Raw genomic sequence first — 55,918 nt, 5'->3', positions numbered from 1 at the left:
CCGGCTCTCCGCCGTCGCCGTGGGCAAGGCCAAGTATTCGCTGATCTGCAACGAAGACGGCGGCATCATCGATGACCTGATCAGCTACCGCCGCGCGGAAGAGAAGTTCCTCGTGGTGCCGAACGCCGGCAACGCCAAGGCTGTGGCCGAGGCTCTGGCCGAGCGCACCGGGGACTTCGATGTGACAGTGGAAGACGTCACCGCGTCCATCTCGCTGGTGGCTGTGCAGGGGCCCAACTCCGTCGCCATCCTGAAGCAGCTGGTGGCCGCGGCCGACCACGCCGTGGTGACCGAGATGAAGTACTACGCTGCGGATGAGGTCCACTTCACCGTGAGCGGGGCTCCGCTCAGGCTGCTGCTGGCCCGCACCGGCTACACCGGCGAAGACGGGTTCGAGATTTACGTCCCGAACGAGAACGCCGCTTCGCTGTGGTCCGCCCTGCTGTCGGCAGGCAAGGACTTCGATCTGGTGCCCGCAGGCCTCGCAGCCCGCGATTCGCTGCGGCTGGAGGCCGGTATGCCTCTCTACGGCAACGAGCTGTCCCTGGAAGTCAGCCCGTACGACGCCGGACTCGGTCCGATCGTCGCGCTGAAGAAGGAAGGCGAGTTTGTCGGCCGTGCCGCGCTCGAAGCCCAGAAGGAGCGCGGCTCCAAGCGCAAGCTGGTCGGGCTGAAGGGGCTTGGCCGCCGCGCTGCCCGCTCGCACTACCCGGTCTCCAAGGACGGCCAGACCGTCGGAGAAGTGACCTCGGGCCAGCCCAGCCCCACGCTCGGCTACCCCGTAGCGCTGGCCTATGTCGATATCGAGCACATCGAACCCGGCACCCGGCTTGACGTTGACCTGCGCGGCAAGCCCGAGCCGTTCGAGGTCGTGGCACTGCCCTTCTACAAGCGCGACAAGTAAGCAAACCTGCCGCGGCCGCTGTTCTTTCTGTATTTCCCCTCTTTCGAAAGGTTCTACCCATGAGCACAGTTCTTTCCAACCTGCGTTACTCCGAAGAGCACGAGTGGGTGGATGCTTCCAGCCCGGTCAAGGTCGGCCTCTCGCAGGTCGCCACCGACGCCCTCGGCGACGTGGTCTACATTGACCTGCCCGAGGTCGGCTCCACGATCACCGCCGGCGAAACCTGCGGCGAGGTGGAATCCACCAAGTCCGTCTCCGACATCTACGCACCGGTTTCCGGCGAGATCACCGAGGTCAACCAGGCTGCCATCGATGATCCGGCTCTGCTGAACTCGGATCCGTATGGCAAGGGCTGGCTGTTCACCGTCAACGTTTCGGAAGAGGGCCCCCTGCTCTCGGCCGAGGATTACAGTTCCAAGAACGGCGGCGAGCTGTCCTAACAGCCGCTGGTACCGCCGTCGTTATTCATCGTCTCTAACCGGAAGCGGCAGCAAGCCGCCGAAGGGCATTAAGGAGCCATCATGGCTGTAGGCGTATTCGACCTCTTTACCGTGGGCATCGGTCCCTCCAGTTCGCACACTGTCGGCCCGATGCGGGCGGCTGCCGTCTTTGCCGAGGAGCTGGTTTCAACCGGTGTGCTGGACCGTGTGGCCGGGCTGCGGGTGGACCTGTACGGGTCCCTCGCGGCTACCGGCCGCGGCCACGGCACCTTCACGGCAGTGATGCTGGGGCTGGAGGGTTACCAGCCCGAACAGATCCTGCCGGATGAAGTTGATTCCCGTCTGGCAGACATGGCCTCAACCGGCGAGCTGCAGTTGTGCTCGCAGGTTGAGGGCTCGGCCGGTATGGTCCTGAACTACAAGGTTGAGGACATGGTGCAGCATCCGCTCACGGTGCTGCCCCGGCACACCAACGGGATGAAATTCCAGGTAACCGACGACGCCGGCGCAGTCCTTCACGAAGCGACATTCTTTTCCGTAGGCGGCGGCTTCATTGTCCGCGATGGCGAGGAAGCTGAGGCCGCGCGGGAGCTGGATGCCTCCAAGGAGGAGCTGCCGTACCCCTTCCGGACGGCGGCGGAACTGCTGGAACACTGCCGCAACACCGGCCTGGGCATCAGCGACATCATGATGCTCAACGAGAAGGCCTCGCGCTCCGAGGCGGAGATCCGTGCCGGCCTGATCCACATCTGGCAAGTGATGGAGGAATGCAAGGACTCCGCAATCAAGCGCGAAGGCGTCTTGCCCGGGGGACTGAACGTCCGCCGTCGTGCGCCTGACTGGCATGACCGGCTGCGCAAGGAAGACAAGGACCGGGACCACAAGTACTGGCAGGAATGGGTGAACCTCGTGGCGCTGGCCGTGAACGAGGAGAACGCTTCCGGCGGGCGGGTTGTCACGGCACCGACCAACGGCGCGGCGGGCATCATTCCAGCGGTCATGTTCTATGCCACGCACTACGCTCCGGGCATGGAGAAGGCGACGCAGGCTGATAAGGACGACGTCATCGTGAAGTTTCTGCTGACGGCCGCCGCCGTCGGCGTGCTGTACAAGGAACAGGCTTCCATCTCCGGCGCCGAGGTCGGTTGCCAGGGCGAAGTGGGTTCCGCTTCCTCCATGGCGGCTGCAGGTCTGGCCGAGGTCATGGGCGGCAGCCCCGCGCACGTGGAAAACGCCGCGGAGATCGCTATGGAGCACAACCTTGGGTTGACCTGCGACCCGATCGGCGGACTGGTGCAGGTGCCGTGTATCGAGCGCAACGCGATCGGGGCCGCCAAGGCCGTGAACGCGGCCAAGATGGCCCTGTGGGGCGATGGCACGCACCGTGTCTCGCTGGACGAAGTCATCATCACCATGCGCGAAACAGGCAAGGACATGAGCTCCAAGTACAAGGAAACCGCGATGGGCGGCCTAGCCGTCAACGTGGTGGAGTGCTAAGAGACCACGGTAGCGCTTCGAGCGGGTTGAACGGCTGCGGCATTGCCGCGGCCGTTCAGTCTTTCCGGACGATCCTGATGTTGAAGTCCGCGTTGCCCAGCGCGCCCATCAGCCGCAGCCACAGCGGCAAGTACATCTCCATGCCGCGCGCGGCGCTTCGGGATTGACACCCGAACTGTGACCAATAGGCTGGTAAGCAAGCTTAGCTTTACCTGCCGGATTGGAGCAGTAATGGGCCAGGACCAATACACCTTCCAGGATCCAGTCAAGCGCTACCCCAGCATCGAACCGCCCGAACAGGACCAGCCGGAGCCCGGTCTGGACAAGGAACTGGTGCCCCATACGGACCGCGGCGAGGATACATACCGCGGGACAGGCAGGCTGAAGGGCCGCAAGGCGCTGATCACGGGATCGGATTCCGGCATCGGTGCCGCGGTGGCGATAGCCTTCGCGCGTGAGGGTGCGGATGTGGCCTTGTCCTACCTGCCGGAAGAGGAAGAGGACGCCAAGGTCGTGGCCCGGGTGATCGAGGAGGCGGGACAGAAGGCGGTCCAACTGCCGGGCGACCTGACCGATTCAAACACCTGCCGCGAGCTGGTCAAGAACGCTGTGAAAGGCCTCGGCGGTCTGGACATCCTGGTCAATAACGCCGGCCGGCAGATCGCCGTCGAGAAGCTTGAAGACCTCAGCGACGAGCAGTTCGACAAGACCTTCAAGACCAACATCTATGCATTCTTCTGGATCACGAAGGCGGCCCTGCCGCACCTGCAGCCCGGCTCCAGCATTATCAATACGACGTCGATCCAGGCCTACCAGCCTTCGCCGACGCTGATTGATTACGCGGCGACCAAGGGGGCGATTAATAACTTCACCAAGGGCCTGGCCCAGCAATTAGCGCCGCGAGGCATCCGGGTGAATGCGGTTGCCCCGGGGCCGTTCTGGACTCCGCTGCAGGTCAGCGATGGGCAGCCTAAGGAGGCCCTGCCGAAGTTCGGAAAGTCCACGCCGATCGGGCGCGCCGGGCAGCCTACCGAGCTCGCCCCGGCGTACGTGTTCCTGGCATCGTCGGAATCCAGCTACGTCATGGGCGAGACATTGAACGTCAATGGCGGCTCGCCCTCGCCGTAGCGGACGGTTGCGGGCTAGTAGACGCTCAGGTACTGGGCGGCTTCGGTCAGGCCGAGCTGTTCGCCGAACTGAACCATGGCCAGTACGGAGCCGACCATGAGGGCGCCGAGTCCAGCGCAGGCTGCGGACATGATGCCGAGGACCTTGCAGTCCTCCGAGGTGAGGCCTGTCCGGCCTGCCGGCAAAGCAAGATCCGCGGCGATGAGGTTCGGGGCCCGGTCCACGGTGCCGTCATCCAGAACGGCGACCACCGAGTTCGACGGGCGGTCCAGCCGCATGGACGCAATGCTGCGGCCGTGACGGGCCAGCAGGATATCGTGACCGACGCGCTGACGAGTGCGAAGCATTTTTCCTCCGGGAGGTAGAGTGCCTGAAAAAGGCGTGAAGCGAAGTGTGAAGTAGGCGGGCATACACGATGTGTGGCCCTGATTCAATTTTAGTTAAGACCGCCTGACACAACCGACCAAAACGAGGTGAATTCGGCCACCACAGCGGGTGAAGTTGGCCTCACAGGGCCGTGACTGCGGCCATCAAGTAGAAAAGGCGCAACCATCGCGTCGCTTCTCAGGAGGCGATGTCCCGCCGGTCCTGGAGCGGCTGTGGAACTGCGGCAGACGTCGGCGGCCTGTTAGGGATGGGAGGCCGCCGCACCGGTACGGACGTGCGTGCACGCGCAGGTCGTTCCTGCCCGGCGGCGGGAGGCTGATTCTGGGCAGCTTCGGCACGGGAGAGCGGGCCGTCGCCTGCTCCGGGAACGTCCTGACGTTGCAGACCCGGTATCCTGCGGGCGGCGGAGCGGCGGGACCTGCCAGCTGCCTGTCGTGTCCAGGCGGCAACCAGCCGGACAGCCGACGCGGTTATGCGCCCGGCGGCCGCAAGAAGCCGGGCACGGAGACCTGGGAGCCGCACTGAAATGTAGGTGCGGACCGCGTGCAACGATAAACCATTTGGCCGGGGCGAGCTGCCGGTTCGAACCATGCGGGCCTTGATGCGAAGCTGCCGCAGCACAAAGGCAATAGCGTCATTCGAGCGCTCACGCATGGTTCCGTATGCGGCCTCGCGCTGGGACTTGTCCGGCCAGTTGGCCAGGAGGACCATGATGGCGGTTAGGGCGACGAGCAGGGATACCAGGACAAGCACGGCCCCGCCGTAAAAGACGACGACTATGGCTTTGGGCGATTCGAAGATAGCGGCGATGAACCCTGCACTGCCGAGCAGGAGCCAGAGCCAGAACGCCGCGACGGCGATCAGTGCTATGCCGGCACGCTTGAACTGGCGCAGCGCCTCGCGGGCGCGCAACGATTCGTCAGCCTCCACGAAACCTTCCCCCAACTCAGGCCCCTTGTCGGGGCCGCCCAGGTTGATCATAGTTGGGCCAGGATGATAAGCCGGGCAGAATCGCACTGGCGCGCCGGTGCGTCGTTCGTACCCGTCTCGACTGTTTCTGCTAAGCGCCTGCTCAACAAGAATCACCAGTATTCACTCAGGAACCCCACAGACTCTCCCTATGGGAAGCCGCTAAAGTAGATGCTCCGCACAGGAGAGGAGTCACCGCCCATGCCAGCACGCCATCGCCAGTCCGCGCCGTTGCGGATCGCACTGATTGGTATTGACGGCGCCGGGAAAACGACGGCGGCGCGTTACCTGGCGGATCAGCTCACCTTGGGCGGTGCGCAGGTACGGCTGTGCCGGAACCCCGGCGGACGCCGGACGCTGGATACTCTTGCCCGTAGGCTCGGTAGCAGCGCGGAAAAGATGCTCGGTGCCCGGCTGCTCAGCCGCTATGAAACGGTGGTCCGGGCCTTCGCCCTGCTCGGCAGCCTTGCCTCCACTGCCCCTGCCGACGTCGAAATCCATGACCGGTATCTGTACTGCCAGCTGGCGGCGAACGCGAAACGCGGGGTCGAACCGGGACTCTTGCTGCGCCTGCTCCGGAAGTTCGTGCCCCGGCCGGACTTCGTGCTCTATTTCGAGATTTCTCCCGCCCGCGCACTGGAGCGCATCCAGGTCCGCGGCACCGATACCGAAACGCTGGAGGACCTGCGCGACCTGGACGCGGCCTATCGCAGCTTGACGGACTTCGGCAGCTTCCGCCTCGTGCAGGCCGATCGGCCGGTGCAGGACATCCACCGCCAGATCGAGGCGATCTGCAGCCCCGCCCTTCTGGCCGCGCAGGAGGCCACGGCACCCGCCAGTCAGACCTGAGCGCCAGGGCCGTAGCGCTGCCGGCGCATAGAGTGCCTAGGTCATAGCGTTGCCGGGCAGAGCGGGGCTGCGGGCGCGATAACCTGCAAAGGAGCAGATAAGGCTCCAGTCGAGCAGGAGACCAAGTACCTATGACCAAGCAGCCAACCGGCGCCTTACTGTTTGTCCTCAGCTGCGCCATGGGCGTAGGCCCGCTGCTGAATTACGGGCTGAGTGCCACGAGCCCGCTGATCATCACTGATCTGGGCATCAGCGAGTCACAATTCGGCCTGCTGGCAACGGCAATCTTTGCCAGTGCGGCTGTCTGCAGCATGTGGCTGGGCCGGCTCAGCGACCGCATTTCCAACCGCGCGCAGTTGATCCTGATCTTCGCCGGCACCACGGTGGCCCTGGTGATAGCCTCGCTGGCGCACCACTATTTTGTCCTGCTCGTCGCCGCGCTGCTCGCAGGTCCCGCCCAGGCCATCTCGAACCCCACCACCAACCGCATCATCATCCACCATGTGACAGCGACCAAACGTCCCGGCTGGATTGGTGTGAAACAGTCCGGCGTTCAAGGCAGCCAGCTATTCGCCGGCCTGTTCTTCCCTCCGGTCGCGCTTTGGCTGGGCTGGCAGGGAGCCACCGCACTTGCCGCGGTCGTCGCCGTCGGGCTGTTGCTGTACGGCCTGCGGCAGTTGCCGGAGGAGAAGCCAATAACGACGGCGGCTCCCGGCCGCGCAGCTGCTCCGCCGACCGTGGACCAAGCCAAGGGATATCCGCTGGCTGTATGGCTGTTTGCCGGCTACGCGTTGCTGACCGGGCTCGGCATGCAGGCCACCAACGTGTATCTGCCGCTGTTCACCGTCCGCGAGTTGGACTTCTCGCTGCTGCTTGGTGGCGTGGCCGCAGGCGTTTCCGGCGTGGTTGGCGTGACATCGCGCATTTTGTGGGGTCGCGAGATGGCCAAGGGGAGGCGGGCATCCACCCTGCTGGTCCTGCTGGGGCTCGGCGCGCTGCTCGGTGCGGCGGCGCTGCTGGGGGCCGGCGAACTGGGGAACCCACTGCTGCTCTGGCTTGGAGTCGCGCTGCACGGGGCCACGGTGCTGGGAACCAACGTTGTAGTGATGGCCGGCGTCATGAAGGTGGTGCCGGCGGCGCGCGTTGGCTCTGCCTCCGGCGTGGTCTCGATGGGAATGTATGCCGGGTTCGCCGCAGGCCCGCTGCTGATGGGTCTGCTGCTGGAAGGCAGCGGCAGCTTCCGCTCGGGCTGGGTGGTAGTCGGTGCCGGTTACCTGCTTTGCGTCTTGCTGGCCCTGGTGCTGCGGCGCCACGGTAATCGGCACGGCGTCCCGAAGTAACGGCGCGATAACACTCCCGCGGTTCCGTCGAGCCGCCGTTCGGAAGGTAATTGACAAGTCAAACGTCACTGCTAAGTTCGTGGGTAAGTTTACTTTCTGACTGGGAAAGCATGCTGTCCATCATGAAGGAGCATCCGATGACGCAACGGCAGGATATCCACGAGCTGCAGGACGCTACGGCGTGGGACAACAAAGACCACAAGCTGGGATTGGTAGGACAGGTCCACCGGGACAAGGACACGGGCCGGTTGGCATGGATCACCGTTGCGCTGGGACTGCTGGAAACGCGCGAACACTTCATCCCGCTCGCCGGGGCAAGAGTTGAAGGCACAAACGTCCACGTGGCCTACGACCATGACACCATCAAGGACTCCCCGGAAATCGACATCGAACCGGAAATGGGTCTCTCTCCCGATGACGAGGCGAAGCTGAGCCGCTACTACGGCCTCTAACACCGGAGTCCGGATTCCCGGCTCTTGATCTGGCGAGCCTGGCGACTCCGGAACATCGACTCCGATGTTGACTGGCAACTGTTCTGCAGCGCCGTTGCATCTTTCTGCTGCGCACCTTGTCAAAGGCATCGCCACTACCGGTAACAACGGCTGATGCTGTCGCCCCGGAGCAAATGAAGAGGAACAATGAAACAGCGGGGGCTTGGGAAATCCGGGCTATTAGTGTCCGAAATCAGCTTTGGTGCCGGCGGCTACTGGGGCATGAAGGCTTTCAGCGAACGGCAGGCGGGGCGTCTGGTGGAGCAGGCCCTAGATGGCGGCGTCAACCTTTTCGATACCGGCCCCAACTACAGCCGCGGCAACGCCGAGGAGCGCCTAGGCCGCATTCTCAAGGGCCGGGGACGGGACCTCATCATTTCCACCAAGGTCGGTTCCCTGTGGTCCGGCGGGCGAAATGTTAAGGACTTTTCGCCGCGGGCCATTGAGCAGAGCCTGCAGGAGAGTCTCAGGCGCCTGCAACTGGATCATCTGCCGCTGCTGGACTTCCACGGCTTTCCCCACCCTGCCGATCCCGCTATCGAACCAGTCCTTAAACTCAAAGACAAGGGCATGATCGGGGCGCTGGGCCTATCGACGGGAGCGGGTGGCGCGAAACGGGCGCTGAAGCTCGGCATCTTCGACGCCTTGATGATTGAATACAACCTGCTTGACCGTTCTTTGGAGCCGCTCATCACCAGGGCCGGGTCGGCAGGCATGGGGATCATAGTCAAGTCCCCGCTGGCCCAGACCTTATACTCGCGGAACATCTTTAGGCTCACGACGCCCAGCGACGTGTGGTATCTGGCCCGTGCCCTGAAGAACCATCGGTCCAAGTTCATCCGGGGCCGGAAGTTCCGGTTTATCAACGAAGTCGAAGGGCTCAAGGCCAGTGAGATAGCCCTGGCCTTCGTGCTCAACAACGAGAACGTCACCAGCGCCGTCGTGGGCACAGTCAGGCCCGAGCATCTGAAGTCCGATCTCGGGGCGGCGGAGCTCAAGCTTCCGGCGGGACTGCTGCGGCGGATCGAGGAGGCTGGATCCCGGGGTGTTCGTGCTGGCTCCACTAGCTCCTAGCCATGGACGAGGGTTAGGCAATGTAGGCGGCGGCAGTCCAGAGCTGGAAGACAGCGTAGGCGCGCAAGGGACGCCAGGCTTCGCCGTGGGCGCGGACCTCCTGGACCGAGCGGGCACCCAGGGCACGCTTGAGCACCAGGTCGCCCTCCGGATAGGCATCGCGGTCTCCGAGTGCGCGCATGGCAATGTAGTCCACGGTCCAGGGGCCGATGCCGGGCAGTGCGAGCAGACGCTGGCGGATCCCGGCATGGTCGCCTTCCGGATCAATGGCCAGACCGTCGGCACAGGCGTTTGCCAGGGCATGGACTGTGCGCGAGCGTGCTCCGGTGAGCCCGACGGCCTGCTGGATCCGTTCGGCTCCTGCAGCCGCCAGGGTGGAAGGGGCCGGGAAGGTGTGCAGGCCGGCGGGGCCGGAACTGCTGAAAGCGCTGACAAGCCTGCCGGTAAAGGTCCGTGCGGCGGCAAGCGAGACCTGCTGGCCGAGGACCGTGCAGACGGCCCCCTCGAAGCCGTCCAGGTAACCGGGAATCCGAAGGCCCGGACGTGCCGTGAGGAGCGGACCGACCAATGGATCCTGCCCCAGTACGTCGCGGACCGTGTCCGGGTCCGTGTCCAGATCAAGCCAGCGGCGCACCGCCGTCGTTATTACGGCAGTGGTAGCGGGATGATTGGTTTCTACTGACAGCGACGGACCGCCGGGGCGGAAGCGCACAGTGCCGGTGACCGGTCCTGACGGTGTGGCGAAGAGCCTCGTGTGGGTGCCGGCCTCGATGTCCGTTGTTTCGAGGCCCGGTGCGGCATGGGCGGCCAGGGCCGCCAGCGCAGCACCGGCATCGAACGGAGGCAGGACGTCCAGCGAGACTTCCACTAGCGGGCTTTGACCGCCAGCACGGGACAGTCCACGGTGAGCAGGATTTCCTGGGCGGTGCTGCCCATGATGAGTTTGCCGACCGGAGTGCGCTTGCGCAGGCCGATGACCAGCAGCGAGGCAGGCAGGCTCTCGGCCAGTTCCTGGATCTCCTCCACCGCGTCCTTGCCGCGGACAAACTGCTTGAATTCGGCGTCCAGGCCGGAGTTGTTCAGCTCGCGGGTGACCCATTCGGCGTCGTGCGCATCTGCCAGCGAGGTATCTTTATGCGGGCCCCCGGGGCTGGCATTGACAACGACCAGCTTCTCGTTCTGGGCGGTGGCCATCTGGATACCTTTGGACAGAGCGGCACGGCCTTCCGGGCGCGGCGCGTAGGCGACAAGTATGGTCACGACTTCTCCTTCGAACAGCACGTGTCAACGTCTTGCCCGGACAGCATCGTTGCCGGCCGGCAGATGCGGGCGCGTTCACCGGCATCTGCAATCATTGTGGCACGCGGCTGTCAGGTCCGTGATTCGGCCGGAAATTGTGACAGTTCCGCAATCCTGATTGGCTGGTGTGGAAGCGCGTTGCAGTTTTCCTGCCAGCGTGGGAGGCGGCTTTCAGCCCCAGACTCCGGAGCTGCCGCGCCGGTGGCTGTCCACTAGGTGGGTGTCGATCATGCCGATGGCTTCCATCAGCGCGAACATGGTGGTGGGTCCGACAAAGGCGAAGCCGCGCTTGCGCAAGGCCTTGGACAATGCGATGGACTCCGCGGATGTGGTGGGCACCTGCTCTATGTTTTGGGGTGCCGGGGTGGCATCCGGTTTGAAGGACCAGACAAACTCGTCCAGTCCGCCGTCCTTACGCAGGGCGATGGTCGCCTTGGCATTGGTGATCGCGGCGGTGATCTTCGCGCGGTTGCGCACGATCCCGGCGTTCTGCATCAGGCGCTCGACATCGGCGTCGCCGAAAGCGGCAACCGTGTCCGGATGAAAGTCTTTGAAGGCCTCGCGGAAGGCGGGCCGCTTGCGCAGGATGGTGGCCCAGGACAGTCCGGCCTGGAATCCTTCCAGACTGATCCGTTCGTAGATGGCCTGCTCGCCGTGGACGGGCATGCCCCATTCGGTGTCGTAATAGTCGCGCAGCATCGGGTCCACGGCGGCCCACGCTGGCCGGGCCAGCCCGTCCTCGCACAGTACGACGCCGGAAGCGGTTTTTTCCATGGCTCGATTATCTCCCGGTTCGGGTGCTCGTCAGGCCAGGCCGGTGACGCGCATGGTGAGGTTCAGGCGGCCCGATGCCAATCCACAGGCCGGATCGGCGGTGCCGGGGTAAATCTTGGGTACACCGTGGTAGGCGAAGCGGCTGGGACCGCCGAAGACAAACAGGTCTCCGGAGCGGAGCCTGAGATCTGTGTACGGTTTGGTGCGGGTCCGAGTGTTGCCGAAGCGGAAGAGGCAGTCGTCTCCGACGCTGAGGGAGACCACCGGCAGGTCCGTTTTCTCATCCTTGTCCTGGTGCATGCCCATTTTGGCGGTATCAGCGTAGAAGTTGATGAGGGCAGTGTCGGGGTTATAGGCAGCGCCCGCGGACTCCGCCGCAGGACCGTAGGCATCGGTCAGTGCCTTGCGCCCCCATTCGGCCAGCCACTCGGGGAACTCAAGCACCCGGCCGCCGCCGGCGTCCTCCGCCATGCGGGAATACTTGTAGGGCTGCCAGTGCCACCCCAGGCACACGGTTTGGACGCTCATCTCATGGCCGCCGGGCAGCTTGGCCGCGCGGAAGGGCACCGGCCCGCGCCCCCACGTGCGGCAGGCTTCCACCAGTTCGGCCTGTTGTTCCAGGCTGAGCCAGCCGGGCACATGGACGGCGCCGGGAGCGACATCCACTGGTTCGGCGGGGACGGGATCGAAGAGTGCCTTCAAGCCGCTGCCTCCAGGGTGAGCAGGAGCTGCTTGGCTTCGGTGCCGCCCAGATACCCGCCGAAGCTGCCGTCGGAGCGGACCACCCGATGGCAGGGAACCACGACCGGCAAGGGGTTGGTGCCGCAGGCGGTGCCGACCGCGCGGACTGCCTTGGGACTGCCGGCGGCCGCGGCGACCTGGGCATAGCTTTCGGTCTGGCCGTAGGCGATCTGCGGCAGGTGGGCGAGCACCTCGCGGCGGAAACCTTTGGCCAGCCGCCAGTCCAGCGGCAGCTCGAACACCCGGCGGCGCCCGGCGAAGTACTCGTCCAGTTGGCGCACCGCGGCCGCCAGCCGGGCGGGAGAGTGCAGGATCCGGGGGCTGATTTTGCCCGCCAGTTGCTCCAGCACGGCGTCATGGTTTTCCCGGTCGAAGGCGACACGGACCAAGCCCTGGTCCGTTGCGGCCAGCAGCAGTTTGCCGATAGGAGTGTCCACGGTTGTGTAGGACAAGTCCAGCAAGCCGGCTTCGGCGGCAGCGGCCGCCAGATGTGTCTGCAGTGCGCGGAGCACGGCAGGATCAACGGCCCGCAACGGGGCCGGCAGGGCGGAGGATTCCGGTTCAACGGAGTTCATCGGGTCTCTCCTTTCGAAACGGAAATGCTGGTAGGGGCCGGCACGAAGCCGACCGGAAGGGGAACTGGAGCCAGGGACGCTGCAGCCGGGGCCAGATAGGTCCGCCGCAGGTTCTTGATGCCGTCCGAGGCGGCCCGCCGGACTGCTTCCGGTGTTGAACCGGTGATGGCGGCAACCTCGCGGTGGGGCAGGCCGGCCAGATAGTGGTATGCGATGGCTTCGCGCTGCCGGTCCGGAAGCGCCTTCACTGCATCCCACAAATCCTGGTCCTCTTCCGGCGGATCTGCGGACGGACGGTCGGGTAACTCCCCCAAGGGCAGCGGGTTACGCGACCGTTTCCTGGTGACGTCAATGGCTTTGCGGTGTGCGATGGTCACCAGCCATGCCTCGGTATTGGCCTCTTCGGGCAGCTCAGGGTAGGCCTTGAGGGCGGACAGGAACGTTTCGGACCAGGCATCCTCGGCCTCATCCGGTCCCAGTACGGCGCGGCAGACCCGCAGGACCATCGCGCCGTGCTCGGTGACGAGCTGCTCGAAGGGTTTCATGCTGTGTAGACGCTGCCGGAGTTCATGATGTGAGGTTACGTCCTAGAAAAGTTTGGCGGCTTTGATCTCCACAGGCTCCTCCAGCTCAAGCAGGAACCTTTTGCGCTCGAGTCCGCCTGCATAACCCACCAGCCGGCCGTCTGCTCCGACAACCCGGTGGCACGGCACAATAATCGAGATTGGGTTACGGCCATTGGCATTGCCGACGGCCTGGGCAAGATGCGTGTCACCGAGCTCCCGGGCGAGCTGTCCGTAGGAGCAGGTCTGGCCGTACGGAATCCTCTGCAGCAAATCCCACACTTTCAGCTGGAACGCGTCGCCCTTGGGGTTCAGCGGCAGGTCGAACTCCGTGCGCTCGCCGGCAAAATACTCGGACAGCTGGCGTTTGGCGTCGATAAACCCAGCGTCCTCGCGGGGACCAAAGGCCTCGGTATCCGGCATCCGTTTATGGGCAGGAAAATACGCACCGGTCAGGGACCCGTCGACTGCCACGAGGGTGAGCTCGCCGATGGGAGTGTCGATTACGGAGTGCACTGCAGGCATGGTAAAGCTCCTTCCACGAGACCATTATCTCCGATAGGCAAACGTACGGGCGGGCAGTTGTGTGAGGTTCAGGAACGACTGCAATAAATACGTAACGCGATTGTTTCTTATTCAATCGAAGCATAGGCTACCCTTACTTTTGTTCGTTACCTCTGAGCCGAGGAGTCCCATCGTGGCCCTTTCCCGTGTCCGCGGCATGCTTGCCGCAGCCGCCGTTGTTCTTCTGTCCGTATCCGCCTGTTCCACCGGTCCTGCCGATGGTTCCACAGGGGGTGAAACCGCCGCAGGGTCTTCGGACGCATTCCCGGTGACCATTGAGCATGCCTTTGGCGAGACCGTCATCGAAGAGCAGCCCGAACGTGTGGCCACAGTTTCCTGGGTGAACGACGACGTAGCGCTATCGCTCGGCGTCGTGCCGGTCGGAATGCCTGCAGTCGAGTGGGGCGGAAACGAGAACAAGTCCACGCCGTGGAAGGATGCCAAGCTTGAGGAGCTCGGGGCTCCCATTGGTTCCGAGAAGGCCCCGGAGCAGTACTCCGAAGCCGATGGCATCGCGTTTGATGAGATTGCGGCGCTGACCCCGGATGTCATTTTGGCCGCCTACTCCGGCCTGACCCAGGAAGACTACGACACCTTGAGCAAGATCGCTCCGGTGGTGGCTTATCCGGAACTGGCCTACGGCACGGACTGGCAGGACTCGACGATGATGATCGGAGAGGCGCTGGGCAAGACCGAGGAAGCCAAGAAGCTGGTCGCCGAGACCGAGCAGACGATCGATGCCAAGGCCTCCGAGTACCCGCAGCTCGCGGGCAAGTCGTTTATCTACGGCAATCTGGAGCCCGCTAAGGGTGACGGCGTCAACGTCTACACGATGAACGACAACCGTCCGAAGTTCCTCACCAGCATCGGCATGAAGCAGGCCGACGTCGTCACCAATGCCACCAGCGACTCCGGCGAGTTCTTCATCCCGTGGTCCGCCGAGAAGGCCAACGAGCTCGAATCTGACATCTTTGTCACCTGGGTGCCCGATGCCAAGACCAAGCAGCAGGTCATCGAGGACCCGCTGCTGAGCCAGATTCCCGCCGTCGAAAATGACGCGTTGGTTGCCGATTCGGACAACACCCTGACGCTGTCCATCTCAGCCGCATCCCCGCTGAGCCTGCCGTGGGCACTGGATCAGTTCCTGCCGATGCTCGGCGAAGCAGCCGACGCAGCGGAAGCCGCGGACTCCAAATAATCCCGATACACGCAGCAGCATAAGGGCGCCCGGTTTGACCGGGCGCCCTTATGCTGCCCATCACATAGTCTTGTTGTGCCCGCATGCGGGCGGAGGTGCCAGCAAGGCATAAGCACGACCAACGGGGTGGGGCAGTGGTGGATACGGTCAGCGGAGCGCGTCGGGCGCTGTCGAGCGGCATGCTCATCGCCGGCGTGCTGCTGGTTGCTGCCAATCTGCGGCCGGTGCTCACCAGCGTCGGGCCGCTGCTGGACCAGATCGGGGCGGACACCGGCCTGGGCGCGGCAGCGCTGGGGCTGCTGGCTGCCGTCCCGCTGCTGGCCTTCGGGGTCATTTCACCGCTGGCCCACGGGCTGAGCGAGAAGTTCGGGGTGGAGCGTACCGTTTTCACCGCGCTCCTGCTGCTCATCGCAGGCACCTTCCTGCGGCCGGCTCCCGGCAGTATCGTCAATCTCTGGCTGGGAACGTTCATTATCGGTGCGGCCATCGCCGTCGGCAATGTGCTGCTGCCTGCGATCCTCAAGCGGGACTTCCCGGACAAGATGGCCACGCTGACCGGCGCCTATTCCGCAGTGCTTGGTGGTATCGCTTCGCTCGGCGCAGGGCTCTCGGTGCCGCTGTCGCTGCTGCCAATTGACGACGGCGAACCGGCCGGTTGGCGCTTTGCCCTCGTCATCTACGTGGTGCTGACCATTCCGGCCGTGCTGGTCTGGCTGCCCCGGCTTCGGGTCCGCGCCAGCTCCGCCCAGGCCGAACGCAACGCCGCTGTGCCCGCGCCTGTCCGCGGATCCGTGTGGAGATCCGGGGTCGCCTGGCAGGTCACCTTGTATATGGGGCTGCAATCCATGGCGTTCTACATTCTGATCACGTGGCTGCCCACGCTGGAACGTTCACACGGCCGTGGGGATGTGGCCTCCGGCTGGGACCTGATGATGTTCCAGCTGATCGGCATCGTCTCCAGCCTCCTGACCCCGCTGATCCTGAAGGGGAAAAACCAGCGGTTCCCGGCTGCGTTGCCCCCGCTGCTGATTGTTGCCGGCGTGCTGGGAATCCTGCTTCTGCCCGGGGCCATGCTGCTGTGGGTTCTGGTTGCCGGGTTCGGTTGCGGCAGCTCGTTGGTGACGGCCTTGGCGCTGTTCGGACTGCGCACCCGCACCCACCGGGAAGCCAGCGCACTCTCCGGCATGGCCCAGTCGATCGGCTATCTGCTGGCAGCCGCCGGGCCGCCGCTCTTCGGCGGACTGTTCGCCGCGACCGGTCAGTGGGAAGCTTCGCTGGTCATGCTGTGCGTGGTTTCCGGCGCGCAGGCCGTGACTGGCCTGTTTGCCGGCAGGGACAGGTTCGCCTTCGCCGGCTGAAGGCCGCTCAGCCGGCCCCAACGATCAGCAGGGTCGCGGAGAACACCAGTCCGGACGCGATCAGCGTGATGACGGTGTAGCCGAGGATGTCCCGCATTTTCAGCCCGGCGATGGCGAGCAGCGGCAGTGCCCAGAACGGCTGGATCATGTTGGTCCACTGGTCGCCGTAGGACACGGCCATGATGGCTACCGCCGGATCCACGTCGAGCCGGGCAGCGGCGTCGAGCATGATAGGTCCCTGGACCGCGAACTGGCCACCGCCGGAAGGAACGAAGAAGTTCACCAGCCCGGCGGAGAGCAGCGCGAGGAAGCCGAAGGTCTGCGGGGTGGAAACGTTCACGAAGAAATCGGACAGCACGGTGATCAGCCCGGTGGCGGTCATGATGCCCATAATGCCGGCGTAGAGCGGGAACTGGAGCAGGATGTCACCCACGTTGGACGCGGCGTTCTTGATCAACGCAATCAGCTCAAACGGGTTGCGCACCAGCAGGAAGATCAGCGTCAAGAAGGACCAGTTCACAATATCCAGGGTCAGCGTACCGCCCTGGCTGAAGTGGATCACCAGGTAGGCCACCAGCGCCACTCCGACCACCAGGGTCAGAATACGGCTGGCGTCCACGCGGTCGGCCGGCGTGACCACCTCGTCGTCCAGATCCGCCTCGCCTTCGCGGGCATCCACGGCAAGTTCCACGATCTTGTCATCGCCGCGCGGTGCTACCAGGGCCAGCGCGCCGCCGACCACGATGACGGTGGCCACCGCCGCGAGGATGTTCCAGAGCGAGAACGTTGTTTCGCTGACCGGGATGGTGCGGCCGAGTTGCTCGGCCAGGAAGGATCCCTCGGTGGCGGCCGTCAGCGGGCCGGAACCGGAGTAGCCCATATGCCAGACCACAAAGCCGGAGAAAGCTGCCGCCACCAGCATCGGGAAGTGCAGCCGCACGCCTTTGGCCCGCAACTGGGCCGCAACCTCCTTGGCTAGCAGCGCGCCTACCACCAGGCCGAGTCCCCAGGTGATCAGGGAGGCGATCGCCGCGATGACAAAAACGAACACGTACGCCTGGACGGGGCTGCGCGGCAGGCCCCCCAGGAACGAGAGCAGTTTTCGGACCGGCCGCGTATTGGCCAAGGTGTGGCCCAGCAGCAGGATCAGCGCCATCTGCGTCATGAAGGCCAGCAGGCCGGACAACCCGTCGCCCCAGCCCTTGATGACCTCGACCGGCCCGGCGTCGGTGAGGATCAGGGCCATGATCGCCACGACCACGCTCAGCACGATCGCGAAAACCAGCGCACTGGGGATGTACCGCTCCACCAGCGAATTGACCGGGCGCATGAAAGCGGAGACCGGATTTCTGCCCTTGCTGCTTACCGATGACATGGAAACCTCCTGCGTAGCGACGTCGTTGTCGGCGCGTAGGGCGCCAATTAGTTGCCTTAGACCCTTACCATAGCGACGAGTGTCACATTTGCGCGGGATCTCAGGGACTCCCGGATACAACACGGCCATCCGGATGCCGCAAATTCCGGTCGCCATGGAAGCTCGTGCCGGTAGCGGGATAGGCTGAAACCATGAGCCAGACGAGCGCGCGCACCGAAAACTCAGCCCCCGCTACCGAGTACAGCACCAAGGGTGCCTACGTCCACACCGGCGAAGAGTTCACCCGGGACACCCATTACATCGAGGACCGGATTGTCCGCGGCGGGGACAACCCCAACGAGGGCCGCTGGCCGGTGGAGCCGGGGCGCTACCGCCTGGTTGCCGCGCGTGCCTGCCCCTGGGCCAACCGGGCCATCATTGTCCGCCGGCTACTGGGCCTCGAGGACGTTCTTTCCATCGGCATGCCCGGCCCCACTCATGATGCGCGCAGCTGGACCTTCGACCTGGACGACGGCGGCAAGGACCCGGTCCTTGGCATCGAGCGCCTGCAGCAGGCCTACTTCAAGCGCTTCCCGGACTACCCGCGTGGCATCACGGTTCCCGCCGTCGTCGATATTGCCTCCGGGGCCGTGGTGACCAACAACTACCCGCAGATCACGTTGGACTTCGCCACCGAGTGGACGGAGTTCCACCGCGAGGGCGCCCCGGACCTCTACCCGGAGCACCTGCGCGAGGAGATGGCCGAGGTAAACAAGCGGGTGTTCACCGAGGTCAACAACGGCGTCTACCGCTGCGGTTTCGCCGGCTCGCAGGAGGCCTACAACAAGGCGTACGAACGGCTCTGGACCGCGATGGACTGGCTCGAGGAGCGACTCACCACCCGCCGCTACCTGATGGGGGAGTCCATTACCGAAGCGGACGTGCGCCTCTTCACCACGCTGGTGCGCTTTGATCCGGTCTACCACGGCCACTTCAAGTGCAACCGGAACAAGCTCACGGAGATGCCCGCGCTGTGGGGCTACGCCCGCGACCTGTTCCAGACTCCCGGCTTCGGCGACACGATCGACTTCGAGCAGATCAAGCAGCACTACTACATCGTGCACGAGGACATTAACCCCACGCAGATTGTCCCGCAGGGCCCGGACGTGGCCAACTGGCTGAGCGACCACGGCCGGGAGGCCCTCGGCGGCAGCCCCTTCGGCAACGGCGCCGCCCCGGGACCGGTCCGCGACTCGGAGCGGGTGAGCGCCGGGCACAACCCCCTCTACCCGGCATGAACAACGACGGCGGTGCCTCCGCACAGACGCAGCTGCGGCCGAGGATTGCGGTCAGCTACGCGCAGGACGCGGCCTCCCATCCGGCGTGGTTCTCCGAGGTGCTGGCTGATCTTGCCCGCCGGGCGGTGGCAGGCTTGGACGCTGCCGGGGCCAATGCCGTCGTTATCAACGCCTCTTCCGGGCACGTGTTCACCGCCAAGGATTACGACGGCGTGCTCATTCTCGGCGGGGGAGACGTGGATCCGGCGCGGTATGGCGGCAACGCCGATGAGCCGACCGTGCATTGTGTCGACACGGTCGCGGATGAAACCGAGATCGACCTGGTCATCGGCGCCGTGGAGAACGGCCGGCCCGTCCTCGGGATCTGCCGCGGGCTGCAGCTCATCAACGTGGCCTTCGCCGGTTCCCTGACCGAAGACCTGGGACCGGAGTCCCTCCACAAGATTCATCAGGAACGGCCGCCGATGGCCAGCCACCCCGTGGCGATCGGCCGCGGAACCTTGCTGGCCGGAGCGATTGGCCCGGGCGAAACGATGGTCCGGTCCGGGCACCACCAGGCAGTGCGCAGGCTCGGCGACCGGCTCCGTGTGGTGGCGGCCGCCCCTGACGGTGTGGTGGAAGCGGTGGAACTGGCACGCCGGGATGAGGGCTGGCTGCTTGCCGTGCAGTGGCATCCCGAGGCCGAAGGCACCCCTGATGGGCAGCTTGAGGCTTTGCTGGAAGCCTTCGTCACTGCCTGCCGGGAGCGGATAGAACCACCCGGACCCGCCTGAGCTGGGCGCTTGAGTTGCCGGCCTATATGGCCAGGTGGCGGTCCGCATAGGTTTTCATGGCGTCCCGAACGAATCCGGCACCGGCCTCGCCGCCGTAGTTCGCGCCGAAACGGGAGTCTGCCACATACATCTCGCCCAGTCCGGTGAAGTACCCGTAGGAGATTTCCTGGCCGCCATTCGCACTGGCAAGCCAATCGAGCTGCCGCTGGGCCAAGGTCTGGGCTTCATCGCTGTCGGCCGGGATGCCTGATGCCGCGGCGGCGGTCCAAGCCGCCATAAGGTCCTTCGTCCGGTCCATCCAGGCCGTGCGTTCGCCCGAACTCAGGCCGCGCCACCACTGATCACCCTTTGCATAGGCCTCTGCGCCCCAGCGTTCTTCGACCTCCTCTTTGTACTTCGTGTGGTCGAAACCATCGAACATTTCGTCAGCCATCAGCTGCTCGCCTCTCTCCATCTTGTTGATTGTTGACTGGACCGACACGATCTGGCGTTCGATCCGGTCCCGTTCCTGAACCAGGATTTCCAGGTGTCCGCGCAGGGCGGCGGTCGTTTCGGTACGGCCGCGCACTACCTTGGCAATCTCCGGCAGGCCTAAACCCAGCTGGCGCAGCAGCAGGATGCGCTGCAGCGTCAGCAAGGAGCCGTCGTCGTAATAGCGGTACCCGTTGTGGCCGATACGGCTGGGTTCCAGCAGGCCGATGTCCTGATAGTGGCGCAGCGTCCTGCTGGTGGTGCCGGCGGCCCTGGCGACCTCCTGAATGGACCATTCCATGCGATGGCCTCCCTTCTGCCTTTTTTTATATCCTTCACTATCCGTGTTGACGTAACGTCAAGGTCAAGGCCTCCGGTAGCTCAGCCGCCCTCCGGAAAATTCAGCCTGAGTTTCCCGCGCGCTGGCTCTGGCGGAGACGCGTGGGGTTACGATCGACAGCGTGACCAGACGCCGTGATAGCAGTGCCGCAGCCGATGCCGCGGCGCCTCATGGTTCCGGCCCCTCCCACGCGGAGATCCGGGTGCCGGCAGCGTTGGCTTTGGTGCTGGCTGTGTTCGGCGGCATTGGACTGGCGGTGCAGGGACGGCTCAACAGTGAGCTGGGCGTGCAGTTGCAGGACCGGATCGGTGCCGCGCTGATCAGCTTCGGCACCGGATTCATCGCCGTGCTGGTGTTCGCCACGGTTCTTCCGTCCGCGCGCGCTCGCCTGCGCCGGGTGCCCAGCCTGTTCCGGCAACGGCGGTACCCGCCGTGGTACCTGCTGGCCGGACTGATCGGGGCGTTCTATGTTTTCACGCAGACCGTCGCCGTAGGGCCCATCGGCCTCTCGCTGTTCACGATCGCCGTGGTCACCGGACAGCTGGCCTCGGGCCTGGTTGTTGACCGGCTGGGACTTGGCTCGGGCAAGAAGATTCCGGTCAACGGCGTCCGGGTCGCCGGCGCCGTACTGGCACTGGCCGCAGCGGTGACGGCGGCGTTGCCGCATTTCGGAAACTCCCTGAGCACCGCGCTGCTGGTCCTGTTCATGCTGCTCCCGCTGGCGGCCGGGCTGATGCAGAGCGTGCAGCAGGGCATGCTGGGGCAGATCGCCACCGTGCATGGCAGCCCGGTCATCTCCACCTTGTTCAATTTCGGCACCGGCACGGTGGCACTGCTGGCAGTCTGGACAACCCAAGCCTTGACCAGCGGGCAAACCGGACTCCTGACCCCGCAATGGTGGCTGTATACGGGCGGGCCGCTGGGAACGCTGGTGCTGGGCGCTGCCACGCTCAGCGTCGCCAATACCGGTGTTCTGCTGACCAGCCTGGCCATGATTGGCGGGCAGTTGGTGGGCTCGCTGGTCCTGGACATCCTCTGGCCGACGGCCGGAAGCCTCGTCGGTGCGGCAACCATCGCCGGCATCGTGCTGACGTCGTTGGCGCTGGTCATCGCCTCCCGGCCGTGGCGAGGGAAAGGGCGGGCACGCCGATAGCGGAGCGGCCCCGGGAAGGTGCCTGGCCGGCTAGCTGGTAGAACGGAATGTTTCCATCTGCCGGTGCCGCCGCAGCAGGCTCTCCCGCCGGTGGTTGTCGTCGCCAGCGGTCAGTTCAATGTGGCGTTTGCCGAACCGCCACAGCAGCACGTCGTCGAGCAACCGGTCCGGACCGGGGGAGTAGCGGTGCTCCAGCGCCTCGCGGACGGAAGTAATGACCGCCGCCTGGAGCAGATCGACGAGATCAGTGGTGGTCTTCAACCCGTGTGCGGCCACAAGTTCGGCAGCCCAGCCCCAATCGTCGTCGGACTTGCGGTCCACATGGGGCAGCAGTGTCTGCCAGACCTCGCGGATCCGCCGAGGTGTCAGCGGCGCGGCACCTTCACCCTCTTCATCCCAATAGCCGGTAACCGTCTCGTAGCGCTCATACAGCTCCGAGAAGGTGGATTCCACCGCCTCGAGCATCGCTGCCGTGGCGGTGAACTGCCTGTCTAAGTAGGGGCTCCACGCCCGCGGGTTGGAGGCTTTGAAACGGATGTCGTGCTCAATTTCAGACCAGGCATGGGCCAGAATGGTGCGGATCTGGACCTCGAACACGTGGCTGCCGTTGGGCCTGGCTGGTTCTCCCAGCACCTCTTGGAAACGCTTGACCGCAGGATTCTGGATGGTGCGGATGAGCAGGTGCCGGCTGGAATAGCCGTACGTTCCTGACTCGATCGAGCCGATGTCCTTCTCCCGGTCTGCCCGGATGTCGAATTCGCTGCGCTGGCGTTTGATCTGGCTGGCCGCTTCGCGGATCTCATGCGGCAGACTGACGATCACGCGGACCCCGACCATGTCATGCATATCGCGCAGCGGATCAGGATACTCGAGGCTTGGGGCATCCCCGGCGACGGCTGGTTGCAGGGTGCGTGAAGCCTTTTCCCGGAACGAGGCGACGGTCTTGGTCCGTGCCGTGACGAACAGCGGCTTCAGCTCCGTCTCCTGGAAGATGTCCCGGATGGTCGTCTGCACCTCGCGCGTGACGGCCTCGATTTCGGGGCGCACCCGTTCGAACTGACGAGTGCTGGCTTCAACGGCCGGACGCAGCTCATCATCCAGCCGGTCCCAATGCGTTCCCATGATCGGCTCCTCGGGCGTGCGGCAGTGCAGGGTGCTGCACCACGAACAACCTACCAAGTCCTCCGTTGCCTACCGATACTTGCGGTGCTGGTCTTCCTTCGTGGAGGGCCCTTCGGATGGCTCGGAGATCCACGGTCCGGTTCCTTCGGACGGATCGATGATGCCGCGCTCCAGCCAGACGTAGTCTCCGTCCAGCACCTTCCCGGCCAGTCGCCGGTCCGGCGTGTCCGAGTTTCGCCAGAGCTCGGTGAACAGGTGCCGGACGCGCTCGCGGGACTGCAGGCAGAAGGCATCCGCCAGCTCGTAGGCGCTCTTTCCCTCGGAGGGGTTCTGGCTGCGCAGCAGTTCGGCCCGGCTGCAGACCGCGGCCATGGCAAAGAGCTCGGCGCCGATATCCACGATCCGGCCCAGGAAGACTTGCCGGTGTTCCAGCTTGGCCTGCCAGCGGCCCATGCCGGCGAAGGTGTGCCGGGCGAGTTTCCGCGAGGACCGCTCGACGAACCGCAGATGCCCGGCCAACCGCCCGAACCCGCCGTACGAGGTGGGGTTCATCCCCTGGCCAGTCAGGAGTTGCGGCAGCCAGCGGGCATAGAAGCCGCTGGCTCCGATGGCAGCCCGGGCCTTGGCGGCCAGATCCGCGTCCGCGGAGGCAAGGTCACCGGCCGCGGCCAGATGGGCGTCTACGGCCTCCCGCGCAATGAGCAGGTGCATGATTTCGGTGGACCCCTCGAAGATGCGGTTGATCCGCATGTCCCGCAGTTGCTGCTCGGCCGGCACGGCCCGCTCGCCGCGGGCGGCCAGGGAGGCTGCGGTCTCGAAGCCGCGTCCGCCACGGATCTGTACCAGCTCGTCTGCAACCTTGTAGACCATTTCGCTGGACCAGAGCTTGGCCAAGGCCGCCTCGATCCGTACGTCCTTCATACCGGTGTCTGCCAGCGCCGCCGACAGTTCAAAGACCGACTCCAGGGCAAACGCGGTGGCGGCGATGAAGGCAATCTTCTTTCCCACAGCCTCGTGGCGACCCACCGGCCGGCCCCACTGGACCCTTGCGTTGGACCACTCGCGGGCGATCTTCAGCGACCACTTTCCGGAGGCCGCGCAGAGGGCCGGCATGGCCAGCCGCCCGGTGTTCAGCGTGGTCAGCGCGATCTTCAGACCCTTGCCTTCGCCGCCCAGCCGGTTGGCCGCCGGCACTTTGACATTGTCGAAGCGGGTCAGCCCATTTTCGATGCCTCTCAACCCCATGAAGGCATTGCGGTTTTCCACCGTGATGCCGGCCGCGTCAGCTTCGACGACGAAGGCGGAAATGCCGCCTGGTCCGCCGTCGTGCGCCGGAACCTTGGCCATGACCACAACGAGTTCGGCGATGACCCCGTTGGTGGTCCAGAGCTTGCTGCCGTTGATCACGTACGATTCGCCGTCGTCGGTGGGGGTTGCTGTGGTGCCGAGCCGGGCCGGATCCGACCCGACGTCGGGCTCGGTGAGCAGGAACGCCGAGACCGCACCGGCAGCGCACCGGGGCAGGAAGCGCTGTTTCTGGTCCTCGCTGCCGAAGACCTTGACGGGCTCCGGCACGCCGATGGACAGGTGCGCCGAGAACAGGGCGCCGAGACTCGGATGCACGGATCCCAGCAGCATCAGCGCACGGCCGTAGTAAGTCAGGGACAGGCCCAGCCCGCCGTACTCCACCGGGATCTTCATGCCGAAGGCGCCGAGTTCCGCCAGCTCCGCCAGATACTCGTCCGGGATCTTCGCGTCGCGTTCGATCCGGGCTCCATCCATGGTCCGCGCGTACTTTTCCAGCTGTTCCAGGAAGACATCTCCGGCTGCCGCATCCTCCGGCGAAGGCACCGGGTGCGGGTGGATGAGGTCCATCTCGAAGCGGCCCAGATAGAGGCTCTTTGCAAAGCTCGGCCGCGTCCATTCCGACTCGCGGGCCGCCTCGGCCACAGCGCGTGCATCGCGCTCCGTGACGTCGGCGCTTTGGCTGGTGGGTAGGTGTTGTTCAGTTCCGGTACTCATGGCAGTCCCCTTTGACCAGGGTCTGCCGCAGGCCGGAGACCCTTTAGCTGTCCTTCAATGTTACTCCCGGGTAGACGTTTTTGTTACTGCCTGGTACGCGCCAGCCGTAACCGTTGGCCGGGCCGGCGCTTCAGTGCTCTGCTGCTGCCAGCAGGTCCAAGATGGCCGCGGCGCACGCTCGGGGCTGCTCCCAATGCACCAGATGGCCGGCATCGGGAATGGGCGCATGCCGCCATGTGGGGTGGGCGGCAAGGAAATCCTGCACGATGTCCGGCGGGCGTGTGGCATCCCGGACTCCGGTGACCACGAGAGTCGGGGCCGTGATTTTGTCCGGTACATCCTCTGCCGCGCCGGTCAGGCCGGCCAGCATGCTCGAACGCACGACGGCGGCCGGCAGCCTAAAGGGGGCCAGGAACCTTTCTCGGTCCGCACCTTGCGGCGCGTTTCCGCCGCGGAACCAGGCCGCGATCATTTCTTCGGCGGCTTCCTCGCCGGGCTGCTCCGGTCCGCCAAACAGGCGGGTGAGCCGGTCCACGGTTGCCTGCGAAGGCTCGACCGGGACCATCCCTGCCAAGGTGAGTGACGCCGTCGTGCGCGGAAAACGGGCGGCGATGGTGGCCGCGATGCTGCCGCCGAGCGAGTGGCCCACCCAGTGCACCGGTCCGGCGGCGGCGAATTTGAGCGCGAAGTCGGCGGCGACGTTTTCCACCGTCCACTCAAAATCCGGCTCGAGCGGCCCGCGGTAGCCCGGTAAGTCCAGGTTCAGCACCGCGTGCCCGGCCTCGCGCAGGTAACCGGCGAGCGGATTCCAGTAGCTGGCGGGGCAGGCCCAGCCGTGCAGCAGGACGATCGGTGCGGACATGCTTCGAGTATGCCCGAGGCCAGTGTCCAGTGGCTGTTGCAATCAATTAGGGCAGCAAATCGTTTCTTAATCTGCGCCACAGTAGGCTAGCCTTACTTAAGTCTTTTTCAGTAGGTCAGGAGGTGGACTGTGGGAGCAGAGGTGTCTGTGCCAACCCGCATCGATCAGCGCCCCCGCGGCCCCGTGCCCGAGGGCGCTTCCGCGGGGTCCGAGCACCTCGCCGCAGCGCCCCGGCATCCGGCCAAGTCCGGAAACCGCCGCGCGCTGGCAGGCATCCCCGTGGTCCTGGTGGTCCTGGCCGTGGTCTGTTTCGCCTCGCTGGCCTTCGGGGCCCGGCCCATCAGCTTCGAAACACTCATCGCGGCCCTGACTGATTTCGATCCGGCCAACGGCGACCATGCGGTGGTGCACTCGCGCATTCCGCGGACCGTGACGGCCCTGCTGGTCGGCGCGGCCCTGGGCGTTGCCGGTGCCGCAATGCAGGGCGTGGCCCGGAATCCGCTGGCGGACCCGGGCATCCTCGGCGTGAACGCCGGCGCGGCGCTGGCCGTGGTTACCGGCATCTACGTCTTCGGCATCAGCAGCCTGACCGGCTACATCTGGTTCGCCTTCGTCGGCGCGGCGGTTGCCGCCGTCGTTGTTTATGGCATTGCCAGCCTGGGCCGCGAAGGCGCGACGCCGATCAAGCTGGCGCTCGCCGGCGCAGCGCTCACTGCCGGGCTCAGCTCGCTCATGAACGCCATCTTGGTCAGCAGCCAGGACACGCTGGATGCCTTCCGGTTCTGGCAGGTCGGCAACGTCAGCGGGCGCGGCTGGGACGTTATTCTGCCGGTCATTCCGTTTGTTGCCGTGGGCCTGCTGATCACGCTGCTCACCGGCCGGATCCTGAACAACCTCTCGCTGGGCGACGACGTGGCGCGCGGGCTTGGGCAGAAGGTAGGCCTCTCCCGCGCCATCACCGCCCTTGGCGTGGTCATCCTGTGCGGCTCGGCGACCGCGCTGGCCGGGCCGATTGCCTTCGTGGGGCTGGTCATTCCGCACATGGTCCGCGCGTTCACCGGGCCGGACTACCGCTGGATCCTGCCGTTCTCGCTGGTGTTGGCGCCGGTGCTGCTGCTGGGAGCGGATATCGTGGGCCGGCTGATCGCGCTGCCCGGCGAGGTCCAGGCCGGCATCATGACCGCCATTATCGGTGCGCCCGTCTTCATCTGGCTGGTCCGCCGGCGGAAGGCGGCCGGACTGTGAGCAAATTGCTGCAGGGTGCAGTGACAGCACCGGAGAGCGCAAAACGGCTCCCGGCTGCGGAAACGGTGCTGCCCAGCACCGTTTTGGCGGGCAAGAACCGCTCCGGCAAGCAGGACAGCTACGGCAGCAAGCGCCCTGCCGGCTGCCAGCACCATTCCGCCCGCCAGCGCCGACGCCGCGTTGTGGTTGCGGCATTGGGCGCCGCCGTCGTTATTCTCTTCTTTGTCAATGTCCTGCTGGGCAGCTATACCGTGACCATTCCCGACTTTTTCCGGCTGCTTGGCGGCGCGGACATTCCGGGCGCGAGTTTCATCGTGATGGAGAACAAGCTGCCGCGGGCGGTCACCGGCACGTTGATCGGCGTGGCGTTCGGCCTGGCCGGCACGATTTTCCAGACCATGCTGCGCAACCCGCTGGCCAGTCCGGACATCATCGGGATCAGCTACGGTGCCAGCGCCTCGGCCGTGGCCGCCATGGTGGTTTTCGGGTTGACCGGCGTGGCGGTGTCCATGGCCGCGATGATCGGCGCGCTGGCGATCGCCTTGCTGATCTATCTGGTGTCGCACCGCTCCGGAGCCTCCGGCGGGGCCAGCGCGCGGCTGATCCTGATCGGCATCGGGTTCGCCGCGATCATGCAGGCCGTGGTCGGCTACCTGATGACGCGCACCGACATCCGCACGGCGCAGGGCGCGCTGGTCTGGCTCAACGGCTCGCTGAACTCCAGCAACTGGGACCGCGTGGCCGTGCTCGCCGCCAGCCTGGTGCTGCTGCTTCCGGCTGTGGCGATGCTCTCGCGCAGCCTCCGCGGCCTGGAAATGGGCGACGACGCCGCCGCCGGTCTGGGCGTGCGGGTGGGGCCTGCGCGGCTGGGACTGGTGGTCACCGCGGTGCTGCTGGCCGCCGTCGCTACTGCGGCAGCCGGGCCGGTGGCTTTCGTGGCGTTCCTGGCCGGGCCGATTGCCCGCCGGCTGCTGGGCGGGGCCGGTTCGCTGGTTGCCGCGGCCGGTGTCGGCGCGGTGATCGTGCTCGCCGCGGACTTCGCCGCCGCCAACCTGATTCCCATGTTCCTGACCAACGGCACGGCTTTGCCGGTGGGAGTGGTGACCGGTGCCCTCGGCGCGCCGTTCCTGCTCTGGCTGCTGGTCACTACCAACCGCGTCGGCCGAGGAGGCTAAATGCGCACTCTCCAGTCCCGGAACCTCACGCTGGGCTATGACCAGCGCCCAGTGGTGCAGGACCTCACGGTGGAACTGCCCGCGGGGCAGGTGTCCATCATTGTGGGCGCCAACGCCTGCGGGAAGTCCACACTGCTGCGCGGGCTCGCCCGGCTGCTCAAGCCCACCGCCGGCACGGTGATGCTGGACGGCAAGGACATCCACGCCCGTTCCACGCGCGAGGTGGCCCGGGTCCTCGGCCTGCTACCGCAGACGCCCACGGCGCCGGACGGGATCAGCGTCGCCGAGCTGGTGGGCCGCGGCCGCTACCCGCACCAGGGCTGGTTCCGGCAATGGACGGCCAAGGACGACGTCGCCGTGAACGCGGCCATGGCGGCAACGGACACGGAAGAGCTGGCCGGGCGGGATGTGGACGAGCTCTCCGGGGGTCAGCGCCAGCGGGTCTGGATCGCCATGGCCCTAGCCCAGGAAACGGACATCCTGCTGCTGGACGAGCCAACCACCTTCCTGGACGTCACGCACCAGATCGAGGTGCTGGATCTGGTCACGGACCTGAACCGACGCAAGGGCACCACCGTGGCCATTGTGCTGCACGACCTGAACCTGGCCGCGCGCTATGCCGACCACCTGATCGCCATGAAGGCCGGCGAGGTGGTAGCCGAGGGACCGCCGTCGGACGTAGTGACCGAGCAACTGGTGTCCGACGTCTTCGGGCTCGAATCCCTCGTCATTCCTGATCCGGTGTCCGGCACGCCGATGGTCGTCCCGGTAGGACGCCACCACAGCAACGGCGGCAGCATGCCGTCCGCAGCATGACCGCCGCCAAGCACGCCCCTTCGAACGGAGAATCACGATGACGGCACTCGCCACCGAAACAGCAGTCACCCCCGTCCTGGCTTTCGACGTCGACGTCGCAGCCGTGCGGGAACTGTCGCCGAACTTCCGCCGGATCACGTTCGCCGGAGAAGGGCTCAGGCTTTTCGGCGTCGACGGCCCCACGCTGGACCTGCGCATCAAGGTAGTGGTTCCTGCCCTGGATGCGGACGGTCGCGAAATCCCGCTGCCGGCTTTCGGCGACCCCCGCGCGCCGGAATCAGGCCCGGGCGCCACCGCGCTGACCGGCGGGTGGTACCAGCACTGGCTGTCGCTCGACGAGCGCACGCGCGGCTCCATGCGCACCTACACGGTCCGGGACTTCCGCTACGGGAAGACTCCGGAGCTCGACGTCGACTTTGTGATGCATTTCGACGCCGATGGCAAGGGCGGGCCCGCCTCGATGTGGGCGGACCGTGCGATGGCCGGAGACCGGGTCACGATCATCGGGCCCAACGCCGGCGCCGTCAACTGCACCACGGCCAAGAACTACGGGGGCATCGAGTGGCGTCCCGGCCTGGCGTCGCATGTGCTGCTCGCCGGCGATGAGACCGCTGTCCCGGCGATCGCCGCCATCCTGGCCGCGCTGCCGGCGGACATGACTGGCAACGCCATCCTCGAAGTGCCCGACGTCGCGGACTTCCAGGAGCTGGTGACCGGGGCCGACATGGAAGTGCAGTGGCTGGCGCGCGGCGGCCGTCCGCACGGTGAGCTGCTCGATGCGGCGGTGCGGAACGCCGTCCTTGTTCCCGGTGCCGGCCTGCGGCAGGGCGAGGGCGACGAGCCAGAGGACGTGGACATTGACAGCGTCATCCTGTGGGAAACCACGGTGGAATCCACGCGGCCGTTCTACGCCTGGATTGCCGGCGAGGCCGCGGTTATCCGGGAGCTGCGCCGTTACCTGGTGCGGGACGTCGGCATCGACCGCAAGCAGGTGGCCTTCATGGGTTACTGGCGGCAGGGCAAGGCCGAAGCCTGAGGGCCACGCGTGTTGGACTTGAGCTGCCCGGCGTAGGCGAGAATTGACGCATGACCATCGCCAAGTCCGTCCTGCTCTTCGCCCTGGCCGCCCTCGCCGAGATCGGCGGTGCCTGGCTGATCTGGCAGGCGGTGCGCGAAGACCGGGCCTGGTGGTTTGCCGGGTTGGGGGTCATGGCCTTGGGCGCCTACGGCTTCATCGCGGCTTTCCAACCGGATGCCAATTTCGGCCGGGTCCTGGCCGGCTACGGCGGGATCTTTATTGCCGGCTCGTTGGCCTGGGGCATGGTGATGGACGGTTTCCAGCCGGACCGCTGGGACTACACCGGGGCCGCGATTGCCCTGGCCGGGGTGGCGGTACTCATGTATGCTCCGCGCGACGGTGCCTGACCCCGGCCTTATTCCGCCTGCTCAGAACAGCTCCGCCACGTCCCGCCCGGCAAGGCCCAGCGGCACCGGCAAACCTATTGTGCCGTCGCCCGTGCCCGGCAGAAGCAGCAACATCCCGGCCGCGGTGAGGACAATCAGGTCGGGGGATCTGTCCGCATTGAAGTCGCCGGGCGTGGCTACGGACATCACCCTGAACCTAACGCCGCCTGCCTGCACCGGGTCCTCGGCCTGTCCGCTGCCGGTTCCGGCCAGCAGCCAGAATCTTCCGACGGCGTCCAGCGACATGATGTCGGCCCTTCCATCGCCGTCGAAGTCGCCGGGGGAGAAGACACGGGCCGGCGGGCGGATGCCGTGCAGGATCAGCGTCCGTGGCCTCAGGCCAGAAGCGTGTCCCCGATGCAGCCACAGCGCCCCGCTGTCGTCGCGGGTAATGACGTCGGGCCTGGAATCGCCGTCGAAATCTCCGGGCAGAAGGAAATCGCGCACGCCGGTCCAGCCCGGGCCGAGTACCCGGAGGGGCTTGGTCCCGCCCAAGCCGTCGCCGGGATGCAGCAGCAGCACGCCGTTCCGGTGCAGGGTGAGGATGTCATGGCGGCCGTCGCCGTCGAAATCGCCCGCCGAGTCCATTTCACTGGCCTTGGGCCACTTCCCGGCGCCGGTACTCGCCATTCCCAGCCGGCCTGCCGGGGATGACGGAATAAACCAGAGGGATCCGTCAAGCGTGCGGGCAAAGAATTCGCTGCGGTTGTCCGGGGAGAAGGTCCGCGAATAGACCCGGACCGGCCGGGCCGGTGCGGGCGTCGTTTCATAGTCGTCCGCCGAAGCTTCGACATTGCCGGTGAGGGTCACGCCGCGCCAATCCGGCGTCAGAGACAAGACCCGGTGGTAGCCGTCGGGGTGCCCGTCCAGTGTGTCCCGCCAGCTGTAGTCGTAGGTGAGGACGGAGCCCGGCGCAGAGAATTCGAAGCCTTCCAAAGACAGCTCCCCGCCCACCACGGGCTCGCCCGCAATCAGCGGCGGCGAGACAATTTCGATGTCCCGCGGCACCAGCCCGACGGCGGGCACGGCGGTCACGACAGCGGTGGGGGGACATGCAGAGTGTGAGGGCAGCTTGCCGGCTTCCAAAGCCGGCTGCGGCACAAACAGGCACAGCACGCAGACAATTCCGGCCAGTCGATGCTGGCCGCCGCGCTTGTGCATGCGCCATGTCTGTTCCCGGAAGGAAGCTGTCCGGATCCGCCCCGCCCGGACCTTTCAGAAGTATTCTCCAGCGTACGCCGCGCATCCTCCGCGGGGAATGGGCACAGAACGTGCCGAAGCCATCTTTCCGACCGCGACGTAGCCGGTGGCGGTTCCACTGCATGGCAGTTCGTACCTGGCGCAGGTGGGCGGGAAGTTCATGCGGTGCGGCCGGGAGCGCAGTCGGCGGAACCCGCGGTCGGGATCTTGGTCGAGGCCGGTTATTGCTTACGTTGTGTCACAATTGCCCCTGCGTTGCGAAAAATAAAGCGATTCACGCAGTTTGCTTGCACGATTCCACCTCTGCGCGCTACGGTGTGAGCCTGCTCACCCAGAGGTGGGCAGTGCTTATGATCTGCGGCGGGAGAGTCCTGCCGGTACATTCAGCAGGCGCCGTAGGAGCAAACCCTCCCCGGGAATCTCTCAGGCCAAAGTACCGCCGCGGATAGGCAACTCTGGAAAGCAGTCAGGCAGCAGCCTGGCTCACCGACGGTGCAAGCGGCGCCTGCGAGAGCAGGGGACGCGGAATCTCTCAGGTCCATGACAGAGCGGGGAGGAGCCCGAATCAAAGTGCCACGGCAGTGGCACTTGAACGATGGAGTTCCTCATGACCGTTCCACCTGTCTCCACCGCGATGGATGAAGCCCCCCACCTTGAGCGCCAGCTCTCCAACCGCCATATCCAGCTGATCGCGATCGGCGGGGCCATCAACTTCGCCGCAAGGCAGCGCATCTGGCCCGCTACGCGGCGTTCCGCGCCGACCTAGACGCCAAAGCCCGGCACGACGCCGAAGCCCGCGAGAACTCCGCCACGGTGGAAGCCGGATAGTTCTGCCCGGTCAGGCAGCCACCCATACCGCCAGACTCCGCCCGGACAGCCCTGGGCATTACCGATTTCGTTCACAGCGCTGATCAGCGCGTTCACGCATAGGAGCACAACCCCATGACCGACGTTCTTTGGTTTTCCGAACTTGGCCTGTCCGACCTTGAGAAGGTCGGGGGCAAAAACGCCTCCCTTGGGGAGATGATCCGCGGCCTGGCCACGGCCGGGGTCAGGGTTCCTGACGGTTTCGCCACGACGGCGGACGCCTACCGGCGTTTCCTGGGCGAGTCCGGCCTTGACGATCGGATCGCCGCGATCCTCCACGACCTGGACAGCGACAACGTGACCGCACTGGCCCAGGCCGGCACACAGATCCGGGACCTGATCTGCCATACTCCGTTCCCGGCCGGTTTCGAGGAGCAGATCCGGGCCGCGTACGGCCAGCTGGTTGAAACCCACGGCGGGGATGCGGAGGTGTCCTGGGCGGTGCGCTCCAGCGCCACGGCCGAGGACCTGCCGGATGCTTCCTTTGCCGGCCAGCAGGAGACCTTCCTGAACATCCGGGGCGTGGAGAATGTCCTCCACGCGATCAAGGACGTTTTTGCCTCGCTCTACAATGACCGGGCCATTGCCTACCGCGTCCATCACGGTTTCACCCATTCGGAGGTTGCCCTCTCGGCCGGTATCCAGCGCATGGTCCGCTCCGACATCGGCACCTCCGGCGTGATGTTCACGATGGATACCGAGTCCGGCTTCAACGACGCCGTGTTCATCACCTCCTCCTACGGCCTAGGCGAAGCAGTGGTCCAGGGAGCGGTGAATCCTGACGAGTTCTACGTGTACAAGCCCGCCCTGGCCGCGGGCCGTCCGGCGGTCCTCAAGCGCGGACTCGGCGAAAAAGCCGTCCAGATGACCTACACCGAGTCCCGGGAGGTCGGCCGGACGGTCGATTTCGTACCCGTGCCACGCGAGCAGCGCGGCAGGTTCAGCCTCAGCGATGTCGAAGTCGAGCAGCTCGCCCGGCACGCGGTGGCGATCGAAGCCCATTATGGCCGCCCCATGGACATTGAGTGGGGCAAGGACGGCGTGGACGGGGAACTGTACATCCTGCAGGCCCGCCCCGAGACCGTCCAGTCCCGCCAGGCCAGCGGCACCATTTCCCGCTACAAGCTCAACGAGCACTCCAAGGTCCTGGCCGAAGGCCGGGCCATTGGCCAACGGATCGGCGCCGGCCAGGTGCGTGTGCTGTCCTCGATCGACCAGATGGCCTCGTTCCAGCCCGGCGACGTCCTGGTGGCGAATATGACCGACCCGGACTGGGAACCGATCATGAAGAAGGCCGCGGCGATCGTGACCGACCGCGGCGGTCGCACCTGCCACGCGGCAATCATTGCCCGGGAACTGGGTATCCCGGCTGTGGTCGGCACCGGAAACGCGTCCCGGATCCTGGCCGACGGAGCACCGGTGACCGTCTCCTGCGCCGAGGGCGAGGCCGGGCTGGTCTACGAGGGGCTGCTCGATTACACGCTGCACGAAACCACGGTGGATACAATGCCGCCGGCGCCGGTTCAGATCATGATGAACGTAGGCACGCCCGAACAGGCCTTCAGCTTCTCCCGGCTCCCGCACAGCGGCGTCGGCCTGGCCCGTCTGGAATTCATCATAAACCGGCAGATCGGCATCCACCCCAACGCCCTGCTGGCCTTGGAAGGCGAGATCGAGCGCCCCGCCGCGCTGTCCGACTACACGGTGCAGCAGATCCGGGAAAAGACCGCCGCCTACGACGGGCCCCGGGACTACTACGTCCGCCGGCTGGCCGAGGGCATCGCCACCATCGCCGCCGCCTTCGCGCCGGAACCGGTGATCATCCGGCTCTCGGACTTCAAGTCCAACGAGTACGCCAACCTGCTCGGCGGCCCCGCCTTCGAGCCGGTCGAAGAGAACCCGATGATCGGGTACCGTGGTGCCTCCCGGTACCTCTCGCCGTCGTTCCGCAAGGCGTTCGAGCTCGAGTGCGAGGCCCTGAAGTTCGCGCGCAACGAGATGGGCCTGTCCAACATCAAGCTCATGGTCCCGTTCGTACGCACCCTTGAGGAAGCGCAGGGGGTGACCGAGCTGCTCGCCGCCAACGGGCTGCGCCGGGGTGAGGACGGGCTTCGGATCGTTATGATGTGCGAACTGCCGGCCAACGCCCTGCTGGCTGATGAGTTCCTGGACTACTTCGACGGCTTTTCCATCGGCTCCAATGACCTGACCCAGCTCACCCTCGGCCTGGACCGGGACTCCGCGCTCGTCGCCGGCGGCTTCGACGAACGCAACCCAGCGGTGAAGAAGCTCCTGGAGATGGCGATCGCCGCCTGCCGTGCCCGCGGGAAGTACGTCGGCATCTGCGGCCAGGGCCCCAGCGACCATCCGGACTTTGCGGAATGGCTGCTGGAGCAAGGCATCAGCTCCATCTCACTCAACCCGGACGCCGTGACGGACACCTGGCTGCGCCTGGCCCGGACCGGCAACCGCTCCACGGTCTCAAGCGCAGATCCGGGCAAGACCCGTTGACCAGCACCAGTGAACTCAAAACCACGGGGGCGGAGCGCGCCCCCGCTCCCGTGGTTTTCTTCCTCTCGAACAGCACTGGCATCACCGCCGAGACGCTGGGCAACACTTTGCTGACCCAGTTTCCCGGCCATCGGTTCGAACGCCGCACCATTCCCTTTATCACCACCACCGAGGAGGCAAAACGTGTCGTCCGCACGATTGACAGCCTCGCGGCCGCGGGCCCGCGGCCGATCGTCTTCTCGACGGCGGTCAATCGGGATATGCGCGCGATCCTCTCGCAGAGCAAGGGGCACTTTGTGGACCTGTACGATGCCCACATCGCACAGTTGGAGAGTGCCCTGCAGGCAACCGCGAGCGGAGAACCGGGCAGGGCCCACGGCGTTGGCGACGCCATCCGCTATCAGTCCCGCATGACCGCCGTCGAGTACGCCATGGAACATGACGACGGCCAGTCCATCCGAGCCCTCGGGCGCGCGGCACTGATCCTTATCGCCCCATCGCGGTGCGGCAAAACTCCGACAGCAATGTATCTGGCGCTGCAGCACGGGATCTTGGCTGCGAACTTCCCCCTGATCGAGGAGGATTTTTCCCGGCAGTCGCTCCCGGATCCGCTGCTGCCCTATATCCACAAATGTTTTGGGCTGACCTCCCTGCCGGTCAGGCTGAGCCAGATACGCCAGGAACGCCGCCCGGACACCACCTATGCCTCGCTGGCCCAATGCAGCTACGAACTGCGTAACGCCGAGGAGATGTACAGGTCCAACGGGGTGCCCTCCATGAACTCCGCCTCCATGTCGGTCGAGGAAATCTCCGCCACGATCCTCCAACGGATGCAGCTGAGCCACTGACTAACCAAACGCCGGCACTGGCTCTGCACCAGTAGTCACGCCGGAGTTTGTTAATCTGTCAGAGTGACTTTTACTCAACGGTTTGTGGCGCTTGGTGACTCCTTCACGGAAGGCGTCGGCGATAAAGACCCACAACTGCCTAACGGGGTGCGCGGCTGGGCTGACAGGGTGGCGGAGCAGTTGATGCTGGCGGGCCAGGGCTGGGGTTATGCCAATCTGGCGATCCGCGGGAAGAAGATCCGGCAGGTGCTCGCCGAGCAGATCGAACCGGCCTTGGCGCTGGAGCCCACGCTCGTGACCGTCTACGCGGGTGGCAACGACATCCTGCGCCCGAGTGTGGACATCGACGAACTGATGAAAGCGTACGACGGCGGCATCGCCAGACTTGCGCAGTCCGGTGCCGACGTCGTTATGTTCACCGGTTTCGATTCCGCCGGATCAGCCGTTTTCGGGAAGACCCGGGGCCGCACAGCGATCTATAACGAGTGGGTGCGCGAAATCGCCGAGAAGCACGGCGCGCGGATTGTGGACTACTGGCGGATGAGGGAGTTCCAGGACTGGCGGTACTGGGACGAAGACCGGCTCCATATGTCCGCCGCCGGGCATACCCTCATGGCCAAGCGGGTGCTGGAGACCTTGCAGGTAGACGATCTTATTGAGCTTCCGGAACTGCCGGCCTTGAGCACGCTGACGCGGCGTGAATCGCTGGTGGCCAACGCCCGCTGGACCAGGGAGCACGTTGGGCCGTGGATCGCCCGCCGGCTGCGCGGTGTTTCCTCCGGGGACAGCCTAGGGCCAAAGTACCCCCAGCTGGCCAGCCTGAACGTGCGGACGTAGGCATGGGCGGCGGACCTGACTCCACGGCAGGCATCAACCACCAGCATGCAAACGAACCGCACGGTTCCGGCATAGCCACCCGGTTGAACTGGCTGCGCGCGGGCGTCCTCGGGGCCAACGACGGTATCGTTTCGGTCGCCGCCATCGTGGTCGGGGTGGCAGGTGCCACCTCGGATGTCGGTGCCCTGCTGGCTGCCACGCTCGCCGCCGTGATTGGCGGTGCCATCTCCATGGCTTTGGGAGAGTACGTCTCAGTCTCCAGTTCCAGCGACAGCCAGAATGCCCTCATTGCCAAAGAGTCCCGCGAACTTGAGCAGATGCCCGAGGAAGAGCTTGCGGAACTGGCAGGAATCTACGAGTCCAAAGGTGTCAGCGCGGCCACCGCACGGCAGGTCGCCCTGGAACTCACCAGGCATAACGCCCTGGGCGCGCACCTGGAGGCAGAATTGGGCATCGATCCAAACGAGGTAGCGAGTCCATGGCACGCTGCCTTTGCCTCTTTCATCGCTTTCGTCGCCGGTGCCGCCCTGCCGGCCCTGGCCATCCTGCTGCCAGCGGAAGGCCTGCGGGTTCCCGTGACATTCGCCGCGACGCTGCTGGCCCTGGCCGGAACCGGCGGCCTGGGTGCCTACCTCGGCGGTGCACGCATCCTGCCTGCCGTGACGCGGGTTGTCATTGGCGGAGCGCTGGCGCTAATGGCCACGTTCCTGATCGGTTCATGGCTCGGTACCAGCGGCATCGTCTAACCCCGCTGACGCGGACCACGGCAAAGCCAGGAGGAAAAGTTGAATCGTCAAGTATGTGGCAGAATAGAGGTATGACTTCTGCACGTTGGCTTGATCCCGAAGAACGCCAGGCTTGGCTTGCCTTGCTGGCTGTAACCACCCTGCTGCCCGGCAATCTGGACGGCGCCTTGCAGCGTGAGGCCAAAGTCACGCTCTTCGACTACAACGTCCTGGCTATGCTCTCCGAGGCGGAGGACCGTTCATTGCCGATGAGCGAGCTGGCTTCACGCACCTACTCGTCCCTGTCCCGGCTCTCCCATGTGGTCAAGAAGCTGGAACTGCGCGGCTGGGTCAAGCGCAGTCCGTGCGCCGAGGACGCCAGGGTCACCATGGCTACCCTGACCGAAGAGGGCTACTCCGCCATCGAGCAGCTTGCCCCGGCCCACGTCGAGTCCGTGCGCGATGCGGTATTTGACGGGCTCGACCACAAGGATGTTGCCGATCTGGAGCGGTTGGGCAAGAAAATCGTCCAGCGGCTGGAGCCGAGCAGCTGGGTACTGCGCGAGCCCCGCATCAACAGCTGAGCCCTCACGCCCCGGTTCCTTATCGCCGGCGGTGTTCCCGGTTTGGCTGAAACGCCGCCGGGCCCTAAGATGGAGAGGCGTTAAGTCACGCAACCTGTGGGTCGTCCGCGCCAGCTGGGCAGAAATGTGCAGCCAGGCCAGGTCAGCCGATAAGTTGCGTGAATTCCCGTGTCAACCTAGAATTTAAGGCTGTTGCTGAGCCGGTCCCTTCGGGGATCAGCGGTATGCGGCGCCTGGACTTCACCGTCTTCCCCGCGGCGAGGCACTTCGGCTGGATCTCACCCCGCCTGGTTCACCTCCGGAAAGTCGCAGTAATAACGGTGTCAAAACTGGTGACGGGCGCTCTTACACGCAGATTCAGAGGCAGCTACACCGCTGTATCTGTGCAGGTCCGTCAATATTTACTAAAACTTGGAGGAGAGATCATGGCAGCTCATTGCCAGGTGACCGGAGCCGTACCCGGCTTTGGCCACAGCATTTCGCACTCGCACCGCCGCAACAAGCGCCGGTTCGATCCGAATATCCAGAAGAAGCGCTACTGGGTTCCGTCCCTGCGCCGCAACGTCACGCTGCAGCTTTCTGCCCGCGGCATCAAGACCATCGACGTCCGCGGTATTGACGCCGTCGTCGGCGAACTGATCGCGAAGGGTGTGAAGCTCTAGTGGCAAAGGACAAGGACGTACGTCCCATCATCAAGCTGAAGTCCACCGCGGGCACCGGCTTCACTTACGTCACGCGTAAGAACCGTCGTAACGACCCGGACCGTCTGGTCCTGAAGAAGTACGACCCGAAGATCCGCAAGCACGTCGAATTCCGAGAGGAGCGCTAAGACATGGCAAAGAAGTCCAAGATTGCTCGCAACGAGCAGCGCAAGGTCATCGTCGAGCGCTACGCTGAAAAGCGCCTCGAACTGAAGAAGACCCTGGTTGACGAAAACGCATCCGACGAGGCACGCGAAGCAGCCCGCCTGGGCCTGCAGAAGCTGCCCCGCAATGCTTCTCCCGTCCGCCTGCGCAACCGCGACCAGATCGACGGTCGCCCCCGCGGCACCCTCCAGAAGTTCGGCATTTCCCGTGTTCGCTTCCGCAACATGGCGCATGCCGGCGAACTGCCGGGCATCAAGAAGTCCAGCTGGTAAAAACCGGCAGGCGATAGCCTCATGAAGAAAGGCGGTGGTCTTCGGACCGCCGCCTTTTTCATGTCTTCCGCCCGGTTCCTGAGCGTGATTACCGAGTTGAATCGGGCAAACGTCCCCAAAACTGGCAGATTCCCCACAATTTCGGGGAAAAATCGCCAGATCACGCGGAATTTGCCGGAACTTGGCGGCTTAACTGGTAAGTTTTCGGACAGAAGCTTTTCACGACCGTGCAAAGCTCTAATATCCGAAGTAGTCCAGGAGGACATAAATTGGCTATCAACCGTAGTGAACTGGTCGCAGCAGTAGCAGAGAAGGCTGGCACGAGCCAGACTGCAGTGAACGGCGTTCTGGACGCTGTCTTCGACATTTTCGCAACCTCCGTTGCCAAGGGTGAGAAGATCACCATCCCCGGCTGGCTCGCAGTTGAGCGCACCGACCGTGCAGCCCGCACCGGCCGCAACCCGCAGACCGGCGAAACCATCCAGATCGCCGCAGGCCACAGCGTCAAGCTGACTGCAGGTTCCAAGCTGAAGGCTGCTGTCTCCAACAAGAAGTAGACCAAACAACTTCTGACAAGGCCGCTGCCGGTTCCCGGCGGCGGTCTTGTCATTTAAACCCAAGGGCCGGAGGGTAGGGTGCTGCTGCGCGCAGATTGGCCGAAATTCTACTGGGGGTAGAGAATGGATACCGTGTCAGCACCATCAGCAAAGCAGTCTTCCCAGCAGCCCGCAGCCGGGGAGCCGCTGCGTCCTGCCGCGATTACGGCCGAGGGCATCGGCAAGCTGTGGCTCCTGGCCGCAGCCGCCGTTGTCGTCCTTGCCCTCGTCGCCGCCCTGGTCTATTCCGGGGCCGCAGCTACCCGCCAGCTCTCGGACCCCGGGGCGCTCACGCGCTGGGGTCTGCCTGCGGCGAAAGCTGTCCATAACCTCGCATTGGCCGCCGTGATCGGCTCTCTGGTGTTCGCCGTGGCTATCGTGCCCAAACGCCTGCACCGCTCGCGGAAATCCGATCATCAGGACGACAGTCCCGAGCACCCGGCGTTCACCCGCGTGCTGGCCCTTGCCGCAGGCGCAGCAATTGTGTGGACGCTGGCCGCCGTCGCTGTTCTCGTGCTGTCCTTCTCCGACATCTCCGGGCTGCCGTTGAGCGGAGACGCCGGGTACACCTCGGCGCTGGTCGGTTACATGACGGACATCGCCACCGGGCAGGCCTGGCTCGCCATTACGATCGTCGCCGCCATCGTGGCCACCCTGATCTTCGGCGTCCGCTCGCTGACCGGACTGGCATTCACGCTGGTGCTGGCCACCGTAGGCGGCCTGCTGCCCATGGCACTGACCGGACACTCTGCGGGCGGCGACGACCACTATGGAGCGGTCAACTCCATCGGCCTGCACCTGCTGGGAGTCTGCCTGTGGGTGGGCGGGCTGATTGCCCTTGCCTTCCTGTCCGGCACGCTTGGCTCCAAGGACATCACCAAACACGTGCTCAAACGCTATTCGGCGTTGGCACTGATCAGTTTCTTCCTGGTCTTCTTCTCCGGCCTGATCAATGCGGGTATCCGGATCACGTCCCTGGACCAGATCGCCAGCGAGTACGGTGCCCTCGTGGTCTTCAAGACGCTGGCAACGCTGCTGCTGTGTGCAATCGGCTTCATGCACCGGCAATGGATCGTGCCGCAGCTGGGCACCAAATCAGCGGCCCGGGTCCTGTGGCAGCTGATCGCCGTCGAACTGCTGATCATGGGCGCCATCTCGGGCGTGGCTGTCGCGCTGGCCCGGACCGCGCCACCGACCCCGGAGGAACTGCCGCCGGACGCATCGCCAGCCCGCATCCTGACCGGCTACGAATTGCCGCCCGAGCTCACCGGTTCCGCATGGATCACCACCTGGCGCTGGGACTGGCTCTGGGTGGCCTTCACCTTGATTGTGGGCATCGCCTACCTGATCGGCGTGGTGCGGATCCGCCGGCGCGGGGACTCCTGGCCGATTGCCCGTGCTGCCAGCTGGATTGTGGGTCTGCTGGCGCTGACCTACGTTACCTCCGGTGCGCCGGCGGTCTATGGCATGGTGCTTTTCAGCGCCCACATGCTGGACCATATGGCGCTGACCATGGTGGTGCCGCTGTTCCTGGTGCTGGGCGCGCCGGTGACGCTGGCGCTGAAGGCCCTGCCGCCACGGCAGGACGGCAGCCGGGGGCCGCGCGAATGGATCCTGTGGCTGGTCCACTCGACCTACTCCAAGGTCATCACGCACCCGCTTTTTGCGGCCGCTAACTTCGCTGGCTCCATCATCATCTTCTACTACTCGCCGGCCTTCGGCTTCGCCCTGCACGAGCATGTGGGGCACGAGTTGATGAATGTCCACTTCCTGCTGACCGGCTACCTGTTTATCCTGTCGATGATCGGCCAGGATCCGGTGCCGTACCGTGCGCCGTTCCCGCTGCGGCTGATCCTGCTCTTCGCGACTATGGCCTTCCACGCGTTCTTCGGTGTTGCCCTGACGAGCTCGACGTCGCTGCTGCAGGCCTCTTGGTTCGGCAGCATGGGCCGGGACTGGGGACTTTCGGCTATGGAAGACCAGCGGCTGGGCGGCGCCATCATGTGGGGAGTCGGCGAAATACCGACGCTCTGCGTGGCCATCGGCGTGGCCCTGATGTGGTCACGAACGGACGCACGGGAAACAAAGCGTAAAGATCGGGCAGCTGACAGGAATAAGGATGCGGAGCTGGCCGCTTATAACGATATGTTTGCCAGACTGGCACAGCGGGACGAGCAGGTAGCACGCACCCCGTCCCAGGCCCCCACAGATTCCAGCCGGAACCAAGGAGATACCCCATGACCGAGGCAGCCGAGACGTCCATCCGCACCAATTACCGGGTGCGGGCGTCCGAACTGGTGGGCCGCAACTGGCTCAATACCGGCGGCAAACAGCTGGGACTGGAGGATCTGCGCGGCAAAATTGTGTTGCTCGACTTCTGGACTTTCTGCTGCATCAACTGCCTGCATGTGCTGGATGAACTGCGGCCGCTGGAGGAGAAGTACCGGGACGTGCTCGTCACCGTGGGCGTGCACTCGCCCAAGTTCGAACACGAGGCGGATCCGGTGGCCCTGGCCGCCGCCGTCGAACGCTACGAAATCCACCACCCGGTGCTGGATGACCCTGAGCTGGACACCTGGCAGGCGTATTCCGCCCGCGCCTGGCCCACGCTGGTGGTCGTCGACCCGGAAGGCTACATCGTGGCCCACCTGTCCGGCGAAGGCCATGCCGGCGGGCTCGAGTCCCTGGTCGAAGAGCTGATCGCCGAACACGAAGCCAAGGGCACCCTGCACCGCGGCGACGGCCCCTACGTACCGGCCGAAACCACCGCCGGTGTCCTGCGCTTCCCGGGCAAGCTTGTCCCGCTGCCGGACGGTGTTGGTTCCGCCGGCGAAACCTTCCTGGTTTCGGATACCGGGCACCACCGGCTGGTAGAGCTGGCGGCGGACCTGGACACCGTGCTGAACATCTACGGCTCGGGGGAGAAGGGCTGGCAGGATGGCTCCGCTGAGGCTGCGCGCTTCAACGAGCCCCAAGGCCTGGCGCTGCTGCCCGAGGACGTACGCGCAAAGGCCGGGTACGACGTCGTTATCGCCGACTCTGTTAACCACCGTTTGCGGGGACTTACCTTGGCTACCGGCGCCGTGGCCACCCTTGCTGGCAACGGTGTCCAGCGCCTGCTGGATGCGGAAAACCAGCGTGCCGCCGCGTCCCAGGCCGAGGCAGGCCCGGGCTCCGTGGCGGACGAGGCCGCCTCGGGCGAAGACCTCGGCGAGGAGCTCGCGGAGGCCCTCGCCACCGCTTCCTCCTCGCTGGGGGATGACCCGCTGGCCGTCTCGCTCAGTTCGCCCTGGGACGTGTTGTGGTCCACCGCGCTGAACAAGGTGGTGGTGGCCATGGCTGGCGTGCACCAGATCTTCTCCTTCGATCCGGCCAACGGGCAGGTGGCCGTACTGGCCGGCACCGGACTGGAAGGACTGCAGGACGGTGAGGCTACCGCAGCATGGTTCGCACAGTCCTCCGGGCTCGCCCAGGACGCCAACGGCAGCATCTGGGTCGCCGACTCCGAGACCTCCGCGCTGCGCGTTATCTCGTTCTCCGAGGTCAACGGCAGCGAGCGGGTGCAGGTGCAGACCGCCATCGGTACCGGCCTGTTCGACTTCGGCTTCCGCGACGGCGACGCCGCCGACGCACGGCTGCAGCATCCGCTGGGCGTGACCGTGCTTCCGGACGGCTCCGTGGCCGTGGCCGACACCTACAACGGCGCGGTCCGCCGCTACGATCCGGCCACCGGGACCGTTTCCACGCTGGCCCGCGGGTTCGCCGAGCCCTCCGACGTGCTGATGGACACCTCCGCGGTGGCGGACGGGGGAGAGCCCCTGCTCATCGTGGTTGAAGCCAACAAGCACCAGCTTGTCCGTATCCCGCTTCCCAAGGAAGCGCTGACCGTGGACGAGGGCGCCTCGCAGACGCAGCGCCCGAAGACCGAGGTTTCGGCTGGTCCGCTGGCACTGACCGTGCGGTTTGCCGCGCCCAAGGGGCAGAAGCTCGATGACCGCTGGGGCGATCCCACCCAGCTGAAGATCTCCTCCTCGCCGGAGAACCTGCTGGTTTCCGGCGGCGGCACCTCGGTAGGCCTGATCCGCGAACTGGTACTGGCCGAGGACGTTCCCGAAGGCGTCCTGCACATCACCGCCCGCGCGGCGGCCTGCGACGGCGAGCCCGGGGGCGAGATTCCCGACCACGCGGCTTGCCACCTGTACCAGCAGGACTGGGGCATTCCCGTAGTGCTGGGTAGCGGAAGCGGCGAGCTGACACTGGACCTGCGCGGACTGGACTAAAGAGAACGGTGCCGAGCGGCGCCCGGGGACTGCCTATGGTGGTACCGGGGCGCCGTCGTCGTTAGCAGGTTGCAGCAGCCCGATGGTCCAAGGCCGGCCTACGCCGTGAGGCGGGGCCGGTGGCGTCTAGCGGCTCAGTACTCCACAACGGGGGTGAGCGTGACGTTGCCGTCATTGACGGCGAGGCTGCCGGTGAAGGTGAAGTCCTGCTCCAGCTCGCGCGGGACGGCCTGGCCTGTGAAGAGGTCGATCTCCACCACATTGAGCTTCGCAGTCCCGGACAGCGGTTTCATGATCCACGTGCCGTTGCTGGGCTCGATCGTCACCTCGGGGTAGTCCACAATGTCCCAGTTGATGCTGTCGTCCTGGACGCGGTTCATCGCTTGGCTGAAGGGGCAGCCGGCCGGCTGCAGCACCTTCTGCTCGGCGCAGCCGTCAAGGAAGCCGCGGACCTGCGCCGTGACTTCTTCCACCAGCTTGGGCGTGGCCTGCGTGGACAAGGACAGCCGCGCCTCGGCGGCCTCGGCCGGTTCGGTCACCACGGACTCCACGGCGGGCGCGGCAAAAAACTGGCTGGTGTAGTGCGCTTCGAAGGTGCCGGGCACAAACACCGAAAACTCGCCCTTGCCGTCCGGCAGGGCAACGCGCGTGCCGTTGAGCGACGCCTCGTCCTCGTTGACCACGCTGATGTCGAGGGTGGGAAGCGTGGTGGGAACAAAGGCCCACTGGTTGAAGAACAGCCAGCTGGTTCCGGACTTTTCCAGCTCGAAGGACGTGGTGTGCTCGGTCCCGTCGATCGTGTAGCGGACGGGCAGTTCCACCCGGTTGCTGTCGATCTCCACGGGCTCGCCTATTTCGAGCTCCTCCAGCTCAGCCACGGACTGCTTGAGCGCGGGGCCGTCCAACAAAGCCGCGTTGGCATCCGGAACGGTGGCGTGCAACAGCCCCAGCGCCTTGGCCCCGTCGCCGTCCCGCAAGGCGTCGATATACGCGCGGACCTGATGCTGAGGACTGTAGACGTTGGCATTAACCAGGACTACAGTCAGCACGGCGGCGGCTATGGCAAGCATTAAACAGAGCAGCCATGCAGCCACCGTCTTGAGCACCGTCGAATTTCCCACGCTCTTACGTTACCTGTTGACGGGGCATGAACCTTGACCGCTGTTAGCTACGTTACGCCCCGTCGATGCAGGGCAACTACCAACGACGACGACGGCGCCGCGTGCCGAAGAGCCCGCGGACCAGTTCCCGTCCCAGGACAGTAGCCGCCTCGACGGCCACGTCCTTGATCAGATCCGCCGTATCGTCCTTCTTGCCCGGCTTCCCGGAATGTCCCTGGGTGTGCCGTTCCGGAGTGCTGCGTTCAGGAGGTTGCCGCTCCGGATTGCGCCGCTCAGGGGCGGACTGCCCCGGTCCGGGCCTACGGGATTCGCGGTGCTCAGGCTGCCGCTGCTGTCCCGCTCCGGGCATAGGCCGCCAATCCGGCAGCGGCGCCGGCGTTCTGGTTGCCTGGCGGCTGGACGGCCGGCCGAGGATGGCCTCCTCAATCCGCCGCGCTTCGGCGTCGATATCGGCTTGCGTCCGCGGGACGGAGCCGCCATTAATACCAGTGCCGCCGCTGGTGCCGGAGCCATCAGCGCCGGTCGCCCCGGCCTCGATGCCGAAGTCCTTCCCGGCGCTGCCGGGTCCGCCGTCGTGGGTAGGAGCGGGCGTACCGCTGAGCTTTTCGAAGGCGGAGTGGCTGTCCACCGTCGGCGCATAGACGGGCAGCAGCGGCGATTCCCGTACGATGCTGTCTACTGTTGCGGCCGGCGAGGGGCCGATGGTGGATTCCGGCGCACAGATCCTGGTCCAGGCAACAGGCGACGGAGCACCTCGTTCAGTCATCACCGTGACCACGGCCTCCCCGGTGCCGGCATTGGTCAGCACTTCCTCCAGGTCATAGGCGCTGGTGGGGAAGGTGGACACAGTGGCCCTGAGCGCTTTGGCATCGTCGGGCGTGAACGCGCGCAGGGCATGCTGGATCCGGTTTGCCAGCTGGCCAAGTACCTCGGACGGCACATCCTTGGGCGCCTGCGTGACGAAGAAGATGCCTACACCCTTGGACCGGATCAGCCGAACGGTGGTCGTGATGGATTCGAGGAACGCGTCCGAGGCGTTGCGGAAGAGCAGATGCGCCTCATCGAGGAAGAACACCAGCTTGGGCTTCTCGGCGTCCCCGACCTCGGGCAGTTCCGCGAAGAGGTCCGCGATCAGCCACATCAGGAACGTGGAGAAAAGCGCGGGTCGCGCCAGCAGGGTCGGCAGTTCCAGGCAGGAGATGACACCGCGGCCGTCCTCAGCCAACCGCAGGAACTCCGCAGAGTCGAACTCGGTTTCGCCGAAGAACTTGTCCATGCCCTGCGCTTCGAGCATGACAAGTTCGCGCAGGATGACGCCGGCGGTGGATCTGGACAGGCCGCCCAGGGCCTCCAGCGAGTCCTTGCCTTCATCCGAGGTGAGGAAGGAGATTACGGCGCGTAGATCCGCCAGGTTATAAAGCTCCAGATCGTTCTTGTCCGCGTAATAGAAGACCAGTTGGAGGCTGGACTCCTGCGTTTCGTTCAAGCCCATCACCCGGGCCAGCAGCAGCGGCCCGAAATCGGAAATCCTGGCCCGCACGGGCACTCCCTTGCCGTCGCCGCCCAGGGAGAAGTATTCCACCGGGAAGGACCTGGCGTTCCAGTCCTGGCCGACGCTTTGCGCGCGCGTGCGCAGTCTGTCGCTGCCGCCTGCCGGGGTGGAAAGGCCGGTCAGGTCCCCTTTGATATCGGCGAGGAAGACCGGCACGCCGTGGGCTGACAACTGCTCGGCCATGACTTGCAAGGTGACGGTCTTGCCGGTTCCCGTGGCGCCCGAGACCAGCCCGTGCCGGTTCATCATCGCGACCGGCAGCCGCACGGGCGCGTCCTGGTGGATTTCGCCGTCGAGCATTGCGGCGCCCAGGTGAAGGGCCGGGCCGTCGAAGGAGTAGCCCTTGCGGATCTTGTCCAGATGCCCGTCAGGGGGAGTCATCACCATGAACGCCAGCCTACACAGCGTGAGCACTCCAGAGGCATCTCGTTGCTGTCCTGTTGCACCCCTGGCTGCGCTGCCGGTCAGGCCAGCAGCGCCGCCAGTCCCATCATCGCCGGCACCGCGACTATCGTGGTCAGCAGGACGGTGTCCTTGGCAATGACGATGCCGTGCTCATAGCGCGGCGCGGTGACAAAGGCGTTCTGGGCAGTGGGCAAAGCGGCAAGCACGACGGCGGAAAACAGCAGGTGCCCCTCCATGCCCAAGGCGAAACGCGCCACTTACTACGCGACGGCCGGTTGCAGCACCAGTTTGAAAGCCGATCCGAGAACCACGTCGACCCGGCGTCCGCCGCCGGCCTGCAGCGGTTTGGACCCGTTAAGGGAAATGCGGAAAGCGATCAGCGTCGCCGGTACCGCCGCTCCGCCGATCAGCCGGATCGGCTCCATGACCAGTTCGGGCGGCTGCCAACCGGTGACCGCGAGCAGCAGGCCTATCCCTGTGCCGATAATCATCGGGTTGCGGACAATCTGGAACAAGAAGCTGAAGACGGTGGTCCGGTGCCGGCTGGTATTCGAATCCAGCAGCATCAGGAAAACCGACGAGAAGAAGGCCAGCTGGAAGATCAGTACCGGCGCCACCAAAGTCGCATCGCCGAGCACATAGGCGGCCACGGGCAGCCCCAGATTGGCCGAATACCAGCGAAGAACCGATCAGCGCATCGGAGAGGTCCCGTTTCAGCCATAGCCTGGCGGACAGCAGGAACACGATGGCCGTGACGACGGCGCTGACCGCTGCGACGCACGGCTGCCTTCGGGGCCGAGCACGTTGGCCCGCCCGGCCGCGAAGCCGGTCAGGATCACCACCCAGACAACGGAAAAGCCGGCGATGACACCCAGGACGGCGGCGGCACTGCGCCCCTACTTAATGGCGAACGGCGGGCGCATCAGGCCTTCGGTAAGAGCCTCGGCCGGATCCGTGCCCAGCTCGAGGATCTTGTTGGAGCCATCGACATGGACAACGGTGGGCACATAGGCCTTGGCTTCATCGGTGGTCATGTCCGCATACGTGATGAGGATGACGGTATCGCCCTCATGCACCAGGTGTGCAGCAGGGCCATTGATGCCCATGACCCCGGAGCCACGTTCGCCGGCGATGGTGTAGGTCTCCAACCGGGCGCCGTTGGTGACGTCCACAATGGAGACCAGCTCCCCCGGGAGGATGTCCGCGGCATCGAGCAGGTCGAGATCCACGGTGACGGAGCCGACATAGTGCAGATCGGCATGCGTGACCGTGGCGCGGTGGATCTTGGACTTAAACATTTTTCGGTTCATCGCTTTTAAGTTTAGCGGTAGCGGATCGAAAACCTACGGTGGGTTGCGGCCGGACCGGCACACCGGCCCCACTTGCTGGCCTGCGTCCGGGGCCCGGACTAGGGTAGACGAAACAGGAGCACAAGCCTGCCGTAGCCAAGCGGCGATGGTGGCCATCGAAGCAGGAGGCCCGCAAGATGAGCGAAGACAAGGTCCGGGAAAAGAACGACGACGGCACTCGCAGGGGGAGCGAAAACCCCCTGTGGCAGGAGCAAGTAGCGGAATCCGGCCGGCCGCCGGTGGACGAGGGGGACACGGCCGCACACACCACCGTGTTGAATACCGCCGGTGAAGGTGACCGGACCGCTGCCGGGAGCGGAGGCACGGAAACCAGGCCGCTTGACCGGTCAGCCGCACCGGCGGCCAGCACCAGCAGCACAGGCACATCCGGAAGCAACGACACGACGGTCCTTGGCACTCCCGATAGCTCCGGAAGCAACGACACGACCGTCCTGAACACTTCCGGCGTGGCGGCTGCTGCCCCGGCAGGACGGCGCATCAGCGCCGAACGGGCCTATACCGGTGACCAGGCCAGCACCGACGAACAGTCCGGCGGTGAATACCAGCCCCGGGATACCGACGCATACCGGCCCGTGACGCCGCTGGACCGCGAGGCCGTGTTCGTGCGGCAGCGTGACGCGTTCGGCGGAGTGAAGCTGGGCTCAGCGTTCTTCGGGTGGCTCAGTGCCACCGGCATGATCGTCCTGCTGCTCTCCATCGCCACGGGCATTACGGTTGCCTTTGGCTTCTCTGCCCTCAACGATCTCCAGAATCCGGAGGCGATTGCCTCCGGCGGCGGGGCCGCGGCTATCCCTGCCGCCATAGTCCTGGGCGTCATTCTGCTGCTGTCCTATTTTGCCGGCGGTTACGTTGCCGGGCGCATGGCGCGCTTTGATGGCGTCCGTCAGGGACTGGCGGTCTGGCTCTGGGGAATCGTGATGGCCGTCGTGGCCAGCGTCGTCGGCCTGGCAACGGGTGGGATGGACGTGATCAATTCGTTTACCGGCAACTCGGCCGTGTCTGCTGCGATCCAGGATCTGACGGTTCCGGGGCTGATTGCATTGGCAATCGTGCTGGTGCTGACGCTGGGCGGAGCTTTGCTGGGCGGGCTGGCTGGAATGCGCTTCCACCGCAAGGTGGACCGGGCCGGCTTCGGTCCGGACAACGAGTACTGAGCAGGCCGTTCGCGCCGGGGCCATAACCGGAGCCCCGGCCGCGGTTCCGCCCATCGTCCAAAGGGGCGGACGCGGGAAATTGGAGCGGGCGACGGGAATCGAACCCGCGTATCAAGCTTGGGAAGCTAGCGCTCTACCATTGAGCTACGCCCGCACGAGGACCGTCCAACAAACTGGACGATGATCCCGGTTGAAAACAACGAGATTCAGCTTACCCCAGCCTTGGCCAACTGCGGAACTGCGACATGCAGGCGGCCCAGCGGTTCAGGAAGCCTGTTGCTTTGTCGCTGCGTCCCGCTCCCGGGCGTCGGCGATTTCCTCGGCGCGCGCAGCGTTTGCTTCGTCGGTCAGGGCGGCTCCTGCCGCGGCGTCCCGGGTCAGGTTTTCGCCGGTTCCCGGATCGAACAGGTGGATCTTGCGGGTGTCCAGCCACAATTCGGCTGGCCGGCCGCCGCGGATCCGGCTGGCAGCGTCGAGGGTGACCACGATCTGCGGCCTGAGCTCATCGGCGTCCATCTCCCTAGCGAGGTTGTCCAGCAGGTCGCGGACCTCGGGATCCGGGTCGAACTTGATGTAGCCGTACTGTTCGTTGCCCAGCCATTCGGTGTGCGTCAGTTCCGCAGTGAAGGTGGAGCCTTGCTGGCGCTTGCTCTCGTCCACCATGCTGGCGTCTTCGAAGTATTCCGGGCGGATGCCCACCAGGACCACGCGTTTGCCCTCGGCTACCCGGACTTTCTCCTCCGAGACTTCGATGTCTCCGACGGGAGTCTTGAGCTTGTTGCCTTCCAGTGTTGCGGGCAGGAAGTTCATCGACGGCGAGCCGATGAAGCCGGCGACAAACAGGTTGACCGGCTGCTCGTACAGCTCGCGCGGCGAGGCGATCTGCTGCAGTTCGCCCTTCTTCAGCACCGCAACCCGGTCGCCCAAGGTCATGGCTTCGGTCTGGTCGTGGGTGACGTAGACGGAGGTAACCCCGAGCCGGCGCTGCATCTGGGAGATTTCGGAACGCATCTGGCCGCGGAGTTTCGCGTCCAGGTTGGAGAGCGGCTCATCGAACAGGAAGGCATCGGCCTGCCGCACGATGGCGCGGCCCATGGCCACCCGTTGCCGCTGGCCGCCGGAGAGGTTTCCCGGCTTGCGCTGCAGATGGTCCGTCAGCTCCAGTGTCTTGGCGGCCTCGGTCACCAACCGCTGGACCTCGGCCTCGCTGTGCCGTCCCTTGGCGAGCCGGAGCGGAAAGGCGATGTTTTCGAACACCGTCAGGTGCGGGTACAGGGCATAGTTCTGGAACACCATGGCCAGATTGCGGTCACGCGGTGCCTTCTCGTTCACACGCTTGCCATCGATCAGCAGGTCCCCGGAGGTAATGTCCTCCAGGCCCACGATCATCCTGAGCAGGGTGGACTTGCCGCAGCCGGAAGGGCCGACGAGGATGATGAACTCGCCGTCGGCTATATCGATGCTGACGTCGTTCACGGCAGGAAAGCCGTCCCCGTACTGCTTGACGAGGTTGTTCAAAGTAATCGAGGCCATGGTCGAATCCTTTTCTATGCGCAGCGGGTCAGCCCTTGACGGCGCCCTGGGTCAGGCCTGAGACAATCTGGCGCTGGAAGAGCAGCACCAGCAGGACAATCGGAATGGTCACAATGATGGCCGCCGCCGAGATGGCCCCGGTGGGTTCCTCGAACTGGGAGGCGCCGGTGAAGAAGGCCAGTGCCGCCGGTACCGGCCGGGCGGCCTCCGTCGAGGTCAGGGAGATGCCGTAGACGAAATCGTTCCAGGCGATGAAGAAGGCGATGATCGCCGTCGTAAATACGCCCGGCGCGGCCAGCGGGACGATCGCCTTGCGGAACGCCTGCCACGTGGTGGCGCCGTCGACTTGGGCAGCCTGCTCCAGCTCCCACGGAATCTGCCGGAAGAACGCCGCCAGCGTCCAGATGGAGATCGGCAGCGTCAGCGACAGGTAGGGGATGATCAGTCCGGGCCAAGTGTCATAGAGGCCGATGGTCCGCCAAAGGTTGAACAGCGGGGTCACGATTGAGATGACAGGGAAGATGGAGACCGCCAGCGCGGTGGTGAGGATCATCTTCTTGCCGGGGAAGTCCAGACGGGCAATCGCATAGGCGCACAAGGTGGCCAGAACGACGGCGATGAAGGTGGCGATGAGGGCGATGCCGATCGAGTTCCGCAGCGAACTGAGGAACAGGCCCTGGGCGTCGCCGACCAGAATCTGTTCGTAGTTGACTGTGCTCCATTCGGTGGGCAGGAACTTACCCGTGGTCAGGTCGCTGGGCTGCTTGAAGGAGGTCGCGAGGATGGAAGCCACCGGGAACAGTGCGTACAGCAGGACGAGCACGGAAATGACCGCCCACGTCACCTTTTCCTTGGTCGATGAATTCTTCATTACTTACTCCCTCGTGCGCCGGCAAGGTCGACCTTGAACAGCTTGATGGCTATGAAGCAGATCAGCAGAACACAGATAAACAGCAGGACGGAGACGGCCGAACCCATGCCGATCTCCAGCCGGCTGATGGACGTGCGGTAGGCAAGCAGGGACAGCACTTCCGTGCCGAATGCGCCGTTGGTCATGATGAACACATTGTCGAAAATGCGGAAGGCATCAAGTGCCCTGAAGAGCACCGCGACCATGATGGCCGCCTTCATGTTCGGCAGGATCACCCGGCTCATCCGTTCCCACCAGGTGGCGCCGTCGACCTCCGCTGCCTCCGTCAGTTCATCCGGGACCTGGGCCAGGCCGGCCAGCAGCAGCAGCGAAATGAAGGGCGTGGTCTTCCAGATTTCCGAGGCCATGATGACGAAGAGCGAGGTCCAGGTGCCCGCGAACCAGTTAAGATCCGGATCTATGCCAGGCACCCAGTCGAACCAGTTGTTGACGTAGCCGGAGTTGATGTCGAAGGCATAGAACCAGGCGAAGGCGGAGACCACCGTGATGATGCCGTAGGGCACCAGGATGGCGGTGCGCAGCAGTCCGCGGACGGATTTGAGCGCTTTGTGCATGACCAGCGCCAGCGCGAAGCCCAGGATCAGCTCAACGATGACGGTGATGACCGTGATCAGGAGCGTTACGCCCAGATCCCGCCACCAGACGAAGTCGGTCAGGATGACGCCGTAGTTGCCCAGGCCGATGAACTCCCGCTCCGACGGCGCGGTCAGGCGGTAGTTGAAGAGCGAGTCGTAGCCGGCCTGGACGATGGGGTAGGCCGTCACGGCCAGCATGACGACGAACGCCGGACCGGCGAGCAGCCAGCCCAGCCGCCGCTCGCCCTTGGCCCGTTCGCTGTAGGGCTGGGCTGCACGCTTGGCGGCTTTGGTGCCCGGGTTGCTTGATTTGACCGTGGTACTCACAGCAGGCTCTCCCCTCGGAGTACTGCAAGGATGAATTCGGTAGTCTGCTCCGGTGTGGTTGCCGGATCGACGGATCTGGGCGGTGCCCAGTTCTGCTGCAGGCCGATGGAGACCTCGTTGTAGTAGGGGGTCTGCGGCCGCGGCGCGGAAAGTTCAAGGGATTCCCGGATGGTGTCGGCCATAGGGAAGGCCTCTTCGATCCGGGGGTCTTCGTAGGCTTCGGTGTTCGACGGCGGGTTGCCGTTGGTGATGAAATACTCGGCTTGGTTCTCGGGGGAGACGATGCACTCGATGGCCTGGTAGGCCAGGTCCGGGTGGTCGCTCGCGGCGCCGACGCCGAGGTTGATCCCGCCCAGCGGAGGCGCGGCCGGTTCGTTTGCGTTGACCCTGGGGTACAGCGTCCAGCCGATGTCCTCGATCAGTTCCGGATCCAGGGACCCTGCCTCAACGGCACTGTTGGTGGCTGGCCAGACGAAAGGCCAGTTCACCATGAACGAGCCTTTGTCGCCCTGGAACAGGATCATCGAGAAGTTCTCGTCCTGGGTGGCCAGGCCGGGACCGCCGAGCCCTTCCTTGCCGATGGTCGAAACGATTTCCGCGGCTTCCCGGCCGGCCTCGGAGACCAGGCCGAGCTCGATTTCCGCGGCGGGTGCCTCCGGGTTTTGGATGATTTGCCCGCCGCCGGACTCGATCAGCGCGTTGACCCAGACGGTCATTGATTCCCCGCGCTGGCCCTGCACGCCCAGGAACTTATCCTGGCTGGCCGCGGCGTCCATGATCTGCTGCCATGTCACGGGCTGGCTCATGTCCAGTCCGGCTGCTTCTGCCACCGACTTGCGGTACCACAGCAGCTGGGTGTTGGCCCAGAAGGGGACGGTGACCAGTTCGTCCTTCCACTGCGCACCGGCCAACGCGCCCTCGACCACGTTCTGGGTGGTCCGCTGTGCCACGTCGTCGGGCACCGGAGCCAGGAAGCCCGGCTCGGCGAGTTCGGGGATGAACGGCGGATCCAGGCTCATGATGTCAAGGGACGAGTCTCCGGCGGCGAGGCGGCGGGCCAGCTGTTCGCGCTGGGCGGCCGCGTCGTTGGGGAGCAGCGAGGTTTCTATGCGGTAAGCGCCGCCGGAATCGGCGGTGCATCTTTCGGCAATGGCGGCCTGGCCGCCGTCGTCGGGGTTGATATACCAGGTCAGCGTCGGCACGCTTTCCGCTTCGCTGCAGCCGCTTAAAAGCATGGCGCCCAGAGCCAGGGTTAATCCGGCCAGGGCGCGTGGTTTCTTACGGTTCCGGGGCTCAAACCTCTCGTGCTGTGGCATCGGTACTGCGCCTCCACATCCTTGTAGACGCTCAGACTGAATCCTCGGGGGAAGAGACGGTCCTAAGCAACCTTTCGATTTGACCATAAGCCCCAAAGTACGGCTTGCGCTACAAAGGGGCGACAAATTGGACGGAAATGGTACAGGATCGAGACATGATGCCCACCGCGGATGATCTGCGTGCCGTCGCTGATCACGTTCTCGACCACCTGGCCCGGCTGCAGGACTCTGCTTGGGAGCAACCTGCCCACCAACTGGAGTGGAGCTGCCGCGACAGTTCGTGAATTCATGGAATACTCTCCATGTCTCCACGCATTCACACGGATCCTTCAGGAAGGGGCCGTAACTAGCCGCACTGCGGGGCGGCGTCGGGAGCCGGTCTTCGGGTTCCCTGTCGAGCCTCTGGTAGGCGGTGCGCAGCCCCAGCGGGCCTTGAACGCATCGTCCAGCCGTTGGCGGACTGTCCCACGCTGTGACTTGGTTTTCGAGTCGCCTTGGGTATGCCAAGAACGTCTTGACAGAACGACTCGTGCACCGTTGATGTCGGCGTGGGTTTTCCTGTCGCAGAAGCGGCAGCGAAATTTGAGTCCCTTGCGGTTCCCGTCGTGGACGAGGCCGCAGGATGAGCATTCCCTGGAGGTGTAGGCGGCGTTGACCTCGATCACGTCGAGGCCGGTGTCTTCTTGCAGGGATGCCAACTTTTTCTTGATGGCGGCGCGGCCGAAGCGGGTGACCAGACGGTGCATGTCCCGGCTCATGCCGCCGCCCCTGGCGTCGAGTTTCTCGACGGCCAGGCCCTGGATGTCTTCGGTCGAGAGCTTGTTGAGGATGCGGTTGACCTCGTTGGTGATGTAGTCGCGCATGCGTCGCTGCAGATTCCGGTGCCGGCGGTTCGTCTTGGGCCGGATGCCCTGCCGTTGCAGGCTCTTGGCCAGTTCCAGCGCTTGCCGGTCCAGCTCCCTGAGGTGTGGCATGGCGCCGACGCCGAAGAGGCGGCCGTCGCTGGTCGCGAAAAGGGACTTCATCCCCCAGTCGAGGCCGAGGTACTCACCCTCGGGGCGTGGCTGCGCGAGCGGAGACTTCTTTTGAAGGACGAACTGGAGGGAGCCGTCCTTGAGGACGTTGAGCTGCACGAAGTCGGACACCTCGCCCGGTGCGTGGCGGAAGTGCCGGTGGGCTCTGAACGGTATGCGTGCGACGTCTCCCTTCTTCAGTGTGGAGATGCGGAGCCAGTAATCGAAGGAGCTGTCCTTCGAGGATTCCACCTGGGCTATGGTGCCGTCCATGAGCATCGTGTTCACCCGGGACAGGTCCGGCAACGAAACAGCATGCCTGCTGACCTGCTTGACCATATGGCGGCAGAGCCTGAGCAGTTCGGCAGGTACCGGAAGTTCCTTCGCGGCCCAGCCCTTGCCGGGCTTGCCGTCACTGTGCCGGACTTCGCCCGTTGCGGTGTTGACCAGGATCGGGAGACTGAGTTCCTTCGCGTACCATGCCTTGCGGGCGTTCACCCGGTAGAGGATGGTGCGAGCCTCGTCGTCGAGCCGGGAGCCGCTGATCAGTTCCCGAACGGCGTTCTTGACCAGGCCGGTCCACGAGTTCATGGCCTGGAACGTCTGGTTGTAAACGGACTTGACCTGCCGGGCGGACAGCTCGGTCGTGAAGCTTAGGTCCCTGGCTTTTGTCGGCATCCGCTTCATCAGCGGCTTCCCGTCGAGGAGCTGCCGGTGCAGCTGGGACTGCATGCCTGCGAGAGCGGACCGCCACGGTCCCAGCAGCGCGTGGACGCGCGAGAGTTTTCC

55 protein-coding genes, 1 tRNA gene, 1 pseudogene and 1 riboswitch (1 of these 58 cut by a window edge) are annotated in these 55,918 nt (G+C 65.1%); of the genes and pseudogenes, 32 read left to right on the top strand and 25 right to left on the bottom strand.

The window, feature by feature from the left end; genetic code table 11:
• The 4 genes from gcvT to HGO92_RS13790 form a co-directional block, all read left to right on the top strand.
• On the top strand, positions 1 to 904 hold the 3' portion of the coding sequence (gene gcvT / locus HGO92_RS13805) for a glycine cleavage system aminomethyltransferase GcvT (protein ID WP_169995759.1). The gene continues 233 nt to the left of window position 1, outside the view; only the last 904 of its 1,137 coding nucleotides appear in the window; its start codon lies off the left edge, out of view; it ends in the stop codon at positions 902 to 904.
• A 59-nt stretch (positions 905 to 963) separates the two neighbouring features.
• On the top strand, positions 964 to 1,344 hold the full coding sequence (gcvH, locus tag HGO92_RS13800) for a glycine cleavage system protein GcvH (protein WP_169995757.1): 381 nt from the start codon (positions 964 to 966) through the stop codon (positions 1,342 to 1,344).
• An 81-nt stretch (positions 1,345 to 1,425) separates the two neighbouring features.
• Complete coding sequence (locus HGO92_RS13795) at positions 1,426 to 2,841, top strand: L-serine ammonia-lyase (RefSeq protein WP_169995755.1); 1,416 nt, start codon at positions 1,426 to 1,428, stop codon at positions 2,839 to 2,841.
• Between the two features lie 231 nt (positions 2,842 to 3,072).
• Positions 3,073 to 3,969 (top strand): glucose 1-dehydrogenase, encoded by an 897-nt coding sequence (locus HGO92_RS13790; RefSeq protein ID WP_169995753.1) that lies wholly within the window; start codon positions 3,073 to 3,075, stop codon positions 3,967 to 3,969.
• 14 nt (positions 3,970 to 3,983) lie between these two features.
• Here the strand turns inward: HGO92_RS13790 and HGO92_RS13785 are convergent, their stop codons facing one another.
• Positions 3,984 to 4,316, bottom strand: coding sequence for a hypothetical protein (locus HGO92_RS13785; protein ID WP_169995660.1), 333 nt, complete (start codon positions 4,314 to 4,316; stop codon positions 3,984 to 3,986).
• 217 nt (positions 4,317 to 4,533) lie between these two features.
• The gene (locus HGO92_RS13780; RefSeq protein WP_169995751.1) at positions 4,534 to 5,286 is read right to left on the bottom strand and encodes a hypothetical protein; all 753 of its coding nucleotides are present in this window, start codon (positions 5,284 to 5,286) and stop codon (positions 4,534 to 4,536) included.
• Positions 5,287 to 5,526: 240 nt separating this feature from the next.
• Between HGO92_RS13780 and HGO92_RS13775 the strand changes: the two genes are divergently transcribed.
• The 4 genes from HGO92_RS13775 (at position 5,527) to HGO92_RS13760 (ending at position 9,079) form a co-directional block, all read left to right on the top strand.
• Positions 5,527 to 6,174: a dTMP kinase gene (locus HGO92_RS13775; protein ID WP_169995749.1), complete on the top strand. Its 648-nt coding sequence runs from the start codon at positions 5,527 to 5,529 to the stop codon at positions 6,172 to 6,174.
• A 131-nt stretch (positions 6,175 to 6,305) separates the two neighbouring features.
• Positions 6,306 to 7,514 carry an MFS transporter gene (locus HGO92_RS13770; protein WP_169995747.1) on the top strand — a complete coding sequence of 403 codons (1,209 nt, stop codon included), beginning with the start codon at positions 6,306 to 6,308 and terminating at the stop codon, positions 7,512 to 7,514.
• A gap of 137 nt (positions 7,515 to 7,651) precedes the next feature.
• Positions 7,652 to 7,966: a PRC-barrel domain containing protein gene (locus tag HGO92_RS13765; RefSeq protein ID WP_169995745.1), complete on the top strand. Its 315-nt coding sequence runs from the start codon at positions 7,652 to 7,654 to the stop codon at positions 7,964 to 7,966.
• A gap of 222 nt (positions 7,967 to 8,188) precedes the next feature.
• Positions 8,189 to 9,079 (top strand): aldo/keto reductase, encoded by an 891-nt coding sequence (locus tag HGO92_RS13760; protein WP_169995743.1) that lies wholly within the window; start codon positions 8,189 to 8,191, stop codon positions 9,077 to 9,079.
• A gap of 13 nt (positions 9,080 to 9,092) precedes the next feature.
• Here HGO92_RS13760 and HGO92_RS13755 read toward each other — a convergent pair whose 3' ends face one another.
• The 7 genes from HGO92_RS13755 to HGO92_RS13725 form a co-directional block, all read right to left on the bottom strand.
• Positions 9,093 to 9,947 (bottom strand): DNA-3-methyladenine glycosylase family protein, encoded by an 855-nt coding sequence (locus HGO92_RS13755; protein WP_346768959.1) that lies wholly within the window; start codon positions 9,945 to 9,947, stop codon positions 9,093 to 9,095.
• Complete coding sequence (locus tag HGO92_RS13750; protein ID WP_169995742.1) at positions 9,947 to 10,339, bottom strand: universal stress protein; 393 nt, start codon at positions 10,337 to 10,339, stop codon at positions 9,947 to 9,949. Before HGO92_RS13750 ends, HGO92_RS13755 begins: the two co-directional genes overlap by 1 nt.
• A gap of 210 nt (positions 10,340 to 10,549) precedes the next feature.
• On the bottom strand, positions 10,550 to 11,152 hold the full coding sequence (locus HGO92_RS13745) for a DNA-3-methyladenine glycosylase I (protein WP_169995740.1): 603 nt from the start codon (positions 11,150 to 11,152) through the stop codon (positions 10,550 to 10,552).
• A 30-nt stretch (positions 11,153 to 11,182) separates the two neighbouring features.
• Positions 11,183 to 11,854, bottom strand: coding sequence for an alpha-ketoglutarate-dependent dioxygenase AlkB family protein (locus HGO92_RS13740; protein ID WP_169995738.1), 672 nt, complete (start codon positions 11,852 to 11,854; stop codon positions 11,183 to 11,185).
• Positions 11,851 to 12,468, bottom strand: a complete 618-nt coding sequence (locus HGO92_RS13735) for a methylated-DNA--[protein]-cysteine S-methyltransferase (protein ID WP_169995736.1) — start codon at positions 12,466 to 12,468, stop codon at positions 11,851 to 11,853. Before HGO92_RS13735 ends, HGO92_RS13740 begins: the two co-directional genes overlap by 4 nt.
• Positions 12,465 to 13,013, bottom strand: coding sequence for an RNA polymerase sigma factor (locus HGO92_RS13730; RefSeq protein WP_169995734.1), 549 nt, complete (start codon positions 13,011 to 13,013; stop codon positions 12,465 to 12,467). Before HGO92_RS13730 ends, HGO92_RS13735 begins: the two co-directional genes overlap by 4 nt.
• 42 nt (positions 13,014 to 13,055) lie before the next feature.
• Positions 13,056 to 13,556, bottom strand: coding sequence for a methylated-DNA--[protein]-cysteine S-methyltransferase (locus HGO92_RS13725; RefSeq protein ID WP_169995732.1), 501 nt, complete (start codon positions 13,554 to 13,556; stop codon positions 13,056 to 13,058).
• A 196-nt stretch (positions 13,557 to 13,752) separates the two neighbouring features.
• On the opposite strand from HGO92_RS13725, the gene HGO92_RS13720 reads away from it, so the two are divergent.
• Together HGO92_RS13720 and HGO92_RS13715 are read left to right on the top strand one after the other, a co-directional pair.
• Positions 13,753 to 14,793, top strand: coding sequence for an iron-siderophore ABC transporter substrate-binding protein (locus HGO92_RS13720; protein ID WP_169995988.1), 1,041 nt, complete (start codon positions 13,753 to 13,755; stop codon positions 14,791 to 14,793).
• Positions 14,794 to 14,930: 137 nt separating this feature from the next.
• On the top strand, positions 14,931 to 16,151 hold the full coding sequence (locus HGO92_RS13715; RefSeq protein WP_169995712.1) for an MFS transporter: 1,221 nt from the start codon (positions 14,931 to 14,933) through the stop codon (positions 16,149 to 16,151).
• Between the two features lie 7 nt (positions 16,152 to 16,158).
• On the opposite strand, the gene HGO92_RS13710 is transcribed toward HGO92_RS13715, so the two are convergent.
• On the bottom strand, positions 16,159 to 17,526 hold the full coding sequence (locus tag HGO92_RS13710) for a short-chain fatty acid transporter (protein WP_240974626.1): 1,368 nt from the start codon (positions 17,524 to 17,526) through the stop codon (positions 16,159 to 16,161).
• Positions 17,527 to 17,717: 191 nt separating this feature from the next.
• On the opposite strand from HGO92_RS13710, the gene HGO92_RS13705 reads away from it, so the two are divergent.
• Positions 17,718 to 18,803 (top strand): glutathione S-transferase family protein, encoded by a 1,086-nt coding sequence (locus tag HGO92_RS13705; RefSeq protein WP_169995710.1) that lies wholly within the window; start codon positions 17,718 to 17,720, stop codon positions 18,801 to 18,803.
• Positions 18,800 to 19,576, top strand: coding sequence for a gamma-glutamyl-gamma-aminobutyrate hydrolase family protein (locus HGO92_RS13700; protein WP_169995708.1), 777 nt, complete (start codon positions 18,800 to 18,802; stop codon positions 19,574 to 19,576). The genes HGO92_RS13705 and HGO92_RS13700 overlap by 4 nt, the downstream gene beginning before the upstream one ends.
• 22 nt (positions 19,577 to 19,598) lie before the next feature.
• Here HGO92_RS13700 and HGO92_RS13695 read toward each other — a convergent pair whose 3' ends face one another.
• Entirely contained in the window at positions 19,599 to 20,348 is a 750-nt protein-coding gene (locus HGO92_RS13695; RefSeq protein WP_169995706.1) for a MerR family transcriptional regulator, read from the bottom strand.
• 160 nt (positions 20,349 to 20,508) lie between these two features.
• Here HGO92_RS13695 and HGO92_RS13690 point away from each other — a divergent pair, with 160 nt between their 5' ends.
• Positions 20,509 to 21,540, top strand: a complete 1,032-nt coding sequence (locus tag HGO92_RS13690) for a DMT family transporter (protein WP_169995704.1) — start codon at positions 20,509 to 20,511, stop codon at positions 21,538 to 21,540.
• Between the two features lie 30 nt (positions 21,541 to 21,570).
• Here the strand turns inward: HGO92_RS13690 and HGO92_RS13685 are convergent, their stop codons facing one another.
• The 3 genes from HGO92_RS13685 to HGO92_RS13675 form a co-directional block, all read right to left on the bottom strand.
• On the bottom strand, positions 21,571 to 22,662 hold the full coding sequence (locus HGO92_RS13685) for a GTP pyrophosphokinase (protein ID WP_169995702.1): 1,092 nt from the start codon (positions 22,660 to 22,662) through the stop codon (positions 21,571 to 21,573).
• Between the two features lie 69 nt (positions 22,663 to 22,731).
• Complete coding sequence (locus HGO92_RS13680) at positions 22,732 to 24,684, bottom strand: acyl-CoA dehydrogenase family protein (protein WP_169995700.1); 1,953 nt, start codon at positions 24,682 to 24,684, stop codon at positions 22,732 to 22,734.
• 130 nt (positions 24,685 to 24,814) lie between these two features.
• Positions 24,815 to 25,546 (bottom strand): alpha/beta fold hydrolase, encoded by a 732-nt coding sequence (locus tag HGO92_RS13675; protein WP_169995698.1) that lies wholly within the window; start codon positions 25,544 to 25,546, stop codon positions 24,815 to 24,817.
• A gap of 273 nt (positions 25,547 to 25,819) precedes the next feature.
• Here HGO92_RS13675 and HGO92_RS13670 point away from each other — a divergent pair, with 273 nt between their 5' ends.
• The 5 genes from HGO92_RS13670 (at position 25,820) to HGO92_RS13650 (ending at position 30,207) form a co-directional block, all read left to right on the top strand.
• The gene (locus HGO92_RS13670; RefSeq protein WP_346768967.1) at positions 25,820 to 26,791 is read left to right on the top strand and encodes a FecCD family ABC transporter permease; all 972 of its coding nucleotides are present in this window, start codon (positions 25,820 to 25,822) and stop codon (positions 26,789 to 26,791) included.
• 182 nt (positions 26,792 to 26,973) lie between these two features.
• Entirely contained in the window at positions 26,974 to 27,966 is a 993-nt protein-coding gene (locus HGO92_RS13665) for a FecCD family ABC transporter permease (protein WP_346768966.1), read from the top strand.
• Positions 27,967 to 28,782, top strand: a complete 816-nt coding sequence (locus HGO92_RS13660; RefSeq protein ID WP_169995696.1) for an ABC transporter ATP-binding protein — start codon at positions 27,967 to 27,969, stop codon at positions 28,780 to 28,782.
• Between the two features lie 37 nt (positions 28,783 to 28,819).
• Positions 28,820 to 29,818: a siderophore-interacting protein gene (locus HGO92_RS13655; protein ID WP_169995694.1), complete on the top strand. Its 999-nt coding sequence runs from the start codon at positions 28,820 to 28,822 to the stop codon at positions 29,816 to 29,818.
• 50 nt (positions 29,819 to 29,868) lie between these two features.
• Positions 29,869 to 30,207, top strand: coding sequence for a YnfA family protein (locus HGO92_RS13650; protein ID WP_169995692.1), 339 nt, complete (start codon positions 29,869 to 29,871; stop codon positions 30,205 to 30,207).
• A 21-nt stretch (positions 30,208 to 30,228) separates the two neighbouring features.
• On the opposite strand, the gene HGO92_RS13645 is transcribed toward HGO92_RS13650, so the two are convergent.
• Positions 30,229 to 31,407, bottom strand: a complete 1,179-nt coding sequence (locus HGO92_RS13645) for an FG-GAP repeat domain-containing protein (RefSeq protein WP_169995690.1) — start codon at positions 31,405 to 31,407, stop codon at positions 30,229 to 30,231.
• Positions 31,408 to 31,797: 390 nt separating this feature from the next.
• Positions 31,798 to 31,895, top strand: a riboswitch (glycine riboswitch).
• Between the two features lie 158 nt (positions 31,896 to 32,053).
• Between HGO92_RS13645 and HGO92_RS13640 the strand changes: the two genes are divergently transcribed.
• The 12 genes from HGO92_RS13640 to HGO92_RS13585 all read left to right on the top strand — a co-directional run bounded on the left by HGO92_RS13640 (position 32,054) and on the right by HGO92_RS13585 (position 43,832).
• Complete coding sequence (locus HGO92_RS13640) at positions 32,054 to 32,212, top strand: hypothetical protein (RefSeq protein ID WP_169995657.1); 159 nt, start codon at positions 32,054 to 32,056, stop codon at positions 32,210 to 32,212.
• 176 nt (positions 32,213 to 32,388) lie between these two features.
• Entirely contained in the window at positions 32,389 to 34,824 is a 2,436-nt protein-coding gene (ppsA, locus tag HGO92_RS13635) for a phosphoenolpyruvate synthase (RefSeq protein ID WP_169995688.1), read from the top strand.
• Complete coding sequence (locus tag HGO92_RS13630; RefSeq protein ID WP_169995655.1) at positions 34,821 to 35,672, top strand: pyruvate, water dikinase regulatory protein; 852 nt, start codon at positions 34,821 to 34,823, stop codon at positions 35,670 to 35,672. The genes ppsA and HGO92_RS13630 overlap by 4 nt, the downstream gene beginning before the upstream one ends.
• A gap of 63 nt (positions 35,673 to 35,735) precedes the next feature.
• Positions 35,736 to 36,509 carry a GDSL-type esterase/lipase family protein gene (locus HGO92_RS13625; RefSeq protein WP_169995686.1) on the top strand — a complete coding sequence of 258 codons (774 nt, stop codon included), beginning with the start codon at positions 35,736 to 35,738 and terminating at the stop codon, positions 36,507 to 36,509.
• Positions 36,510 to 36,511: 2 nt separating this feature from the next.
• On the top strand, positions 36,512 to 37,255 hold the full coding sequence (locus tag HGO92_RS13620) for a VIT1/CCC1 transporter family protein (RefSeq protein WP_169995684.1): 744 nt from the start codon (positions 36,512 to 36,514) through the stop codon (positions 37,253 to 37,255).
• A 71-nt stretch (positions 37,256 to 37,326) separates the two neighbouring features.
• On the top strand, positions 37,327 to 37,818 hold the full coding sequence (locus HGO92_RS13615) for a MarR family winged helix-turn-helix transcriptional regulator (RefSeq protein ID WP_169995682.1): 492 nt from the start codon (positions 37,327 to 37,329) through the stop codon (positions 37,816 to 37,818).
• Between the two features lie 425 nt (positions 37,819 to 38,243).
• Positions 38,244 to 38,480 carry a 50S ribosomal protein L28 gene (gene rpmB / locus HGO92_RS13610; protein WP_074701032.1) on the top strand — a complete coding sequence of 79 codons (237 nt, stop codon included), beginning with the start codon at positions 38,244 to 38,246 and terminating at the stop codon, positions 38,478 to 38,480.
• A complete protein-coding gene (gene rpmG, locus HGO92_RS13605) occupies positions 38,480 to 38,647 on the top strand; it encodes a 50S ribosomal protein L33 (RefSeq protein ID WP_005266311.1) in 168 nt (55 codons plus the stop codon). Before rpmB ends, rpmG begins: the two co-directional genes overlap by 1 nt.
• A 3-nt stretch (positions 38,648 to 38,650) precedes the next feature.
• Positions 38,651 to 38,956, top strand: a complete 306-nt coding sequence (gene rpsN / locus HGO92_RS13600; RefSeq protein ID WP_169995680.1) for a 30S ribosomal protein S14 — start codon at positions 38,651 to 38,653, stop codon at positions 38,954 to 38,956.
• A gap of 269 nt (positions 38,957 to 39,225) precedes the next feature.
• Positions 39,226 to 39,513 carry an HU family DNA-binding protein gene (locus HGO92_RS13595; protein ID WP_074701034.1) on the top strand — a complete coding sequence of 96 codons (288 nt, stop codon included), beginning with the start codon at positions 39,226 to 39,228 and terminating at the stop codon, positions 39,511 to 39,513.
• Between the two features lie 123 nt (positions 39,514 to 39,636).
• On the top strand, positions 39,637 to 41,793 hold the full coding sequence (locus HGO92_RS13590) for a bifunctional copper resistance protein CopD/cytochrome c oxidase assembly protein (RefSeq protein ID WP_169995678.1): 2,157 nt from the start codon (positions 39,637 to 39,639) through the stop codon (positions 41,791 to 41,793).
• Positions 41,790 to 43,832 carry an NHL domain-containing thioredoxin family protein gene (locus HGO92_RS13585; RefSeq protein ID WP_169995676.1) on the top strand — a complete coding sequence of 681 codons (2,043 nt, stop codon included), beginning with the start codon at positions 41,790 to 41,792 and terminating at the stop codon, positions 43,830 to 43,832. Before HGO92_RS13590 ends, HGO92_RS13585 begins: the two co-directional genes overlap by 4 nt.
• Before the next feature lie 134 nt (positions 43,833 to 43,966).
• Here HGO92_RS13585 and HGO92_RS13580 read toward each other — a convergent pair whose 3' ends face one another.
• From HGO92_RS13580 to panD, 4 genes and pseudogenes are all read right to left on the bottom strand, one after another.
• Positions 43,967 to 44,953 (bottom strand): zinc ribbon domain-containing protein, encoded by a 987-nt coding sequence (locus HGO92_RS13580; RefSeq protein WP_346768957.1) that lies wholly within the window; start codon positions 44,951 to 44,953, stop codon positions 43,967 to 43,969.
• A gap of 76 nt (positions 44,954 to 45,029) precedes the next feature.
• Positions 45,030 to 46,892, bottom strand: a complete 1,863-nt coding sequence (locus HGO92_RS13575) for a helicase HerA-like domain-containing protein (protein WP_240974625.1) — start codon at positions 46,890 to 46,892, stop codon at positions 45,030 to 45,032.
• Positions 46,893 to 46,969: 77 nt separating this feature from the next.
• Positions 46,970 to 47,785, bottom strand: a pseudogene (locus HGO92_RS13570) (AEC family transporter).
• Positions 47,786 to 47,806: 21 nt separating this feature from the next.
• Positions 47,807 to 48,220, bottom strand: coding sequence for an aspartate 1-decarboxylase (gene panD / locus HGO92_RS13565; RefSeq protein ID WP_205834492.1), 414 nt, complete (start codon positions 48,218 to 48,220; stop codon positions 47,807 to 47,809).
• A 176-nt stretch (positions 48,221 to 48,396) separates the two neighbouring features.
• On the opposite strand from panD, the gene HGO92_RS13560 reads away from it, so the two are divergent.
• Complete coding sequence (locus tag HGO92_RS13560; protein ID WP_169995672.1) at positions 48,397 to 49,434, top strand: YrzE family protein; 1,038 nt, start codon at positions 48,397 to 48,399, stop codon at positions 49,432 to 49,434.
• Positions 49,435 to 49,514: 80 nt separating this feature from the next.
• Here HGO92_RS13560 and HGO92_RS13555 read toward each other — a convergent pair.
• The 5 genes from HGO92_RS13555 to HGO92_RS13535 form a co-directional block, all read right to left on the bottom strand.
• A tRNA-Gly gene (locus tag HGO92_RS13555) sits at positions 49,515 to 49,588 on the bottom strand.
• A gap of 110 nt (positions 49,589 to 49,698) precedes the next feature.
• A complete protein-coding gene (locus HGO92_RS13550; RefSeq protein WP_169995670.1) occupies positions 49,699 to 50,967 on the bottom strand; it encodes an ABC transporter ATP-binding protein in 1,269 nt (422 codons plus the stop codon).
• A 28-nt stretch (positions 50,968 to 50,995) separates the two neighbouring features.
• Positions 50,996 to 51,838 (bottom strand): carbohydrate ABC transporter permease, encoded by an 843-nt coding sequence (locus HGO92_RS13545; protein WP_169995668.1) that lies wholly within the window; start codon positions 51,836 to 51,838, stop codon positions 50,996 to 50,998.
• Positions 51,838 to 52,800: an ABC transporter permease subunit gene (locus HGO92_RS13540; RefSeq protein ID WP_169995666.1), complete on the bottom strand. Its 963-nt coding sequence runs from the start codon at positions 52,798 to 52,800 to the stop codon at positions 51,838 to 51,840. The genes HGO92_RS13545 and HGO92_RS13540 overlap by 1 nt, the downstream gene beginning before the upstream one ends.
• The gene (locus HGO92_RS13535; RefSeq protein ID WP_169995664.1) at positions 52,797 to 54,116 is read right to left on the bottom strand and encodes a sugar ABC transporter substrate-binding protein; all 1,320 of its coding nucleotides are present in this window, start codon (positions 54,114 to 54,116) and stop codon (positions 52,797 to 52,799) included. The genes HGO92_RS13540 and HGO92_RS13535 overlap by 4 nt, the downstream gene beginning before the upstream one ends.
• Positions 54,117 to 54,271: 155 nt before the next feature.
• Between HGO92_RS13535 and HGO92_RS24260 the strand changes: the two genes are divergently transcribed.
• Complete coding sequence (locus tag HGO92_RS24260; RefSeq protein ID WP_277351900.1) at positions 54,272 to 54,400, top strand: hypothetical protein; 129 nt, start codon at positions 54,272 to 54,274, stop codon at positions 54,398 to 54,400.
• Positions 54,401 to 54,445: 45 nt separating this feature from the next.
• On the opposite strand, the gene HGO92_RS13530 is transcribed toward HGO92_RS24260, so the two are convergent.
• Positions 54,446 to 55,918, bottom strand: a 1,473-nt coding sequence (locus tag HGO92_RS13530; protein WP_169995662.1) for a zinc ribbon domain-containing protein, incomplete at its 5' end; no start/stop codon positions are given.

This window comes from Crystallibacter degradans (genome assembly GCF_012952295.1).
GTDB lineage: Bacteria > Actinomycetota > Actinomycetes > Actinomycetales > Micrococcaceae > Crystallibacter > Crystallibacter degradans.
Note: the sequence above shows the minus strand (reverse complement) of the source record. Positions and strands in the feature narration are given on the sequence as shown.

Coding starts and splice junctions, on each gene's coding strand:
- panD (WP_205834492.1), bottom strand. CDS start 48,220: ATGAACCGAAAAATGTTTAAGTCCAAGATCCACCGCGCCACGGTCACG.
- HGO92_RS13645 (WP_169995690.1), bottom strand. CDS start 31,407: ATGCACAAGCGCGGCGGCCAGCATCGACTGGCCGGAATTGTCTGCGTG.
- rpmB (WP_074701032.1), top strand. CDS start 38,244: ATGGCAGCTCATTGCCAGGTGACCGGAGCCGTACCCGGCTTTGGCCAC.
- HGO92_RS13745 (WP_169995740.1), bottom strand. CDS start 11,152: ATGGAAAAAACCGCTTCCGGCGTCGTACTGTGCGAGGACGGGCTGGCC.
- HGO92_RS13795 (WP_169995755.1), top strand. CDS start 1,426: ATGGCTGTAGGCGTATTCGACCTCTTTACCGTGGGCATCGGTCCCTCC.
- HGO92_RS13685 (WP_169995702.1), bottom strand. CDS start 22,662: ATGGGAACGCATTGGGACCGGCTGGATGATGAGCTGCGTCCGGCCGTT.
- HGO92_RS13585 (WP_169995676.1), top strand. CDS start 41,790: ATGACCGAGGCAGCCGAGACGTCCATCCGCACCAATTACCGGGTGCGG.
- HGO92_RS13700 (WP_169995708.1), top strand. CDS start 18,800: ATGAACAACGACGGCGGTGCCTCCGCACAGACGCAGCTGCGGCCGAGG.
- HGO92_RS13735 (WP_169995736.1), bottom strand. CDS start 12,468: ATGAACTCCGTTGAACCGGAATCCTCCGCCCTGCCGGCCCCGTTGCGG.
- HGO92_RS13575 (WP_240974625.1), bottom strand. CDS start 46,892: ATGGTGATGACTCCCCCTGACGGGCATCTGGACAAGATCCGCAAGGGC.
- HGO92_RS13660 (WP_169995696.1), top strand. CDS start 27,967: ATGCGCACTCTCCAGTCCCGGAACCTCACGCTGGGCTATGACCAGCGC.
- HGO92_RS13725 (WP_169995732.1), bottom strand. CDS start 13,556: ATGCCTGCAGTGCACTCCGTAATCGACACTCCCATCGGCGAGCTCACC.
- HGO92_RS13765 (WP_169995745.1), top strand. CDS start 7,652: ATGACGCAACGGCAGGATATCCACGAGCTGCAGGACGCTACGGCGTGG.
- HGO92_RS13790 (WP_169995753.1), top strand. CDS start 3,073: ATGGGCCAGGACCAATACACCTTCCAGGATCCAGTCAAGCGCTACCCC.
- HGO92_RS24260 (WP_277351900.1), top strand. CDS start 54,272: ATGATGCCCACCGCGGATGATCTGCGTGCCGTCGCTGATCACGTTCTC.
- HGO92_RS13770 (WP_169995747.1), top strand. CDS start 6,306: ATGACCAAGCAGCCAACCGGCGCCTTACTGTTTGTCCTCAGCTGCGCC.
- HGO92_RS13550 (WP_169995670.1), bottom strand. CDS start 50,967: ATGGCCTCGATTACTTTGAACAACCTCGTCAAGCAGTACGGGGACGGC.
- ppsA (WP_169995688.1), top strand. CDS start 32,389: ATGACCGACGTTCTTTGGTTTTCCGAACTTGGCCTGTCCGACCTTGAG.
- HGO92_RS13680 (WP_169995700.1), bottom strand. CDS start 24,684: ATGAGTACCGGAACTGAACAACACCTACCCACCAGCCAAAGCGCCGAC.
- HGO92_RS13695 (WP_169995706.1), bottom strand. CDS start 20,348: ATGGAATGGTCCATTCAGGAGGTCGCCAGGGCCGCCGGCACCACCAGC.
- HGO92_RS13655 (WP_169995694.1), top strand. CDS start 28,820: ATGACGGCACTCGCCACCGAAACAGCAGTCACCCCCGTCCTGGCTTTC.
- HGO92_RS13650 (WP_169995692.1), top strand. CDS start 29,869: ATGACCATCGCCAAGTCCGTCCTGCTCTTCGCCCTGGCCGCCCTCGCC.
- HGO92_RS13730 (WP_169995734.1), bottom strand. CDS start 13,013: ATGAAACCCTTCGAGCAGCTCGTCACCGAGCACGGCGCGATGGTCCTG.
- HGO92_RS13535 (WP_169995664.1), bottom strand. CDS start 54,116: ATGCCACAGCACGAGAGGTTTGAGCCCCGGAACCGTAAGAAACCACGC.
- HGO92_RS13620 (WP_169995684.1), top strand. CDS start 36,512: ATGGGCGGCGGACCTGACTCCACGGCAGGCATCAACCACCAGCATGCA.
- HGO92_RS13640 (WP_169995657.1), top strand. CDS start 32,054: ATGACCGTTCCACCTGTCTCCACCGCGATGGATGAAGCCCCCCACCTT.
- HGO92_RS13775 (WP_169995749.1), top strand. CDS start 5,527: ATGCCAGCACGCCATCGCCAGTCCGCGCCGTTGCGGATCGCACTGATT.
- HGO92_RS13785 (WP_169995660.1), bottom strand. CDS start 4,316: ATGCTTCGCACTCGTCAGCGCGTCGGTCACGATATCCTGCTGGCCCGT.
- HGO92_RS13590 (WP_169995678.1), top strand. CDS start 39,637: ATGGATACCGTGTCAGCACCATCAGCAAAGCAGTCTTCCCAGCAGCCC.
- HGO92_RS13720 (WP_169995988.1), top strand. CDS start 13,753: ATGCTTGCCGCAGCCGCCGTTGTTCTTCTGTCCGTATCCGCCTGTTCC.
- gcvH (WP_169995757.1), top strand. CDS start 964: ATGAGCACAGTTCTTTCCAACCTGCGTTACTCCGAAGAGCACGAGTGG.
- HGO92_RS13710 (WP_240974626.1), bottom strand. CDS start 17,526: ATGTCATCGGTAAGCAGCAAGGGCAGAAATCCGGTCTCCGCTTTCATG.
- rpsN (WP_169995680.1), top strand. CDS start 38,651: ATGGCAAAGAAGTCCAAGATTGCTCGCAACGAGCAGCGCAAGGTCATC.
- HGO92_RS13675 (WP_169995698.1), bottom strand. CDS start 25,546: ATGTCCGCACCGATCGTCCTGCTGCACGGCTGGGCCTGCCCCGCCAGC.
- HGO92_RS13545 (WP_169995668.1), bottom strand. CDS start 51,838: ATGAAGAATTCATCGACCAAGGAAAAGGTGACGTGGGCGGTCATTTCC.
- HGO92_RS13705 (WP_169995710.1), top strand. CDS start 17,718: ATGAGCCAGACGAGCGCGCGCACCGAAAACTCAGCCCCCGCTACCGAG.
- HGO92_RS13615 (WP_169995682.1), top strand. CDS start 37,327: ATGACTTCTGCACGTTGGCTTGATCCCGAAGAACGCCAGGCTTGGCTT.
- HGO92_RS13560 (WP_169995672.1), top strand. CDS start 48,397: ATGAGCGAAGACAAGGTCCGGGAAAAGAACGACGACGGCACTCGCAGG.